52 protein-coding genes (1 of these 52 only partly in view) are annotated in these 55,977 nt (G+C 70.8%); 27 read left to right on the top strand and 25 right to left on the bottom strand.

The features are described 5' to 3' along the window. Positions 1 to 734 carry the 5' portion of a helix-turn-helix domain-containing protein gene (locus tag ACWIF2_RS13835; RefSeq protein WP_454360448.1) on the bottom strand. 91 nt of this gene lie to the left of the window's left edge, so 734 of the gene's 825 nt are visible here — the first part of the coding sequence; it begins with the start codon at positions 732 to 734; its stop codon lies off the left edge, out of view. A 260-nt stretch (positions 735 to 994) separates the two neighbouring features. Here ACWIF2_RS13835 and ACWIF2_RS13830 point away from each other — a divergent pair, with 260 nt between their 5' ends. Together ACWIF2_RS13830 and ACWIF2_RS13825 are read left to right on the top strand one after the other, a co-directional pair. After that, positions 995 to 1,288: a hypothetical protein gene (locus ACWIF2_RS13830; protein ID WP_454360447.1), complete on the top strand. Its 294-nt coding sequence runs from the start codon at positions 995 to 997 to the stop codon at positions 1,286 to 1,288. Positions 1,289 to 1,337: 49 nt separating this feature from the next. Further along, positions 1,338 to 1,706 carry a DUF4345 domain-containing protein gene (locus ACWIF2_RS13825; RefSeq protein WP_454360446.1) on the top strand — a complete coding sequence of 123 codons (369 nt, stop codon included), beginning with the start codon at positions 1,338 to 1,340 and terminating at the stop codon, positions 1,704 to 1,706. Between the two features lie 16 nt (positions 1,707 to 1,722). Here ACWIF2_RS13825 and ACWIF2_RS13820 read toward each other — a convergent pair whose 3' ends face one another. Then, a complete protein-coding gene (locus ACWIF2_RS13820) occupies positions 1,723 to 2,595 on the bottom strand; it encodes an alpha/beta fold hydrolase (protein WP_454360445.1) in 873 nt (290 codons plus the stop codon). 94 nt (positions 2,596 to 2,689) lie between these two features. Between ACWIF2_RS13820 and ACWIF2_RS13815 the strand changes: the two genes are divergently transcribed. Next, a complete protein-coding gene (locus tag ACWIF2_RS13815; protein WP_454360463.1) occupies positions 2,690 to 3,121 on the top strand; it encodes a MarR family winged helix-turn-helix transcriptional regulator in 432 nt (143 codons plus the stop codon). A gap of 100 nt (positions 3,122 to 3,221) precedes the next feature. On the opposite strand, the gene ACWIF2_RS13810 is transcribed toward ACWIF2_RS13815, so the two are convergent. Both ACWIF2_RS13810 and ACWIF2_RS13805 read right to left on the bottom strand, forming a co-directional pair. Beyond that, complete coding sequence (locus tag ACWIF2_RS13810) at positions 3,222 to 3,869, bottom strand: dihydrofolate reductase family protein (protein ID WP_454360444.1); 648 nt, start codon at positions 3,867 to 3,869, stop codon at positions 3,222 to 3,224. 81 nt (positions 3,870 to 3,950) lie between these two features. Continuing rightward, positions 3,951 to 4,316, bottom strand: coding sequence for a hypothetical protein (locus ACWIF2_RS13805; RefSeq protein ID WP_454360443.1), 366 nt, complete (start codon positions 4,314 to 4,316; stop codon positions 3,951 to 3,953). A 219-nt stretch (positions 4,317 to 4,535) separates the two neighbouring features. Here ACWIF2_RS13805 and ACWIF2_RS13800 point away from each other — a divergent pair, with 219 nt between their 5' ends. The 5 genes from ACWIF2_RS13800 to rbsD all read left to right on the top strand — a co-directional run bounded on the left by ACWIF2_RS13800 (position 4,536) and on the right by rbsD (position 10,421). Next, positions 4,536 to 5,573: a LacI family DNA-binding transcriptional regulator gene (locus ACWIF2_RS13800; RefSeq protein ID WP_454360442.1), complete on the top strand. Its 1,038-nt coding sequence runs from the start codon at positions 4,536 to 4,538 to the stop codon at positions 5,571 to 5,573. After that, complete coding sequence (locus ACWIF2_RS13795; RefSeq protein WP_454360441.1) at positions 5,570 to 7,090, top strand: sugar ABC transporter ATP-binding protein; 1,521 nt, start codon at positions 5,570 to 5,572, stop codon at positions 7,088 to 7,090. The genes ACWIF2_RS13800 and ACWIF2_RS13795 overlap by 4 nt, the downstream gene beginning before the upstream one ends. Beyond that, on the top strand, positions 7,080 to 9,032 hold the full coding sequence (locus ACWIF2_RS13790; RefSeq protein ID WP_454360440.1) for an ABC transporter permease/substrate-binding protein: 1,953 nt from the start codon (positions 7,080 to 7,082) through the stop codon (positions 9,030 to 9,032). Before ACWIF2_RS13795 ends, ACWIF2_RS13790 begins: the two co-directional genes overlap by 11 nt. 100 nt (positions 9,033 to 9,132) lie before the next feature. Next, the gene (locus ACWIF2_RS13785) at positions 9,133 to 10,035 is read left to right on the top strand and encodes a ribokinase (protein ID WP_454360439.1); all 903 of its coding nucleotides are present in this window, start codon (positions 9,133 to 9,135) and stop codon (positions 10,033 to 10,035) included. Then, a complete protein-coding gene (gene rbsD / locus ACWIF2_RS13780) occupies positions 10,032 to 10,421 on the top strand; it encodes a D-ribose pyranase (protein ID WP_454360438.1) in 390 nt (129 codons plus the stop codon). The genes ACWIF2_RS13785 and rbsD overlap by 4 nt, the downstream gene beginning before the upstream one ends. Before the next feature lie 208 nt (positions 10,422 to 10,629). Here the strand turns inward: rbsD and ACWIF2_RS13775 are convergent, their stop codons facing one another. From ACWIF2_RS13775 to ACWIF2_RS13760, 4 genes are all read right to left on the bottom strand, one after another. Beyond that, positions 10,630 to 11,133, bottom strand: a complete 504-nt coding sequence (locus tag ACWIF2_RS13775; RefSeq protein ID WP_454360437.1) for a GNAT family N-acetyltransferase — start codon at positions 11,131 to 11,133, stop codon at positions 10,630 to 10,632. 1,212 nt (positions 11,134 to 12,345) lie between these two features. Continuing rightward, on the bottom strand, positions 12,346 to 13,149 hold the full coding sequence (locus ACWIF2_RS13770; protein WP_454360436.1) for a sugar phosphate isomerase/epimerase family protein: 804 nt from the start codon (positions 13,147 to 13,149) through the stop codon (positions 12,346 to 12,348). A gap of 44 nt (positions 13,150 to 13,193) precedes the next feature. Further along, the gene (locus ACWIF2_RS13765) at positions 13,194 to 14,126 is read right to left on the bottom strand and encodes a bifunctional helix-turn-helix transcriptional regulator/GNAT family N-acetyltransferase (protein ID WP_454360435.1); all 933 of its coding nucleotides are present in this window, start codon (positions 14,124 to 14,126) and stop codon (positions 13,194 to 13,196) included. A gap of 145 nt (positions 14,127 to 14,271) precedes the next feature. Continuing rightward, complete coding sequence (locus ACWIF2_RS13760) at positions 14,272 to 14,850, bottom strand: TetR/AcrR family transcriptional regulator (protein WP_454360434.1); 579 nt, start codon at positions 14,848 to 14,850, stop codon at positions 14,272 to 14,274. Positions 14,851 to 14,919: 69 nt separating this feature from the next. Between ACWIF2_RS13760 and ACWIF2_RS13755 the strand changes: the two genes are divergently transcribed. After that, positions 14,920 to 15,513, top strand: a complete 594-nt coding sequence (locus ACWIF2_RS13755) for a dihydrofolate reductase family protein (RefSeq protein ID WP_454360433.1) — start codon at positions 14,920 to 14,922, stop codon at positions 15,511 to 15,513. Between the two features lie 98 nt (positions 15,514 to 15,611). On the opposite strand, the gene ACWIF2_RS13750 is transcribed toward ACWIF2_RS13755, so the two are convergent. Together ACWIF2_RS13750 and ACWIF2_RS13745 are read right to left on the bottom strand one after the other, a co-directional pair. Next, entirely contained in the window at positions 15,612 to 16,214 is a 603-nt protein-coding gene (locus ACWIF2_RS13750) for a dihydrofolate reductase family protein (RefSeq protein ID WP_454360432.1), read from the bottom strand. 771 nt (positions 16,215 to 16,985) lie between these two features. Next, a complete protein-coding gene (locus ACWIF2_RS13745) occupies positions 16,986 to 18,035 on the bottom strand; it encodes a LacI family DNA-binding transcriptional regulator (protein WP_454360431.1) in 1,050 nt (349 codons plus the stop codon). A 291-nt stretch (positions 18,036 to 18,326) separates the two neighbouring features. On the opposite strand from ACWIF2_RS13745, the gene ACWIF2_RS13740 reads away from it, so the two are divergent. From ACWIF2_RS13740 to ACWIF2_RS13720, 5 genes are all read left to right on the top strand, one after another. Next, positions 18,327 to 19,478 carry a Gfo/Idh/MocA family protein gene (locus tag ACWIF2_RS13740; protein ID WP_454360430.1) on the top strand — a complete coding sequence of 384 codons (1,152 nt, stop codon included), beginning with the start codon at positions 18,327 to 18,329 and terminating at the stop codon, positions 19,476 to 19,478. Continuing rightward, positions 19,475 to 20,629: a dihydrodipicolinate synthase family protein gene (locus ACWIF2_RS13735; RefSeq protein WP_454360429.1), complete on the top strand. Its 1,155-nt coding sequence runs from the start codon at positions 19,475 to 19,477 to the stop codon at positions 20,627 to 20,629. Before ACWIF2_RS13740 ends, ACWIF2_RS13735 begins: the two co-directional genes overlap by 4 nt. After that, a complete protein-coding gene (locus ACWIF2_RS13730) occupies positions 20,626 to 21,456 on the top strand; it encodes a sugar phosphate isomerase/epimerase family protein (protein WP_454360428.1) in 831 nt (276 codons plus the stop codon). Before ACWIF2_RS13735 ends, ACWIF2_RS13730 begins: the two co-directional genes overlap by 4 nt. A gap of 432 nt (positions 21,457 to 21,888) precedes the next feature. After that, on the top strand, positions 21,889 to 23,724 hold the full coding sequence (locus ACWIF2_RS13725) for a glycoside hydrolase family 3 protein (protein ID WP_454360426.1): 1,836 nt from the start codon (positions 21,889 to 21,891) through the stop codon (positions 23,722 to 23,724). Positions 23,725 to 23,879: 155 nt separating this feature from the next. Next, positions 23,880 to 24,506, top strand: a complete 627-nt coding sequence (locus ACWIF2_RS13720; protein ID WP_454360424.1) for a hypothetical protein — start codon at positions 23,880 to 23,882, stop codon at positions 24,504 to 24,506. 26 nt (positions 24,507 to 24,532) lie between these two features. On the opposite strand, the gene ACWIF2_RS13715 is transcribed toward ACWIF2_RS13720, so the two are convergent. From ACWIF2_RS13715 to ACWIF2_RS13685, 7 genes are all read right to left on the bottom strand, one after another. Then, complete coding sequence (locus ACWIF2_RS13715; RefSeq protein WP_454360422.1) at positions 24,533 to 25,960, bottom strand: S28 family serine protease; 1,428 nt, start codon at positions 25,958 to 25,960, stop codon at positions 24,533 to 24,535. 98 nt (positions 25,961 to 26,058) lie between these two features. Continuing rightward, positions 26,059 to 26,451, bottom strand: a complete 393-nt coding sequence (locus ACWIF2_RS13710; RefSeq protein WP_454360421.1) for a hypothetical protein — start codon at positions 26,449 to 26,451, stop codon at positions 26,059 to 26,061. Positions 26,452 to 26,561: 110 nt separating this feature from the next. Beyond that, positions 26,562 to 30,281 carry an ABC transporter ATP-binding protein gene (locus ACWIF2_RS13705; protein ID WP_454360419.1) on the bottom strand — a complete coding sequence of 1,240 codons (3,720 nt, stop codon included), beginning with the start codon at positions 30,279 to 30,281 and terminating at the stop codon, positions 26,562 to 26,564. A gap of 134 nt (positions 30,282 to 30,415) precedes the next feature. Further along, positions 30,416 to 31,405, bottom strand: a complete 990-nt coding sequence (locus ACWIF2_RS13700; RefSeq protein WP_454360417.1) for an esterase-like activity of phytase family protein — start codon at positions 31,403 to 31,405, stop codon at positions 30,416 to 30,418. A 71-nt stretch (positions 31,406 to 31,476) separates the two neighbouring features. Next, positions 31,477 to 32,328, bottom strand: a complete 852-nt coding sequence (locus ACWIF2_RS13695; RefSeq protein WP_454360415.1) for a serine hydrolase — start codon at positions 32,326 to 32,328, stop codon at positions 31,477 to 31,479. A 63-nt stretch (positions 32,329 to 32,391) separates the two neighbouring features. Then, the gene (locus tag ACWIF2_RS13690; protein ID WP_454360414.1) at positions 32,392 to 32,661 is read right to left on the bottom strand and encodes a hypothetical protein; all 270 of its coding nucleotides are present in this window, start codon (positions 32,659 to 32,661) and stop codon (positions 32,392 to 32,394) included. A gap of 23 nt (positions 32,662 to 32,684) precedes the next feature. After that, positions 32,685 to 32,993 (bottom strand): hypothetical protein, encoded by a 309-nt coding sequence (locus ACWIF2_RS13685; RefSeq protein ID WP_454360412.1) that lies wholly within the window; start codon positions 32,991 to 32,993, stop codon positions 32,685 to 32,687. A 161-nt stretch (positions 32,994 to 33,154) separates the two neighbouring features. On the opposite strand from ACWIF2_RS13685, the gene ACWIF2_RS13680 reads away from it, so the two are divergent. The 7 genes from ACWIF2_RS13680 to ACWIF2_RS13650 all read left to right on the top strand — a co-directional run bounded on the left by ACWIF2_RS13680 (position 33,155) and on the right by ACWIF2_RS13650 (position 39,116). Continuing rightward, complete coding sequence (locus tag ACWIF2_RS13680) at positions 33,155 to 33,949, top strand: helix-turn-helix domain-containing protein (RefSeq protein ID WP_454360410.1); 795 nt, start codon at positions 33,155 to 33,157, stop codon at positions 33,947 to 33,949. Then, entirely contained in the window at positions 33,942 to 34,157 is a 216-nt protein-coding gene (locus tag ACWIF2_RS13675; RefSeq protein WP_454360408.1) for a DUF397 domain-containing protein, read from the top strand. The genes ACWIF2_RS13680 and ACWIF2_RS13675 overlap by 8 nt, the downstream gene beginning before the upstream one ends. A gap of 102 nt (positions 34,158 to 34,259) precedes the next feature. Next, positions 34,260 to 34,868, top strand: a complete 609-nt coding sequence (locus ACWIF2_RS13670) for a hypothetical protein (RefSeq protein ID WP_454360406.1) — start codon at positions 34,260 to 34,262, stop codon at positions 34,866 to 34,868. An 81-nt stretch (positions 34,869 to 34,949) separates the two neighbouring features. After that, positions 34,950 to 37,079, top strand: a complete 2,130-nt coding sequence (locus ACWIF2_RS13665) for an ArnT family glycosyltransferase (protein ID WP_454360404.1) — start codon at positions 34,950 to 34,952, stop codon at positions 37,077 to 37,079. Between the two features lie 76 nt (positions 37,080 to 37,155). After that, positions 37,156 to 37,809, top strand: coding sequence for a DUF7691 family protein (locus ACWIF2_RS13660; protein ID WP_454360402.1), 654 nt, complete (start codon positions 37,156 to 37,158; stop codon positions 37,807 to 37,809). A 178-nt stretch (positions 37,810 to 37,987) separates the two neighbouring features. After that, positions 37,988 to 38,596 carry a hypothetical protein gene (locus ACWIF2_RS13655; RefSeq protein WP_454360401.1) on the top strand — a complete coding sequence of 203 codons (609 nt, stop codon included), beginning with the start codon at positions 37,988 to 37,990 and terminating at the stop codon, positions 38,594 to 38,596. Between the two features lie 97 nt (positions 38,597 to 38,693). Continuing rightward, positions 38,694 to 39,116: an ATP-binding protein gene (locus ACWIF2_RS13650; protein ID WP_454360400.1), complete on the top strand. Its 423-nt coding sequence runs from the start codon at positions 38,694 to 38,696 to the stop codon at positions 39,114 to 39,116. Positions 39,117 to 39,119: 3 nt separating this feature from the next. Here the strand turns inward: ACWIF2_RS13650 and ppk2 are convergent, their stop codons facing one another. From ppk2 to ACWIF2_RS13625, 5 genes are all read right to left on the bottom strand, one after another. Next, on the bottom strand, positions 39,120 to 40,094 hold the full coding sequence (gene ppk2 / locus ACWIF2_RS13645) for a polyphosphate kinase 2 (RefSeq protein ID WP_454360399.1): 975 nt from the start codon (positions 40,092 to 40,094) through the stop codon (positions 39,120 to 39,122). Between the two features lie 32 nt (positions 40,095 to 40,126). Then, on the bottom strand, positions 40,127 to 40,369 hold the full coding sequence (locus ACWIF2_RS13640; protein ID WP_454360398.1) for a DUF6411 family protein: 243 nt from the start codon (positions 40,367 to 40,369) through the stop codon (positions 40,127 to 40,129). A 99-nt stretch (positions 40,370 to 40,468) separates the two neighbouring features. Beyond that, on the bottom strand, positions 40,469 to 42,154 hold the full coding sequence (locus tag ACWIF2_RS13635) for a thiamine pyrophosphate-binding protein (RefSeq protein ID WP_454360397.1): 1,686 nt from the start codon (positions 42,152 to 42,154) through the stop codon (positions 40,469 to 40,471). Beyond that, on the bottom strand, positions 42,151 to 43,134 hold the full coding sequence (gene speB, locus ACWIF2_RS13630; RefSeq protein WP_376388231.1) for an agmatinase: 984 nt from the start codon (positions 43,132 to 43,134) through the stop codon (positions 42,151 to 42,153). The genes ACWIF2_RS13635 and speB overlap by 4 nt, the downstream gene beginning before the upstream one ends. A gap of 56 nt (positions 43,135 to 43,190) precedes the next feature. Next, positions 43,191 to 44,681, bottom strand: coding sequence for a sodium:solute symporter (locus ACWIF2_RS13625; protein ID WP_454360395.1), 1,491 nt, complete (start codon positions 44,679 to 44,681; stop codon positions 43,191 to 43,193). Between the two features lie 144 nt (positions 44,682 to 44,825). Here ACWIF2_RS13625 and ACWIF2_RS13620 point away from each other — a divergent pair, with 144 nt between their 5' ends. Both ACWIF2_RS13620 and ACWIF2_RS13615 read left to right on the top strand, forming a co-directional pair. After that, a complete protein-coding gene (locus ACWIF2_RS13620; protein ID WP_454360394.1) occupies positions 44,826 to 46,481 on the top strand; it encodes a PucR family transcriptional regulator ligand-binding domain-containing protein in 1,656 nt (551 codons plus the stop codon). Positions 46,482 to 46,587: 106 nt separating this feature from the next. After that, positions 46,588 to 47,376: a phosphatase gene (locus ACWIF2_RS13615; RefSeq protein WP_454360392.1), complete on the top strand. Its 789-nt coding sequence runs from the start codon at positions 46,588 to 46,590 to the stop codon at positions 47,374 to 47,376. On the opposite strand, the gene ACWIF2_RS13610 is transcribed toward ACWIF2_RS13615, so the two are convergent. The 3 genes from ACWIF2_RS13610 to ACWIF2_RS13600 form a co-directional block, all read right to left on the bottom strand. Next, the gene (locus ACWIF2_RS13610) at positions 47,369 to 48,265 is read right to left on the bottom strand and encodes an acyl-CoA thioesterase (protein ID WP_454360390.1); all 897 of its coding nucleotides are present in this window, start codon (positions 48,263 to 48,265) and stop codon (positions 47,369 to 47,371) included. The two genes, ACWIF2_RS13615 and ACWIF2_RS13610, sit on opposite strands and share 8 nt — an antisense overlap. A 35-nt stretch (positions 48,266 to 48,300) precedes the next feature. Further along, positions 48,301 to 49,458, bottom strand: a complete 1,158-nt coding sequence (locus ACWIF2_RS13605; protein ID WP_454360389.1) for an acyl-CoA dehydrogenase family protein — start codon at positions 49,456 to 49,458, stop codon at positions 48,301 to 48,303. A 139-nt stretch (positions 49,459 to 49,597) separates the two neighbouring features. Beyond that, positions 49,598 to 50,200: an SACE_7040 family transcriptional regulator gene (locus ACWIF2_RS13600; RefSeq protein ID WP_193478224.1), complete on the bottom strand. Its 603-nt coding sequence runs from the start codon at positions 50,198 to 50,200 to the stop codon at positions 49,598 to 49,600. A gap of 87 nt (positions 50,201 to 50,287) precedes the next feature. On the opposite strand from ACWIF2_RS13600, the gene ACWIF2_RS13595 reads away from it, so the two are divergent. The 4 genes from ACWIF2_RS13595 to ACWIF2_RS13580 are packed head-to-tail and all read left to right on the top strand — an operon-like array spanning position 50,288 to position 55,957. Continuing rightward, a complete protein-coding gene (locus ACWIF2_RS13595; RefSeq protein ID WP_382494263.1) occupies positions 50,288 to 51,904 on the top strand; it encodes a carboxyl transferase domain-containing protein in 1,617 nt (538 codons plus the stop codon). Between the two features lie 14 nt (positions 51,905 to 51,918). Then, a complete protein-coding gene (locus ACWIF2_RS13590; RefSeq protein WP_454360387.1) occupies positions 51,919 to 53,832 on the top strand; it encodes an acetyl/propionyl/methylcrotonyl-CoA carboxylase subunit alpha in 1,914 nt (637 codons plus the stop codon). Next, a complete protein-coding gene (locus ACWIF2_RS13585) occupies positions 53,832 to 54,791 on the top strand; it encodes a hydroxymethylglutaryl-CoA lyase (protein ID WP_454360385.1) in 960 nt (319 codons plus the stop codon). The genes ACWIF2_RS13590 and ACWIF2_RS13585 overlap by 1 nt, the downstream gene beginning before the upstream one ends. A 5-nt stretch (positions 54,792 to 54,796) precedes the next feature. Beyond that, complete coding sequence (locus ACWIF2_RS13580; RefSeq protein WP_454360384.1) at positions 54,797 to 55,957, top strand: acyl-CoA dehydrogenase family protein; 1,161 nt, start codon at positions 54,797 to 54,799, stop codon at positions 55,955 to 55,957. The last annotated feature ends 20 nt before the right edge of the window (positions 55,958 to 55,977 follow it).

The following is a 55,977-nucleotide window of genomic DNA, read 5'->3' as shown; positions in this document are numbered from 1 at the left end:
TAGGCGGTCTGGCAAGCACTCACCAGCGCCGGATCGTCCATCAGGCGCCCGGTCTCGAACGCGTCGACGTATGCCACAGGGGCGGAGTCCTCGAAGCTCATCAGGATGAGCAGGCTCTCCATGAGCGGATGCGCACCCACGCCGTACGGAACAACGTGCAGCCGAATTCGTCGCGCCTCGGCCAGGTCCGCGAGCCTGTGCAGCTGCTCCGCCATTACCCGTGGGCCACCGACGCGGCGTCGCAGCACGGACTCGTCGAGAAGCGTCCAGACGACCGGAGGCGACGGCCCGTCGAGAATCCGGACACGCTCTGTTCGAATGACAACTTGCCTGTCAAGTTCCTCGTCTGTGGAGTTGGGACGGTAGGCGGCGAAGACGGCCCGCGCGTAATCAGGCGTCTGAAGCAGGCCGGGAACCAGTGTGAGTGCGAAATGCTGGATCAGCCTCGCCTGTCGCTCCAGTTCGGCGGCGGCAGCGAAGCGAGGGTCGTACTTGCTCTCCAGATCCTCCAGCCACCGCGCGAAGAACCCGTCCGTCCCCAGCGCCCGGTCGATCCGCAGCGCGTCATCCGGCTTCGGCAGGCGCCTCCCCGCCTCGAAGTGGCTGATCAGCGTGGGTGAGCACACGACCTGGTCGCCCAGTTCCTCCTGGGTGAGGCCGACCGCTGTCCGCCTCAGCCGCAGCTCCTCTCCGTACTTCTGACGCGGCGTTCGAAGTGCGCGGCGATCGTCCATCGGCCAACTCCTCTTCTTGACAAGCGCGATGTCAAGCTCCGACCCCTGGCAGCGTAGCCAGAGCCGACCCCACTCTGTGAGTGATTCAGCACAGAACGCAGTCACCGCAGGTGAGAAGGTAGGCCGACAGACATGACAGACCGAATCGCCCGGCTCCTCGAGCCGATCCTCCGCATCCTGTTCCCGCCTCGCGGGCGGCGACGGCGATCGTCGGCACCGATCCCCTGCCGGTGTGCGTGCCTGATGACGGAGTCGGGCGCATGACCGGTGGAGCACACGAACGCCTGTTGCCATGGACCGGTATCGACGGAAAGCCGTGCTACCTCGTGGGCGACGGCACGGGCTACGTCTCCCGTCTCGCCGACGACATCGAGGACGTACAGCTCGGCATGGCGGACGACCTGCTCGGGCACGCCGACGCACTCCTCGCGGAACGCCGGGTGACGAGCGCGGAAGTGCGCTACCTGGCTCTGAGGCTCACCGAGTGCCTGCGGGACGTCAGGCGGGTCGCGGAAAGCAGAGGGGCACGCCTCTGTCCGCGCGAAAGACCATGACCTTGGAGGTAATTGAGGACCGGCGCGCTCCTGCGACACCCTCGCGGTCATGTCCTCCGTCCTCGTCGGCGCCGTCGCGCTGTTCTTCCTGGGAATGGGCCTCTTCGGGCTTGTCGCTCCGAGGACGCTCATTCGGCCCTTCGGGATCGAGCTGTCCGTTCCCGAGGCGCGTGCTGAAGTCCGGGCTGTCTACGGCGGTTTTGGTGTAGCTGTCGGTGCCCTCCTCGCCTGGACAGCCCTCGGCGCCTCCGGCGATCTACGGTCCGGCGTGGTGATCACGGTGGCGGTGTCGCTGGCGGGGATGGCGTTCGGGCGGTTGGCGGCGCGGGTGGTGGAGCGACCGTCGGCGTTCTACCCGTCCTGGTTCTACTTCTGGGTCGAGACCGTGGGAGCCGTTGTGCTGGTCAGCTGTGCGTAGTCGGCGTGGGCCGGGCTCAGCCGGCCGGCCCGGTCAGGAAGTCGGTGATGCGGCGACTCGCTTCGGCCGGGGCGGCGTGCGGCAGGGCGTGGTGGGAGACGTTCGGCAGTGTGGCCGTCGTGGCGCGTGGCAGCAGTTTCCCGGCGCGTGCGGCCACCTTGGACGGGTTGTGGGTCCGGGTGTTCTCGGCGAGGAGCACGAGGACCGGCAGGTCCAAGGCTCGCAGCGCGCCCGGGTTCGGGCGTGGCCCCACCACCGGGCGCACGCCGGGGAAGCCCGCGGCCGCCTCCTGGAGAGCGAGCCAGTCGGGGTCGAGCGCGGCGCCCCCGGTCTCCCATTCCAGGAACGTCCGGACCCGGCGGGGCGTGGGCCGCAGCAGCATCCGCACCGCGTGCGCTCCGTAGGCCCACTTCATCTTGGCGAAGCAGTAGGTCGGGTCCAGGAGGACCAGCCGGCGTACCCGGTGGGGCGCGCGCAGGGCGTACCGCAACGCGATCCAGGCGCCGTACGAGTGCCCGCCCAGGTCGGTCTCCGCGAGGCCGAGGCCCTTGAGGAGCGCGTCCAGCCAGGACACCAGGTCGGCGGTCGTACGGGGGTGGCGGCCGGGGGCCGGTGTGCTGCGGCCCGGGGCGCCGATCAGGTCGACGGCGTACAGCCGGTGGACGCGGGAGAGTTCGGCGGCCTGCCGGTACCAGGAGGCGGAGGTCGCGCTTCCGCCTCCCGGGAGCAGGAGGAGGGGAGGGGCGTCGGCCGGGCCACAGATGTTCACGTGCGTCTCACCGAAGGGCGTGGGCACGGTCGCGGCCTCACGCGATGCCGGCCACTTGGCCATGACCCTGTCGTAGGCGGCGAGGAAGCCGTCCATGTCGTACGTATCGCGAGCGCTCATGAGCCAGAGCTCCCTTATTATCTCGCTCAGTGAGATACTTGTTGACCGAGATGATAGTCGGAGGCCACGGGTGCCCGACCAGAGGTACGAGGAGATGGAGATCGTCCATCTCCTGCGCGCTGTGACCGTCGACTTGGGGCGGCACAGCGCCCGGTTCGCCCAGCGCAACGGCATGCATCCCACCGATGTGCGGGCGCTGATCGTCCTGATGGACGCCCACCGCGCGGGTGAGGAGACCACGGCGGGGCGACTCGGTGCCGCGCTCGGGCTGAACTCGGCCGGGACCACGGCACTGGTCGACCGGCTGGAGCGGGCCGGGCATGTGCGGCGGGTGCGCGGCGAGCGGGACCGTCGCAAGGTCGGTATCGAGGTGACCGAGGGCGCGATCGCCCTCGGCCGGCAGCACTTCGGGCCCTTGATCGACCGGGCGGTGGGCCTGTTGAGCGGGTACGACGAGCGGGAACTGGCCGCGATCAGGGGCTTTCTGGCCGGGGTGCGGGAGGCCGCGGCCGGGGAGGGCGACTAGCGGCGCGCGGGGAGAATGGTTGAGTGGAGCGATCGGGCCGCACCCGGCCGTGAAAGCTCAGGTAGCCAGACTCCCCGTTGTCCCGAACGCTCCACTTGCCTCACCGTCTCCAGAAGAGGTGGTGCGTCACCCCGCTCGGGCTCGGTACGACGTCGCGGTGGAAGCGGTCGAGGAGCTCGTCGGGTGACTCCCAGAGCCGTGAGCCCGACCCGAGCTTCACGCCCGGCGAGACCGCCACGTGCAGTGTGTCGACCAGGTCCGCGTCGAGGAACTCCCGGATGGTGGCGGCCCCTCCCCCGAGGCGGACGTCCTTGCCCTGCGCCGCTTCCCGCGCCTGGGCGAGGACCTCGGCCGGGTCGCCGCCGACGAAGTGGAACGTGGTGTCGGAGAGGGTGAAGGAGGGGCGCTCGTGGTGGGTCATCACGAACACCGGCGTGTGGAAGGGGGGTTCCTCGCCCCACCAGCCCTTCCAGTCGTGGTCCTGCCAGGGGCCGCGGTGAGGACTGAACTTGTTGCGGCCCATGATCTCGGCGCCGATATTGTTGGCGAAGTCGCGCGTGAGGTAGTCGTCGAGGCCACGGCTGCCGCCGGGTTCCGTGCGGTTGGGCCAGCTCGCCGTGGCCCCGGCCCAGGCGAACATCGTCCCGGGGTCGGCGTGGCCGAACGGACGCTCCAGGCTCTGGTTCTCACCGGCGCCGAATCCGTCGCTCGAGACGTTGAAGTTCTGCACGCGCAGTAGCTGAGGCACGGGGCTCCTCCTGTGGTCGATGAGGGGTGGACCCCTCCGGCCGGCGAAACTCATCGGCCCCTGGGGAACCCCCTGCCCGTCTCACCCGGACTGCGCCACCACGTGCTCGATGACCTGCTTGAATTCGTCGGTCGGGGAGAACTCCACCAGATCGCTGTCCTCCAGGGCGAGCGGCACATGGCCCGGAGCCCAGTAGTACGCCTGCCCCGCCTCGTACTCCTCCTCGCCGGATGCCGTGCTCATCCTGATCCGCCCCTTCATCAGGTAGCCCCAGTGGGGGCACTGGCACGCGTCGTCGGGCAGGCCCTTGAGGGCCGGGCCCATGTCGGTGCCCTGCGGCAGGCGGATGTAGCTCACCGACATGTCACCCCCGATCGGCATGTTGCGTACCTCCACGCCGTCGCCTTCGAGGGCGACGGGTACGTCGTTCCGGGTCGCCGCCGTCATGACTCCTCCGCTCGCCGTGGAAACGGACCTCCTCCTTCCACCCTGAACCGCCGGGGAGCCTCCCGCGACATCACGATCCGGTTTCGAGGTGCCGTCGGGGTCTTGATTTACCGGCGTGTAATCGATTCCATCCACCCGTCGATGTAATCGATTCCACGAGTTCCCCGAGTGTTCGCACGGGGCGCTCCCACGACTGATCCACAAGGAGGTGGAGCGGCGGTGGCCAGCATCAAGGACGTCGCTGCCGAGGCAGGCGTCTCCGTCGCCACGGTCTCGCGCGTCCTGAACGACCATCCGTCGGTCAGCGCCGACGCACGCGCACGCGTGCTGGCCGCCGTCGGGGCCCTGGGCTACCGCCCGAACGCCGTCGCCCGCTCCCTGCGCACCGACCAGACCCACACCCTCGGGCTGGTCATCAGCGACGTGATGAACCCCTACTTCACCGAACTGGCCCGCTCCGTCGAGGAGGAGGCCCGCGCGCTCGGCTACAGCGTCATCATCGGCAACGCCGACGAGCGGCCCGACCTCCAGGACCACCACGTACGGAACCTGCTGGACCGGCGCATCGACGGACTCCTCGTCTCCCCCACCGACGGCGGCTCGCCGCTGATGCTCGACGCCGCCCGGGCCGGGACACCCATGGTCTTCGTGGACCGGTGGATCCCGGGCGTGGACGTGCCGGTGGTGCGGGCGGACGGCCGGACCGCCGTGCGGGATCTCGTGGCGCATCTGCACGGGCTCGGGCACCGGCGGCTCGCGATCATCGCGGGACCGGCGGCGACCACGACCGGCCGGGAGCGTGTGGAGGCCTTCCGGGAGGCGCTCGCCGCGTACGGCCTCGAACTCCCCGACGCCTACATAGGGCAGGGCGACTTCCAGGCCGAGAGCGGGCGCCGGGTCACCGAGGGGTTCCTCGATCTGGCCGAGCCGCCCGAGGTCGTGTTCGCGGCCGACAACCTGATGGCGCTCGGCGCGCTGGACGCCGTACGCGCGCGTGGCGTGCGCGTGCCGGAGGACATCGCGCTGGCCGCCTTCGACGACATCCCCTGGTTCGTGCATACCGATCCGCCCATCACCGCGATCGCCCAGCCGACCGGTGAGCTGGGGCGTGCCGCGGTGCGCGCGCTGGTCGCCCGGATCGAGGGCCGGCCCGGGGAGTCCGTCACCCTCCCCGCCCGGCTCGTCGTCCGCCGCTCGTGCGGCGAGCAACCGGATTCTTTGGAGCCGTCCCCCGTAACGAACAGGAGCCAGACGTGAGCAACGCGGACGAGTTGCTGCGCATCGAGGGCATACGGAAGACCTTCCCGGGTGTGGTCGCGCTGGACGGCGTGGACTTCGACCTGCGCCGGGGCGAGGTGCATGTGCTGCTCGGTGAGAACGGCGCGGGCAAGAGCACCCTCATCAAGATGCTCTCCGGCGCCTACACCCCCGATGGCGGGCGGATCATGGTCGGCGGTGAGGAGACGCGCATCCAGGGTGCGCAGGACTCCGAGCGGCTCGGGATCGCCACCATCTACCAGGAGTTCAACCTCGTTCCCGATCTGACGGTCGCCGAGAACATCTTCCTGGGGCGCCAGCCGCGCCGGTTCGGGATGATCGACCGCAAGCGGATGGAGGCGGACGCCGAGGTGCTGCTGAAGCGCGTCGGGGTCAGCGTCTCGCCACGCGCGCGGGTGCGCGAACTCGGTATCGCACGCCTGCAGATGGTCGAGATCGCCAAGGCGCTCAGCCTGGACGCGCGCGTGCTGATCATGGACGAGCCGACCGCCGTGCTCACCTCCGAGGAGGTCGAGAAGCTCTTCGCGATCGTGCGCAAGCTGCGCGAGGACGGCGTCGGGATCGTCTTCATCACGCACCACCTGGAGGAGATCGCCGCCCTGGGCGACCGGGTCACGGTCATCCGGGACGGCAAGAGCGTCGGCCAGGTGCCCGCCGCCACGCCCGAGGACGAGCTGGTGCGGCTCATGGTGGGGCGGTCGATCGAGCAGCAGTACCCGCGTGAGCGGGCCGAGGCGGGAGCCGCGTTGCTCTCCGTCGAGGGGCTCACCCGCGACGGGGTCTTCCACGACGTCAGCTTCGAGGTGCGCGCCGGTGAGGTCGTCGGCATCGCCGGGCTCGTGGGCGCCGGTCGTACCGAGGTCGTGCGGGCGCTCTTCGGGGCCGATCCGTACGACAAGGGAGCCGTGAAGGTCTCCGGGGCCGCCCTGAAGGGTCACGACGTCAACGCTGCCATGACCGCCGGCATCGGGCTCATCCCCGAGGACCGCAAGGGCCAGGGCCTGGTGCTGGACGCGTCGGTCGAGGAGAACCTCGGCCTGGTGACGCTGCGGTCGGCCACGCGCGCGGGGCTCGTCGATCTGAAGGGCCAGCGGGAGGCCGCCGCGCGGATCGCCGAGCAGCTCGGCGTGCGGATGGCGGGCCTCGGCCAGCACGTGCGCACGCTGTCCGGCGGCAACCAGCAGAAGGTCGTCATCGGCAAGTGGCTGCTCGCCGAGACCAGGGTGCTGATCCTCGACGAGCCGACGCGCGGTATCGATGTCGGCGCCAAGGTAGAGATCTACCAGCTGATCAACGAACTGACGGCGGCCGGTGCCGCCGTACTCATGATCTCCAGCGATCTGCCCGAGGTGCTCGGCATGAGCGACCGGGTGCTGGTGATGGCCCAGGGCCGGATCGCGGGTGAGCTCTCCGCCGACGAGGCCACTCAGGACGCCGTGATGGCGCTCGCAGTAAGCAACCCCAGCACTGACAAGGAGGCCTCCCGTGGCCACTGACACGCTCAAGAGCACGACGGGCGCGGGAGCCGCCTCGGGGGGCCTGCGCCGCCTGCTGCTCGACAACGGCGCGCTCACCGCGCTCATCGTCCTGGTCGTCGCGATGTCGGCGCTGTCCGGCGACTTCCTGACGACGGACAATCTCCTCAACGTCGGCGTCCAGGCGGCCGTGACCGCCATCCTCGCCTTCGGCGTGACCTTCGTGATCGTCTCGGCGGGCATCGACCTGTCGGTCGGCTCGGTCGCCGCGCTGTCGGCCACGGTCCTCGCGTGGAGCGCCACCTCGGCGGGCGTCCCGGTGTTCGCCGCCGTCCTGCTGGCCATAGCGACCGGTGTCGTGTGCGGTCTGGTCAACGGCATCCTGATCTCCTACGGCAAGCTGCCGCCGTTCATCGCGACGCTGGCCATGCTGTCGGTGGCCCGCGGTCTGTCCCTCGTCATCTCCGAGGGCTCCCCGATCGCCCTGCCCGACTCGGTCTCCCACCTCGGGGACACGCTCGGCGGCTGGCTGCCCGTGCCGGTCCTGGTCATGATCGTGATGGGTCTGATCGCGGCATTCGTGCTCGGCCGTACCTACATCGGCCGCTCGATGTACGCCATCGGCGGCAACGAGGAAGCCGCGCGGCTGTCCGGCCTGCGCGTGAAGAAGCAGAAGCTCGCCATCTACGCCTTCTCCGGCGTCTTCGCCGCCGTCGCCGGTGTCGTCCTGGCCGCCCGGCTGTCCTCCGCGCAGCCGCAGGCCGCCGACGGCTACGAGCTGGACGCGATCGCGGCGGTCGTCATCGGCGGCGCGTCCCTGGCCGGCGGTACGGGCAAGGCGTCCGGCACGCTGATCGGCGCGCTGATCCTGGCCGTGCTGCGCAACGGGCTGAACCTGCTGAACGTGTCGGCGTTCTGGCAGCAGGTCGTCATCGGTGTCGTCATCGCGCTGGCGGTGCTGTTCGACACGCTGCGGCGCAAGGCGGGGGCCACTCCGGGGACCGCCGGTACCTCTCAGGGAGGCAGGGGCAAGCAGGCGGCGACGTACGGGCTCGCGGCCGTGGTCACCGTCGCGATCGTGGGCGCCACGTCGTTCCTGCACAACGGCTCCTCCGCCGCGAGCACCCCGAAGATGGGCCTGTCGCTGTCCACCCTCAACAACCCCTTCTTCGTGCAGATCCGGGCGGGCGCCCAGGCCGAGGCGAAGAAGCTGGGCGTGGACCTGACCGTCACGGACGCCCAGAACGACGCCTCGCAGCAGGCCAACCAGCTGCAGAACTTCACCAGCTCCGGGCTCGGCGCGATCATCGTCAACCCGGTGGACTCGGACGCGGCCAGCAACTCGGTGAAGGCCGCCGACAAGGCTGACATCCCGGTCATCGCCGTGGACCGCGTCGTCAACAACGCCAAGCTGGACACACTGGTCGCCTCCGACAACGTCGCCGGCGGTGAACTCGCCGCCAAGTCGATCGGCGAGAAGCTCGGCGGCAAGGGCAAGATCGTGATCCTCCAGGGCCAGGCGGGCACCTCCGCGGCCCGCGAGCGCGCGCAGGGCTTCGCCAACGGCCTCAAGGCCTACCCGGGCATCCAGGTCGTCGCCCAGCAGCCCGCGGACTTCGACCGCACCAAGGGCCTCGACGTGATGTCGAACCTGCTCCAGGCCCACCCGGACGTCCAGGGCGTCATCGCCGCGAACGACGAGATGGCGCTCGGCGCGATCAAGGCGCTGGGTTCCAAGGCCGGCAAGTCGGTCTCCGTGGTCGGCTTCGACGGCACGCCTGACGGACTGAAGGCGGTCGAGGGCGGCAGCCTGTACGCGTCGGTGGCGCAGCAGCCGTCGCAGCTCGGGAAGATCGCCGTGGACAACGCCCTCAAGGCGCTCCAGGGCAAGAAGGTCGAGGAGACGGTGAAGGTGCCGGTGAAGGTGGTCACGAAGGAGAACGTGGCCGGCTTCAGCGGCTGATATCGCCGATATCGCTGATACCGCTGGCATCGGGGAACGGCCGGGCGGCGCCCAGCGCACGGGCCCGCCCGGCCATGTCACTCACGTGGGGAGACAACTCATGTACGACTACGACCTCCTGGTCGTGGGGTCGGCCAACGCCGACCTGGTGATCGGTGTCGAGCGCCGGCCCGGTGCCGGCGAGACCGTGCTCGGCTCCGATCTGGCCGTCCACCCGGGCGGCAAGGGCGCGAACCAGGCGGTCGCGGCCGCCCGGCTCGGGGCCCGTACGGCTCTGCTGGCCCGGGTCGGCGACGACGCGCACGGCCGGCTGCTGCTGGAGTCGCAGCGGGAGGCCGGTGTCGACACGGTGGGTGTCCTGGTGGGCGGCGCGCCGACCGGTGTCGCCCTGATCACCGTCGACCCGTCCGGGGACAACAGCATCGTGGTCTCGCCGGGCGCCAACGGCCGGCTGGCCCCGGAGGACGTGAGCGCCGCCGCGTGCCTCTTCCAGGGCTCCCGGGTGGTGTCGGCGCAGCTGGAGATCCCGCTGGAGACGGTGGTGGCGGTCGTACGGAACCTGGCTCCGGAGAGCCGTTTCGTACTGAACCCGTCGCCGCCGCGTCCCCTCCCGCCGGAGGTGCTGGCGGCCTGCGACCCGCTGATCGTCAACGAGCACGAGGCGAAGGTGATCCTGGGTTCGTCCGCCGTGGGGGACAGACCGGAGGACTGGGCCCGGATACTGCTCGCGAAGGGGCCGCGGTCGGTGGTGGTGACGCTCGGCGGGGAAGGTGCGCTGGTGGCGTCGTCGGAGGGTGTCTCCCGGGTCCCGTCCGTGAAGGTGAGCGCCGTGGACACGACCGGCGCGGGAGACGCGTTCACCGCGGCGCTGGCCTTCCGGCTGGGGGCGGGCGAGTCCCTCGCGGAGGCGGCGTCGTACGCGGCCCGGGTCGGGGCGGCGACCGTGACGAAGGAGGGCGCACAGGCGTCCTTCCCGACGGCGGCGGAGGTCGCTGAGCTGTGAAGAAGGCCGGAATACTGAACCGCCACCTCGCCGGTGCGCTGGCCGAACTGGGCCACGGGGACGGGGTGCTGGTGTGCGACGCGGGCATGCCCATTCCCGACGGCCCCCGGGTGGTGGACCTGGCCTTCCGGGCCGGGGTGCCGGCGTTCGCCGAGGTGCTGGAAGGGCTGCTGGCCGAGCTGGTGGTCGAGGGTGCGACGGCGGCGACGGAGGTGCGGGAGGCGAACCCGGAGGCTTCGGCGCTCCTGGATGGTTGCTTGCCGTCGCTGGACCTCGTCTCGCACGAGCGGCTCAAGGAGCTGTCGGCGGGTGCGCGGCTGATCGTCCGCACGGGCGAGGCACGGCCGTACGCGAATGTGCTGCTGAGGTGCGGCGTCTTCTTCTGAGGCGCCTTTGAACCGGTTCGGAGGCGCCTTGAACGGTTTCGAGGGGGCCCGGTCCGTCGACCGGGCCCCCTCGGCTTTTCCCCTCCCGTCAGGAACCCCGCGATCCCCCCAGATCTCCCCCCAGAAGTCCTGACACCATGTACGACTGCCAAGGGCCGCGAAGGGTTGCACGCGCGGGTAAGAATTTCTTGCCGGATTCTTGAGAAGATCACCGCGCCGGTCGGGTCAGCACGTGGGTGAGACTCCCGTCGTCCTCTTCGATGTCCCTGACGTGCGCGAATCCGATCCTGCCGAGGAGGTGCAGCGAGGCCGTGTTCCGTGCGTCCACGGTGGCGTGCACCTCGCTGAGCCCGAGCGTCCGGAACCCGTACCCCACGAGCGCCTCGGCCAGTTCCGTCCCGAGGCCGCCGCCCCAGGCCTCGGGAGCCAGCGCGTAGACGATCTCGTGGCCGTCCACCGCGTCGGTCCGCTTGATCTCCGCGTGCCCGATCAAAAGCCCGTCGTGCCGGACCGCCCACACGTCGAACAGGTCCTGGGCGTAGACCTTACTGAAGATCCGCCCGAACAGGGCCCGGTCGTCCGCCTCGGGCGAAGGACCGTCCCCCATCCACCGCGACACCCTCGGGTCCTGGAACAGCGCGACGAAGCGCTCTTCGTCCTCCGGGGTGTAGGGGTCCAGGAGGAGGCGGGGGGTGCGCAGTGTCGGGGGCATGGTGGTGGACGCTAGTCAGGCGAACGTGGGGCGGCAATCCGATTTGTGTGCGCGCTCGGGCTCGCGCCGCCGGCTCTCCCGACCTCGCCGGTCCGTCGCGCGTCCGGCCGACGGACTCCTACAGACCGTTACGTGCACGGAGTTGGCCATCGGATGTGCGCCGTGGGGCAGTTGAGCGACCGGAGCGGCCCGAAAAGGCACCGACCGTGGCGCCGAGTACGGATTTCTGCGCACACTCCGTCACCCCGGGCAGTGTGATTTGCGCGACGCCGACCATGGAGCCTGACACCCCGTCCCCTTTCGAACGCGACGAAAAGCAATGGCAGTTGCCTTGATCGCCACAAGTGTGGCAAGACGGCCACGCCATCACGTCACGCCGTGCCAGGGCGACTTGGCCCCGGTACCCCATAGGGGTGACTTGCGAGCACCGTGGTTGCCTGTGGTGCCCGGTACTGTATTGCGCTACCACCGCTCCCCGGAGGTCCGCGACACGTCGTGGGCGTTCCCGCGGGGTTCACGAACGTGGACCGGAAAGGGGGCGGCCCAATGGCTCCACAGCCTGAGGGGCACCAGAACACCAAGGCGGACCGTGTCTACAACAAGGCCCGCTGGCTCGGTCCGATCTTCGCGATCTACAAGATCGTCAGGGAGGCCCTGGGCCACTGAAGGAAGAACCCCGGCCTCGCGGCCGGGGTCCTGCCCGTTCTGGTGATGCCGGAGGGCCTCATCTCTGCAGCTTGGCAGCGACCGGAGATGGGGCTCTCTTCAGTTGCCCGCGCGTCGAGCGCGCGTTCACCAAGATCCGCCCCGTATGTATTGCTATGACGCGGCGACGCCCATCTTGCCTTGTGCGCAAGGTTGATGCGAGACCCGGAAACATGTTGAGACGGAAGCGGCCTCTCCCATTCCGGGGCGGAACTGAGCGTTCGGCCAGCTCAGAAAAATCGTGCGCATGTGAAAGTGTCGCAACTCACATACCTGCCGGTGATGCAACGCACACCGGTTCGCGCGCGTAGATGTCCTGATCGTCCCCATCTACCGACGCGTAACCGGTAGGTCCCATACGGGGCCGGGAATCGTACAGGATGACACTGACAATTGAGCCCGGCTGTTGACTCCGCGTATGCACGTGCATTGCGACATGACCGTAGGTTGACTCGTGTGAGCTGGCGGGGGCGGACGGCCCGCCGCCCGCCGAAGCGGGCTCGGTCGTCACGCGGAGTCGTTCAGCAGCCTGTTCAGATGCTCACGCCCGGCGCCCAGCAGGTCCGGCAGCGGCTGGGCCGTCTCGTACCAGCGCTTCTCGTACTCCCAGCACAGCCAGCCGTCCCAGTTGTGGCGGGAGAGGACCTCGACGCACTCCGCCAGGGGCAGGACGCCCGCGCCGAGGGGTAGCGGCGTGGTGTCCTCGGCGGAGGCGATGTCCTTGACCTGGACGTAGCCGAGGTGGGGGGAGAGCGCCGCGTAGGTCTCCGAGGGCTGTTCGCCGCCCAGCCAGGTGTGCATGACGTCCCAGAGGGCGCCGACCTGACGGTGGCCGACGAGGCCGAGGACGCGCATCGCGTCGGCGGCGGTGCGGTGCGAGTCGTGGGTTTCCAGGAGGATGCGTACGCCCAGGTCGTTCGCGTACTCGGCGGCCGTGCCCAGGCGCCGGGCGGCCGTCGCGTCGGCCTCCTCGGAGGTCTGGACGTCCAGGTCGCCGCCGGGGAAGACGCGGACGTAGGGGGCGCCGAGGTCGCGGGCCAGGTCGAGGAGGGAGCGGATCTCGGCCAGGACGGGTTCGTCGTCGCCCGGCGCGGCGACGCGCGCGTAGCCCGCCAGGCCCAGGATCTCTACGCCCGACCCCTTGAACGCGGCCGCCACCTCGGCCCGCTGAGACGGGTCGAGGCCGGTGTGGACCGGTTCCTCCGGGTGGGTGCGCAGCTCCACGCCGTGGTAGCCGTGCGCGGTCGCGAGCCGCAGGACGTCGGGCAGGGGCATGCCGGGGACACCGAGGGTGGAGAACGCCAGCTTCATGTGGACGGACCCTACCCGGCACCACCGCCCGCGACTCCCCTTCATCACTCGGGCGTTGCGGAAAGATCCAATCGCCAGTCCTGGCCGTTCAGGTCCTGGCCGAAGGAGTGGTGCGGCTTCTCCGCGACCAGCTCGAAGCCGTGGCGCTGGTAGATGCGGCGGGCCGCGCCGAGGATGTCGTTGGTCCACAGGACCACCTCGCGGTAGCCGGCCTCGCGGGCGAAGTCGACGAGGGCACCCACCAGCCGGTCGCCGATGCCCAGGCCGCGCGCGTCGGGCTCGACGAGCAACAGCCGGAGCCGGGCGGCGCCGGGCGCGTCGTCCCGTACGCACATCACGCACCCCACCCGACGGCCGTCCAGCTCGGCGATCCAGGTGCGGTCCAGACGCGGGTCGTGGTCCTCGCCGTAATCGGCGACGATACGGGCGACGAGACCCTCGTACTCGAGGTTGAAGCCGTACTCGGCGGCGTACAGCGCGGCATTGCGCTCCACGATCCAGCCGAGGTCGCCGGGGGCGGGCTCGCGCAGGACGACGTCCTCGGGGCGTGGCGCCCGGCCGTCGCCGAGAAGCTCCCGGACAGTCCGCAGGGCCTCCGCCAGCCGGGGCCGGTCCTCGGCCCGCACCGTGTCCAGCATCGCCCCGACCGTCTCCCGGGCCCGCTCGTCGAGCAGCGCGGCGGCCTCCCGGCCGGGCGCGGTGAGGGTGATGCGGCGGCGGCGCGGATCCGTCTCGGACGGGCCGCGCTCGACCAGTCCGTCCTGCTCGAACTTGTTCAGGATGCGGGTCAGGTACCCGGCGTCCAGATGCAGCTGGGTCCGCAGGTCGGCGGCGTCCGTGCGCGGTGCGTGGGCGAGCTCGTAGAGCACGCGGGACTCGGTGAGGGTGTAGGGGGCGTACATGTGGCGGCCGTAGTCGAGCGCGCCGATCACGTTCGTGTAGAAGCGGTTGAAGGAGCGGATGTCCTGGACGGTCATGGGTCCGGCCCTCGTATCGATAGTTGACTCAGTCAGAGATCCGATGGGTCGAGCTTAGATCGTCCAGGACATCCGGGCCAGGCCGTTTCTTTCGGATCGGCGGACAGCATTCGGAACGGCGGACGGCATTCTGGGGCCGGGCCAGCTATTCCGTCACCACGATGCGCTCCACGGCGGCCGTCACCAGTCGCTCCCGCTCCGCCTCCGTGAAGACGTCCGGCAGGGTGAGCTGCTCAACGATCAGCCAGTTCAGCGTCAGCATGAGCAGCTTGACCGCCGTGGCGTCGCCGGGGAGGCCGGAGGCCTCGTGATAGGCGACGTTGGCGTCGACGTCGGCCCGGACGCGTTCGGTGAGGACCCTGCGCAGTTCGGGGCGGCGGGTGGCTTCGAGGCGGAGTTCCAGCAGCGCGAGGTAGCCGGTGCGGAAGGAGGCGACGCGGCCGACGAGTTCGCGCATCAGCTCCGCATAGGTTTCCCGGTCGCGGCCGGCCGCCCGCTGGCGGGCGATCGTGGCCTCGTCGGGCTGGAGTCGCTCGTAGACCCGGGCGCCGGCCTGAGTGAACAGGTCGTCGCGGCTGGCGAAGTAGTTGGACGCCGTACCGGTAGGAACGGCCGCCTCGGCATCCACCGCGCGGAACGTCATGCCGCGTGCGCCTTCCCGGGCCAGCACCTCGATCGCCGCGTCGACGAGGGCCGCACGCCGCTGGTCGTTCCGCCTCACCATTGACACCACTCCATGTGTAGTACTACGTTCAAACCACTTCAAGTAGAGTACTACGTGTGGGGGATCGCTATGCGAAAGCTCGTGTACTACATCGGCGTCTCGCTCGACGGCCGCATCGCCGGCCCCGGCGGCGAGTTCGACTTCTTTCCGCAGGGCGACGAGCAGCAGGCCGCCGCCTACTCGACCTGGATGAACTCGCTGTACCCGGAGACCGTCCCGACCGCTTACCGCGCGGCCGTCGGTGTCGCCGACGCGCCCAACCGGCGTTTCGACACCGTCGTCATGGGCCTCGGCGCCTACCGTCCCGCCCTCGACAACGGGATCACCAGCCCGTACGCGCACCTGCGCCAGTACGTGGTGTCCAGCACCCTCAAGCCGGACACCGACCCGGCCGTCACCGTCGTGCCGGGCGACCCGCTCGCCCTCGTCCGCGAGCTCAAGGGCGAGACGGGCACCGGCCTGGACATCTGGCTCTGCGGGGGCGGCCGGCTCGCGGGCACCCTGCTGCCCGAGCTGGACGAGTTGCTGATCAAGACGTATCCGGTCGTCGCCGGTACCGGAATCTCGGTATTCGACGGTGCCTTCGACCCCACGGTCTTCGACGTCGCCGAGCGCACCGCCTTCCCCAACGGGGCCACCTTCACCCGCCTCACCCGCCGCTAGGCGGTTTCGAATCGGCGGCACCTTGCCGGCGTCTGCGGCGGGGTTTGAACGGCAGGCCTTAGGGATCGCGGGGGCAGGCGGGACTTTGCGGGCACGACCTAGCCTTCCGTCGGGGCCGCCGGCCGGTACACGCACACCTGGGCGCCGGTCTTGGCGGTGGTCGTGGAGACCAGCTCCATGGGGTGCTTCGACCCGTCGGCGGGGAAGATCGTCTTGCCGCCGCCGAGGATCACCGGCATGACGATGAGCTGGAGCTCGTCGACCAGGCCTTCGGACAGCAGCGTCCGCACGAGCGTCGGGCTGCCCATCATCGCGAGGTCGCCGCCCTCGGACTCGCGCAGCTCCCGGATCCTGGCCACGGCCTGGTCGCCGGGGATGAGGGAGGTGTTGTTCCAGGTGAGGTCGGCCTCGGCGAGCGTGCTGGAGACGACGTACTTCTTCAGGGAGTTCATTCGGTCGGCGAAGGGGTCCCCGGCCCGCTCGGGCCAGGCCCCCGCCATCGTCTGCCACGTCCGCCGCCCGAACAGCAGCGCCTCGGCTCTGCCCAGCCCCGCGTCGAAGGCGCCGCCCAGCACCTCCTCGTCGAAGTACGGGTGCGACCAGCCGCCGTGCGCGAAGCCCCCGTCGGTGTCCTCCTGCGGCCCGCCCGGCGCCTGTACGACGCCGTCCAGGCTGATGAACTCGGTGATCACGATGCGCATGGGACTCACTCCGCTTTCTCTCGGGAGAGGAGGGCTTTTGATGACGGCACTGCAGACCGGCGTACGACGCGAAACTCATCGCCGCCGGGCATCCGTGTACGTCACGCTCGCGGCGAACTCCTCCGCCGGACACGCGCGGGGGCATTTGCGTCCGGGTCATGGTGACCTCGAAGACGACGGCCGTGTACGACGAACACGCCGATTGGTACAACGAGTTCATGTCCCGGGTGGACGGCGGGACTACATCCGCCGCGTCCATGCCACCCTCGGTGACCTGCTGGGCCGCGGCGACGGAAGCACCTGCCTCGACGTGTGCTGCGGCACGGGCGCCCACGCGCCGACCGTGGCCGCCCTCGGCTGGAGCCCCGTCGGTGTCGGCCTCTCCCAGCTGGGCCACGCCGCCCAGCGCCTGCCCTTGGCCAACGGCTCGGTGCCCGCCGCGGTATGCGTCCTGGCCGGCACGGACGTGCCCGACTACGCCGCCGTGCTCCGTGAGATCGCCCGCGTACTGGGTCCCCGGCGGCCGCTTCGTCCATCTGGGAGTGCACCCGTGCTTCGTCGGCGCCTTCACCCGACCGCAGGGACGCGTCCAGGACCGTCATCGACGCCGGTTACGCCGACCGGTCCCATCTCAGCCCGTCCGGCGCGCACACGATCGACGCCGATCAGCCACACCCCAGCCCGTCCGGCGATTGAGGACGAGGCCGTTCAGGCCGAAGCGGGGGCCTGGGGCGGCAGCCCCCAGCAGGCCCGGGCGGCTACGACCCAGGGCTAGGAAACCCGGGGCACCCCGGAGGACCCCCGCACCATCAACTCCCCCCGCACCGAGGCGATCCCCCCGGGCGGCGCCTCCTCCCGCTGCATCGCGATCCGCCCGGCCCGCGCCCCGGCCTCGCCCAGCGGCAACCGCACCGTCGTCAGCGAAGGCACCGCGTCGATGCTGAACGGCAGATCGTCGAACCCGGCCACCGACACGTCCTCCGGGATCCGCAGCCCGGAGTCGCGCAGCGCCGCGCACGCCCCCAGCGCGACGGAGTCGTTCGCGGCGACGACCGCCGTCAGCGACGGGTCACGCCGCAGCAGCTCCAGCGTCGCCTCGTAGCCGGACCTGCGGTCGTAGCGCCCGTGCACCGTCCACCGGGGGTCCTCCTCGATGCCGTGCGCGGCCAGCGCGGCCCGGTGGCCCTCCAGCCGGTGCCGGGTCGTGGTCCGCTCCTCCGGGCCCGCGATGTAGCCGAGCCGCCGGTGCCCGAGTCCGATCAGGTGCTCGGTCAGTTTCTGCCCGCCCCCGCGGTTGTCGAAGGTCAGCGCGATCGCCCCGGTCTCCGGTGCCGGCGGCCGCCCGCACAGTACGACCCGTGTCCCGGCCTCCGTGAGCTTGCGCACCTTCGCGTCCATCGCCGCCTTGTGCGCCGCGTCCTCGATCGCCCCGCCGGTCAGCACCACGGCCGCCGCACGCTGCCGCTGCAACAGCGTGAGGTACGTCAGCTCCCGCTCCGGGGAGCCGCCCGTGTTGCAGACCACCGCGAGTCTCTCTCCGCCCGCACGGCCGCCCGGGCCGCCGATCTCGGCCTGGATCGCGCTCGCCATGATCCCGAAGAAGGGGTCGGCGATGTCGTTCACCAGGATCCCGACCAGGTCGGAGGTGGCGGCGGCCAGGGAGCTGGCGGGCCCGTTGAGCACATAGTCCAGCTCGTCCACGGCCTTCAGCACCCGCTCGCGGGTGGAGGCGGCAACGGGGTAGTTCCCGTTCAGCACGCGCGACACCGTCGCGGGCGAGACCTGCGCGCGGGCCGCCACGTCCGCCAGGGTCACCGTCATCTCGTCGTCCTCCGGTCGCGCATCTCGTCGTCGCCCTCGTACACACCCGGAGCCATGACAACGGTTCCGAGCAGGTCGGCAGCCCTGGCCTCACGAAATCCGTGGCCAAGGTTTCCGAGCAGACTTTAAGCCCCCCACCCCCTGTTGTTCGCCCCCTCGAACAACTCGTCCTGGTCACGGTCTTGTCCGGACCACCGTTCAGAGGCTAGCTTCTTCGTATGTAGAAAGCGCTTGCTGCAACGCTCACCAGTGGGCGTACGCGGCGCGACGACCGCGTACGAAGGGAACGACGTGACACGCAAGACGGTGCGTATCGCCATGAACGGCGTGACCGGGCGCATGGGCTACCGCCAGCACCTGGTCCGCTCCATCCTCGCCCTGCGCGAGCAGGGCGGCCTCGACCTCGGCGACGGCACCGTGCTGTGGCCCGAGCCGATCCTGGTCGGCCGCCGTGAGCACGCGCTCAGGGCACTGGCCGAGCGGCACGGGCTGGAGCACGTCTCGACCGACCTGGACGCGGTCCTCGCCGACGAGACCGTGGACATCTACTTCGACTCCCAGGTCACCTCCGCCCGCGAGGAAGCCCTGAAGAAGGCCATCGCGGCCGGCAAGCACATCTACACCGAGAAGCCCACCGCCACCGGTCTCGCGGGCGCCCTGAACCTGGCCCGGCTGGCGGACGAGGCCGGCATCAAGCACGGCGTCGTCCAGGACAAGCTGTTCCTCCCCGGCCTGCTGAAGCTGAAGCGCCTCATCGACGGCGGCTTCTTCGGCCGGATCCTGTCCGTGCGCGGCGAGTTCGGCTACTGGGTCTTCGAGGGCGACTGGCAGGACGCCCAGCGCCCGTCCTGGAACTACCGTGCCGAGGACGGCGGCGGCATCGTCGTCGACATGTTCCCGCACTGGGAGTACGTGCTCCACGAGCTGTTCGGCCGTGTGAAGTCCGTCCAGGCCCTCACCGCCACCCACATCCCGCAGCGCTGGGACGAGAACGGCAAGCCGTACGACGCCACCGCCGACGACGCCGCCTACGGCGTCTTCGAGCTGGAGGGCGGCGCGATCGCCCAGATCAACTCCTCCTGGGCCGTCCGCGTCAACCGCGACGAGCTGGTGGAGTTCCAGGTGGACGGCACGGAGGGCTCGGCGGTGGCGGGCTTGCGCAACTGCCGCGTCCAGCACCGCTCGGCCACCCCCAAGCCGGTCTGGAACCCGGACATCCCCGCCACCGAGGTCTTCCGCGACCAGTGGCAGGAGGTCCCGGACAACGCCGAGTTCGACAACGGCTTCAAGGCCCAGTGGGAGCTGTTCCTCAAGCACGTCTACGCCGACGCGCCCTACCACTGGGACCTGCTGGCCGGTGCCCGCGGTGTCCAGCTCGCCGAGCTGGGTCTCGCCTCCTCGGCCGAGGGCCGTCGTATCGACGTACCGGAGATCTCCCTGTGACCATCCAGCTCCCGGACGCGAGCGGGTCCCTGAGGGCGTACGAGCCCCGCCAGGAGCCGCTCGCCCTCACCACCGGTTCCCCGCTCACCTCCCGCACGGTCTTCTCGGCGGCGCATGTCGTCGCCGACCCGTTCGCGGACGTGTCCCCCGACTCGCCCGCCGCCGTCGACTGGGACGCCACCCTCGCCTTCCGCCGCCATCTGTGGTCGCACGGGCTGGGTGTCGCCGAGGCCATGGACACCGCGCAGCGCGGCATGGGCCTGGACTGGGCGGGCGCGGCGGAGCTGATCCGCCGGTCGGCCGCCGAGGCCAAGTCGGTCGGCGGTCGTATCGCCTGCGGCGTGGGCACCGACCAGCTCACCGGCCCGGCGTCCCTCGCCGAGGTCCGCGCGGCCTACGAGGAGCAGCTCGCGGTCGTCGAGGAATCCGGCGCCCAGGCCATCCTGATGGCGTCCCGGGCGCTCGCCGCGGCCGCCTCCGGCCCCGAGGACTACCTGGAGGTCTACGGCCGGCTGCTCCGCCAGTCCGCCGAACCGGTCGTCCTGCACTGGCTCGGCCCGATGTTCGACCCGGCGCTGGAGGGCTACTGGGGGTCGTCCGACCTGGACGCGGCGACGGACACCTTCCTGGAGGTGATCTCGGCCCATCCCGACAAGGTCGACGGCATCAAGGTCTCGCTGCTGGACGCCCGGCGCGAGGTGGACCTGCGCCGCCGGCTCCCCGACGGGGTCCGCTGCTACACCGGCGACGACTTCAACTACCCCGAGCTGATCGCGGGCGACGAGCGGGGCTTCAGCCACGCCCTGCTCGGCATCTTCGACCCGCTGGGCCCGCTGGCCGCCGAGGCGGTCAGGGTGCTGGACACCGGGGACGTCGCGGGCTTCCGCGCGCTCCTCGACCCGACGGTCGAGCTCTCCCGCCACCTCTTCCAGACGCCGACCCGCTTCTACAAGACGGGCGTGGTGTTCCTGGCCTGGCTGGCCGGCCACCAGTCCCACTTCACGATGGTCGGCGGCCTGCAGTCGGCCCGCTCGCTCCCGCATTTCGCGAAGGCGTACGAACTCGCCGACGGCCTCGGTCTGTTCCCCGACCCGAAGCTGGCGCAGGAGCGGATGAAGAACCTGCTGTCCCTGTACGGGGTGAACCAGTGACCGAGCTCGCGCGTTTCTCCATCAACCAGATGACGGTGAAGCAGCTGTCGATGCCGGAACTGGTCGAGGCCTGCCGTGAGCTGGGCGTCGTCAACGTCGGCCTGTGGCGTGAGCCGGTCCAGTCGTACGGCCTGGAGGCCACGGCCAAGCTGGTCCGTGACGCGGGCCTGACGGTGACGACGCTGTGCCGGGGCGGCTTCTTCACGGCGATCGACCCGCGGGAGCGGGCCGAGGCCCTGGCCGACAACCGCCGCGCGATCGACGAGGCGGCGGCGCTGAGCACGGACACGCTGGTCCTGGTCTCGGGCGGGCTCCCAGCCGGCTCGAAGGATCTGCACGGGGCGCGGGAGCGGATCGCGGACGCGCTGGCGGAACTGGGGCCGTACGCCGAGGAGCACGGTGTCCGCCTCGCCATCGAGCCGCTCCACCCGATGTACGCCTCCGACCGCTGCGTGGTGTCGACGCTGGCCCAGGCCCTGGACCTGGCCGAACGGTTCCCGGCCCGGCAGGTCGGGGTCACTGTCGACACGTACCACATCTGGTGGGACGACACGGCTCCGGCGCAGATCGCACGCGCGGGCGCGTCCGGCCGTATCCACACCTTCCAGCTCGCCGACTGGACGACCCCTCTTCCGGAGGGCGTGCTGACCGGCCGGGGCCAGATCGGCGACGGCGCGATCGACACGCGGGAGTGGCAGGGGTACGTGGAGGCGGCCGGGTACACCGGCGCCATCGAAGTGGAGCTGTTCAACGACGGCTTGTGGGCCCGGGACGGCCGCGAGGTGCTGGCCGAGACGGCGGCGAGGTTCGTCGAGCACACCCGGTGATCCGCTGCTGAACCGGGCTCGCTGCCCCGCCCCGCGGAACCGGGCGGGGCAGCTGCCGTAGCGGCGAGTGGCCGAAAGTGCCGGCTCACACGTCCCGTTGGACCACCGGTTCACCGCGAGTACCGACTTCCGGGAATACGGCCCGCGCCGGGAACCCGGCCCGGACTCCCGTCGTCCAATCGCAGGCCGCCGGAGAGTCACCACGGTGCGGTGTCGGCCCTCGCTGCTGGCTGCGATCGCTGACCTCCCTCTCCGCCGTACCGCGGCCGGCGGCCCCGCCGCCATCGGCGCGTCCCCCTCCAACCGCGCCGGTGGCGGCCCCTGTGCCGTTACCGCGCGTTCCCTTGACTGGCAGAAACTTCCCGGTTATTGGTGACCTCTTGGAAGTTTCCTTCAGCGGATCCGAGAGGATCACCTCCGGAAGGAGCGCACGTGCACGACACCGGCACGGGAAGCACGGGAAGCACCGCACAGCCCTCCAGACGCACCGTTCTCGCCGCCACGGCCGGCGTCACCGCCGCCCTCGCGGCCGCCGGGCCCTCGTACGCCGCCGGCGCGCCGGACGACACACGACTGCGCGCACTCGTCTCGCGGATGACGCTGGAGGAGAAGGTCGGCCAGCTCTTCGTGATGCGGGTCTACGGCCACTCCGCCACCGCCCCCGACCAGGCCGACATCGACGCCAACCTCAAGGAGATCGGGGTCCGTACGGCCGCCGAGCTCGTCGCGAAGTACCGGGTCGGCGGCATCATCTACTTCGCCTGGGCGCACAACACCCGCGAGCCGCACCAGATCGCCGACCTCTCCGACGGCATCCAGCGGGCCTCCCTGGGACTGCCCCGGGGACTGCCCGTGCTCATCTCCACCGACCAGGAGCACGGGATCGTGGCCCGGGTGGGGAAGCCCGCGACACTCTTCCCCGGGGCCATGGCCGTAGGGGCGGGCGGATCCCGGTCCGACGCCCGGGCGCTCGGCCGGATCGCGGGCGCCGAGCTGCGGGCGATGGGCATCCGGCAGGACTACTCCCCCGTGGCCGACGTGAACGTCAACCCGGCCAACCCGGTCATCGGCGTACGGTCCTTCGGTGCCGACCCGCGGGCCGTGGCCGGGCTGGTGGCCGCCGAGGTCGCCGGGTACCAGGGCTCCGGGGTCGCCGCGACCGCCAAGCACTTCCCGGGGCACGGGGACACCAACGTCGACAGCCACACCGGCTTCCCGACGATCACGCACAGCCGGGAGCTGTGGGAGAAGCTGGACGCACCGCCGTTCCGGGCGGCGATCGCCGCGGGCATCGACTCGATCATGACGGCCCATCTGATGGTCCCGGCCCTCGACGACTCCGGCGACCCGGCCACCCTCTCCCGCCCCATCCTCACCGGCATCCTGCGCGAACAGCTCGGCTACGACGGGGTCGTGGTCACCGACTCCCTCGGCATGGAGGGCGTACGGACCAAGTACGGCGACGCCCGGGTGCCGGTGCTCGCGCTGAAGGCGGGCGTGGACCAGCTGCTCAACCCGCCAAATCTGGACCTCGCCTGGAACGCGGTCCTGACGGCTGTGCGTGAGGGCGAGTTGACGGAGGCCCGGCTCGATGAATCGATCCTGCGAGTGCTGCGGCTGAAGTCCAAGCTGGGGCTTTTCCGGTCGCCCTACGTCGGGCAGGGCGGCGTCGACCGGACCGTCGGCATCCGCACTCACCTCAAAGCCGCCGACCGGATCGCCGAGCGGACGACCACCCTGCTCGTCAACGAGGGCCGGCTGCTGCCGCTGTCCCGGCGCCGCCATCCCAAGGTGCTCGTGGTGGGAGCCGATCCGGCCTCGCCGTCCGGGACGACCGGGCCGCCCACGGGTGTGCTCGCGGGCGCGCTGTCGGAACTGGGCTTCACCGCCACCGCGCTGTCAACCGGTACCGCCCCCTCCGCGGCCACCATCGCGAAGGCGGTCGCGGCGGCGCGGGACGCGGACGCGGTGGTGGCCGCCACGTACAACGTCACGGCGGGCAGCAGCCAGAAGACCCTGGTCGAGCAGCTCCTGGCGACCGGGAGGCCGGTCGTGGCGGTCGCCGTCCGCAATCCCTACGACGTGGCCCAGCTGCCGTCCGTCCCGGCCTGCCTGGCCGCCTACTCCTGGACGGACGTCGAACTGCGGGCCGCCGCACGGGTGATCGCGGGCCGGGTGAAGCCACGCGGGAAGCTGCCGGTCGCCGTACAGCGGGCGGATGATCCAGAACAGGTGCTGTACCCGATCGGCCACGGTCTGTCGTACTAGCCGTACGCCACGGACCGGGCGCACCACCCCCAACGTGCGCAAACCGCCCCATGTGCCTGGCGTGCGCCCGCGATCGCGGGTCACGCTGGGTCAGGGCCCCCAGGGCCCGAGCACTCAGGGGGACGGCAATGCGCAAGGCGGGTTCGGTGGGGGGGATGTGCGGGCTGCTTCTGCTGGTCGCGCTGCTGGTCGGGTGTCAGAGTCCGTCGGCGGGGGTGGCGGAGGACGGCCGGCTGGGCGAGCCGGCCACGGGGACGAGCGTCGCGGTCTCGCCGTCGGCGACCCGGCCGTCGGGGTACGGGGCGGTGTTCCTCGCGGTCGACGAGTGCAGTTCGTTCGGTACGACGAGCTTCACCGAGGTGCCGTGCGCCGGTGAGCGGGCGGCGGCGCGGGTCGTGGCGCGGCACGACGGCGCGGTGCGTGACGGGCCGCGCTGCCCGCGGACCACGGACTTCGTGCTGCACATCAGCGAGCAGCGGCCCGCGTCCGACGAGGACGGCGACGGGGCGGTGCCACGGGGCTACGCCTGTATGCGCAACCTCCAGCCGCCGCACCCCGGCGACCCGGGCGGCGGGGGCGGGCCGCGCACCATCGTCGGCGACTGCGTCTACAGCTCCGGCGACGGGCAGGTCCGCGAGACCGCGTGCGACGGGACGGGCGAGCGGCAGCCGGAGTACCGGGTGACCCGGGCGGTCGCCGGGCGGGAAGACTGCCCCGGCTCGACCGCCCTGTACGTGCGGCTCGGCGGCGACCGGCCGGTGGGGTGCGCCCGGCCGCTGTGAGCAGCCGGGCGCGACAGCGCCATGCGCTACGGGCGCAGCGTCATCTCACGCTGCGTGTCCCGCTTGTCGAGCTTGGCATCGAACTTCGCCAGCGGCTTCGCCGCCTGCGGGTCGGCCTGCACCGCGCCGGAGGCGACACCTGCCCACTCGAGAATGCGGGCCGTGGCCAGGGCCTTCTGCTCGGGCACGAGGCCCGCGACGTTGGCCCCGTGGTTCATGCCGGGGGCGGTGAAGACGTAGGAGTCCTTGGCGCCCTTGCCGAGGCGGAACGGCTCCGCGCTCCACGGGTCGTTCTGTCCGTTCACGAACAGCATCTGCCGGGCGTTGTGCCGGACCCAGGTGTCGACGTCCCGCATCGCCCCCGGCTGGAACTTCATGGGGATGTCCCGCGGGACGAAGTTGCGCGGCGGCTGGTAGCCGTAGCGGATGTACTGCTTCTCGATGTGCGGGAAGCCGATCGTCGGCGCGCCCAGCTGCGTGCCGGCCTGGTAGTAGTACGGCGTGTAGGCCGACAGGCCCTGGTCGGCGTAGGCGGAGAAGCCGGCGATGGTGTCGACGGAGGTCCAGATGTCGTCGTCGCTGGCGTTCCTGGCGTCGGCCGGGATCTGGTCGCAGTCCTTCAGCAGGCTGTACTGCCAGAAGCCCCACACGTAGTCGAGGACGGTGGCCTCGTAGGCCTTGTCGAGGCTGCCGATGGTCTCGAAGGTGAGGCCGTTCTCCTTCGCGTAGGCCGCGTACTTCTTCTCCAGCGGCTCGCGGCGGACCAGCGCCTCGCGCTGCACGGCGTTCAGCCGGTCGCGGCACTCCTTGGTGCCGACGCGGGCGAAGAAGCGGTCGTAGGCCGAGTCCTCCTTGTTCACCACGTCGTTGGGGGCGACGTAGGCGACGACGCCGTCCATGTCGCGCGGGTAGAAGCGCTCGTAGTAGGTGGCGGTCATGCCGCCCTTCGAACCGCCCGTGGAGAGCCAGTTCTTGCCGTAGACGCTCTTCAGGGCCTTGAAGACGCGGTGCTGGTCGCTGGCCGCCTGCCAGATGTCCAGCTTGGACCAGTCGGCCGGGTCGGGGCGGGACGGGGTGAAGAAGCGGTACTCCAGGGAGACCTGGTTGCCGTCCACGATCTGGGTCGGCTCGCTGCGGCGGGGCGTGGTGGAGACGTTGTAGCCGCTGGTGAAGAACACCGTCGGGCGCGAGACGTCCTTGTGCAGCACGGTGATGCGCTGCTGGAACGTGCCCTTGGACGGCTTCCGGTGGTCGACCGGCTGGGTGTAGTTCAGTACGAAGAAGCGGTAGCCGGTGTACGGCTTCTCCTCCACCAGGCTCATGCCCGGTACGGAGAGCAGCCTCTCCTTGATGTCGGTGGTGCCGGCGGCGTCGGCGGCGGTGGCCGCTCCCGCCGTGCCCAGTGTGCCTATGAGCACCGTGAGCGCCAGCAGCCATCTGAGCGCCTTGCGCATGCGCACTCCCCTGTGAGACAGATGTGCGCCGGAAGCTAGCGGACCAACTCACCGGAGCACCAGGGGACATAGGGAAAACCCTGTGCGCGGGCGGGGATTCAGCAGAGGATCCAGCCGGTGCTGACGGACTTGGGGCCGACCCTGCCCTTGAGCCAGACGCAGCGGCGCCCGGCGTGCACGGTGACCGGGCCGGCGAGGTAGGCGTACTTGCCCTCGTCGACGACCGGCCGGTTGCCGCGCGCCTGCACGCTCACCTTCATCGCGCGCCTCACGCCGGGCTTCTTGGTCACGGTCACGGCGCAGACGTAGCCGCCGCGTTTGTAGACGTAGACGGTGCCGGTGGCGAACGGCAGGGTGCGGACCTTGCGGCCGGGGCAGGACGCGCTGGTGGCGGCCTGTGCCTCGCCCGGTGCCGCCACGGCGAGCAAGCCGGAGGCGGTCAGCACGGCCAGGCCGAGCGCGAACCGCCGGCGTATCGCTCCACTGTCCACTGTTGTCCTCCCGTACCGCGTCGTGCGCGACCATCGGCGTACGGCTGTACGGACGCATGACGTATGTCGGACGGTTGCACGACCGTCACGGACACACCGCGCCGACCCCGTCAGCGGGACACCCCGACCGGCTCCTCCGGCTCGGCGCTGCCGATGAACGTCCGCCACAGCTCGGCGTAGCGGCCGCCGCGCGCGAGAAGCTCGTCGTGGGTGCCGTCCTCGGCGACCCCGCCGTCGTCCATGACGACGACCCGGTCGGCGCGGGCGGCGGTGGTGAGGCGGTGGGCGACGACGAGGGTGGTGCGGCGGCCTGCCAGACGGTCGGTGGCCTGGTTGACCTGGGCCTCCGTGGCCAGGTCCAGCGCGGCCGTCGCCTCGTCGAGCAGCAGGACGTCCGGGTCGACCAGCTCGGCCCGGGCCAGGGCGATCAGCTGGCGCTGTCCGGCGGACAGGTTGCGGCCGCGCTCGGCGACCTCGTGGAGGTAGCCGCCGTCCAGCGTGGCGATCATGTCGTGCGCGCCGACCGCGCGGGCCGCCGCCTCGACCTCGGCGTCGGTCGCGTCCGGGCGGCCGTAGGCGATGGCGTCGCGGACGGTCCCCTGGAAGAGGTACGCCTCCTGCGGGACGACTCCCAGACGGTGCCGGTACGAGGTGAGGTCCAGGGAGCGCAGATCGGTGCCGTCGACGGTGACCCGGCCGCCGGTGGGGTCGTAGAAGCGGGCCACGAGCTTGACGAGGGTGGACTTCCCGGCGCCGGTCTCGCCGACGAAGGCGACGGTCTGCCCGGCGGGGATACGCAGGTCGACCCCGCCGAGCGCCTCCTCGTCGTCGCCGTAGGCGAAGTGCACGCCCTCGAAGGCGATCTCGCCGCGCAGGGAGAGGACCTCCAGGGGTTCGTCGGCGGACTTCGTCGACGTCGGCTCCCGGAGCAGCTCCTGGATGCGGCCCAGCGAGACGGTCGCCTGCTGGTAGCCGTCGAAGACCTGGGAGAGCTGCTGCACGGGCGCGAAGAACAGGTCGATGTAGAGCAGGTACGCCACCAGCGAGCCGATCGCCAGCGTGCCGTCGTCGACCCGGGCGCCGCCCACGATCAGCACGGCCGCCGCCGCCACCGACGACAGGAACTGCACGAAGGGGAAGTACACCGAGATCAGCCACTGGCCCCGGATGCGCGCCTTGCGGTAGCTGTCGCTGCGCCCGGCGAACCGCAGCCCGCCGTCCCGCTCGCGCCGGAACGCCTGCACGATCCGCAGCCCGGACACCGACTCCTGCAGGTCGGCGTTGACCACCGACACCCGCTCACGGGCCAGTTCGTACGCCTTCACGCTCGCCCGGCGGAAGAAGAACGTGGCGATGATCAGCGGCAACAGCGTCGCGAAGACGACCAGCGCGAGCTGTACGTCGATCACCAGCAGGGCGACCATGATGCCGAAGAAGGTGACGACCGAGACAAAGGCCGTGACCAGGCCCGTCTGGAGGAACGTCGACAGCGCGTCGACGTCGGTCGTCATCCGGGTCATGATCCGGCCGGTCAGCTCCCGCTCGTAGTAGTCGAGCCCGAGGCGCTGGAGCTGGGCGAAGATCTTCAGCCGGAGGGAGTACAGGACCCGCTCCCCCGTCCGGCCGGTCATCCGGGTCTCGCCGATCTGGGCCGCCCACTGCACGACCACCGTGAGCAGCCCGAGCAGGGAGGCCGCCCAGACGGCGCCGAGGGCGGCCTGTGTGACGCCGGAGTCGATGCCGTGCCGGATCAGCACGGGCAGCAGCAGGCCCATGCCGGCGTCGGTGGCGACCAGGGCGAGGCTGACCAGCAGCGGCAGCCCGAAGCCGCGCAGCAGCCGGCGCAGGCCGTAGGACTCCTCGGGCTGGACGGCCCGCGACTCGTCGATGTCGGGGACGTCGGTGGCCGGGGGCAGCGCCTCGACCTGGGCGAGGAGCTCGGGGGTGGCGGGGCTCTCGGCGAGGGCCAGGTCCTTGCGCTCGCGGTCGCCGGTCCACAGCCGTGGGGTGACGCCGCGCTCGGCGTCGAACTCCGCGTCCAGCTCGTCCCGGACGGAGGTGTCCTCCTCGGGACAGACGGGCTGGGTGTGGCCCGGGGAGACCGCGCCCAGCTCGTCGGGGTCGGTGAGCAGCCGCCGGTAGAGGGCGGAGCGCCGCTGGAGCTCCTCGTGGGTGCCGATGTCGGCGAGTCGGCCGCCGTCCAGGACGGCGATGCGGTCGGCGAGGTTCAGGGTGGAGCGGCGGTGCGCGATCAGCAGGGTCGTACGGCCCCGCATGACGCCCTTCAGGGCCTCGTGGATCTCGTGCTCGACCCGGGCGTCCACGGCGGAGGTGGCGTCGTCCAGGACCAGCAGACGCGGGTCGCTGAGGATGGCGCGGGCGAGGGCGACGCGCTGGCGCTGGCCGCCGGAGAGAGTGAGGCCGTGCTCGCCGACGGTGGTGTCGTAGCCGTCCGGGAGTTCGCTGATGAAACGGTCCGCCTGGGCGGCTCGGGCGGCCTTCTCGATCTCCTCCTGGGTGGCGTCCGGGCGTCCGTAGGCGATGTTGTTGCGGACGGTGTCGGAGAAGAGGAACGAGTCCTCCGGGACCAGCCCGATCGCGGACCTGAGCGACTCCAGGGTCAGCTCGCGGACATCGTGGCCGCCGACGAGGACGGCACCGCGGGTGACGTCGTAGAAGCGCGGCAGAAGGAGGGAGACAGTGGACTTGCCGGAGCCTGAGGAGCCTACGACGGCGAGGGTCTCGCCGGGGCGGATCTCGAAGGACAGCCCGTCGAGGACGGGGCGGTCGGCTTCGTAGCCGAAGGAGACGTCGTCGAACTCGACCGTCGCGGGCGCGTCGGCGGGGAGGTCCTTGGAGCCGTCCTGGAGCGAGGGCTCGGTGTCGATCAGCTCCAGGACCCGTTCGGTACCGGCGCGGGCCTGCTGGCCGACGGTGAGGACCATGGCGAGCATCCGGACCGGGCCGACCAGCTGGGCGAGGTACGTCGAGAAGGCGACGAACGTGCCGAGCGTGATGTGCCCGCGTACCGCCAGCCAGCCGCCGAGGGCCAGCATCGCGACCTGGCCGAGGGCGGGGACGGCCTGGAGGGCCGGGGTGTAGACCGAGTTCAGGCGGACCGTGCGCAGCCGCCCGGCGAAGAGCCTGCGGCCGACCTCCCTCAGCTTCCCGGTCTCCTGCTCCTCCTGCCCGAAGCCCTTCACCACGCGTACGCCGCTGACGGCGCCGTCGACCACGCCCGCCACGGCGGCGGCCTGGGCCTGCGCGTACCAGGTGGAGGGGTGCAGCCGGGTGCGGCTGCGCTTGGCGATGTACGCGAGCGCGGGGGCGACGGCCAGGGCGACGAGGGTGAGCGGCCAGGACAGCCAGGCCATGATCACCAGGGAGATCAGGAAGAGCAGGACGTTCCCGATGGTCATCGGGAGCATGAAGAGCAGGCCCTGGATCAGCTGGAGGTCGCTGGTGGCCCGGCCGACGACCTGGCCGGTGGACAGCTCGTCCTGGCGGCGGCCGTCGAGCCGGGTGATCGTGCCGTACATCCCCGTGCGCAGGTCGTGCTGGACGTCCAGGGCGAGGCGGCCGCCGTAGTAGCGGCGGATGTAGGTGAGGACGTAGACGACCAGGGCGGCGGCGATGAGGAGGCCGGCCCAGGTGGTCATGTCCCTGGTGTGGTCGGTGATGACGTCGTCGATGATCACCTTGGTGATCAGGGGGACGAGAGCCATGACGGCCATGCCCGCCAGGGAGGAGCCGAGGGCGAGTACGACGTCCTTCGGGTGGCGCCATGCGTAGGCCCACAGTCGTCGTGCCCATCCCCGTTTCGGTGTCACACCGGTGCCTTCCAGTCGTCCTGAGCTGCCGGAAGACACCAACGCGGTTGGGGGCGGATTTCATCCCGCCGTGGGGGATCGGTTGTTCTTCGGGTGCGGGTGGATGGGGGCTGGTCGCGCAGTTCCCCGCGCCCCTAAGCGGATGCCCGTACGCGCAAGTAGTAGAAACGGGTCGTTTGAGCTGGGTTTTCGTTGTCGTCGCTGGCCAGGAGGACCTTCAGGGTGTTCTTCGTCCGGCCCGTGATCGTCATTGCCTCGATGTTGTCGAGGAGGGGGTTCGGCTGGGGTTGCTTGGCCGTGGCGCCCAGGGGCGGGCAGGTGGCCAGGTCGGTGAGCAGGGTCTTCTTCATGGCGTGGCGGGGGTCGGCCAGGTTGAGGCGGACCGTGTTGCCGACGCCGGAGGTGAAGCCGCGTTCCAGGACCAGGAGGCGGCCGTCGGGGGTCGCCTGGATCTCGGAGACGCCGAGGCCGGGGTCCGTGCGGTAGGCGTACTGGCGCCCGAGCCGGAAGTGACCCCGGTGACGGTCCCAGGTCTGGAAGCGGACGGTGTCGGCGCTGTCGCCGGAGAGGGGGTACTCCATGGACGCGACCAGGGTCCGACCGCCGGGCAGCAGGGTCAGGCCCTCGAAGGTGCCGTTGGGCTGCGCACGGCCCGCGGGCGTCACTCGCAGGTCGTCCGGGACCGGGAGGCGGTCGAGGATCGTGCCGGTGCGGGAGTAGCGGCGGACGGAGGGCTCGGTCTCCGAGGTGACCAGGCGGGTGCCGTCCCGGTCGACGACCAGGCCCTCGGAGTCGAGCGCGGTTCCGGTCTCGTCGGTGAGCGGGAGGACGGAGCGGGGCTTCAGTGTCCTCGCGTCCAGGCGGAACAGCGACGAGCGGTCGGACAGGGCGGCCAGTGAACCGTCGCTGTCGACGGCGAGCGCGGAGAAGTTGCCGACGAAGGTGTCCTCGTACGTCGTCTTGTCGAGCGCGTCGGAGAAGCGGTCGATGGAGACGGACGGCGAGCAGGCGTGCGACGTATGTGAGGTGCGTGAGGCGTGTGCCTGGGCGGGGCCGGCGGCGGCCAGGCAGGTGGCCGCCGTCAGGCATGCGGTGAGAAGGGCGAGGCGGGTTCTCAGAGGCATGGGCGTCACCGTAGGACGGGCCGGTGACGCCGGGTAGGCCGCGGGGTGAAGGGTCGGATCGTGGTGAAAGGTCAGCTCGCCGCCAGGTCCTTGTGGATGACCTTGGCCACGGCCTGGATGGTGGCGATGCCGTAGTTCATGGTGCTGTTGCCGTGGGTGAGCACGGTCATCACATAGTCGTGGCCGCCGCCCTTGAACGCGCCGACGCTGTGCACCCGCCAGCCGTTCGTGGAGCGTTGCAGCCAGCCGTTCTTGACGGCCACGGTGACGCCCGAGGGCACCCCGTACGGCGTACCCCAGCGCTGGGACGAGACGACCTGGCCCATCAACTTCAGGATGTAGGAACGGGAGTTGTCGCTCAGTACCGCGTTCTTGGCGGTGAGAAGCTTCAGCAGCTTCTGCTCGTCGGTGACGGTGATCTGGGTCAGGCCCCAGTAGCCGTTCGCGCCGGGCTTGGTCTGGGTCATGCCGGCGGCGCTGAGGAAGCCCTTGATCTTCGTCATGCCGAGCTGCTTCCACAGAGTGGAGGTCGCGGCGTTGTCCGACTTGGTGATCATGGCCTTGGCGAGGGTGTTCTCGCGGTCGGTGAGATACCGGTTCGTCTTCTTCGCGTCCCAGAGCAGGGTGGCGAGAACTGTCACCTTGACGACGCTGGCCGAGTCGTAGGCGGAACTCGCGCGCAGCGTGCAGGTCGTGTTGGTGCTGCGGTCGTAGAGGCCGACGGCGACGGTGCCCTTGCGGCCGACGAGCGCGGCGGTGATGTCCTTTTTCAGCTTGGCGGCGAGACCGGCCTTGGCCGAGGTGCAGGTCACGGTCGGTGTGGCAGCGGCGGCGGGCGTGGCGGTGGCGACGAGCGGCACGAGCACACCCGTACCCACGGCCGCCGCCAGCACTCGCGCGCGGCGGGATATCCCAGAAGTCATGCACCCTTGACTCGCGGACCGGGGGAAAGGGTTGTAGGCCTTGGTGAAGGCTTGTACGAGTCGTTATCGGGAGGCGGGAAGTCTGGCGCCCCTGCTCTCCGCGATGCGGTGCACGTCGCGCAGCGCCTCGGTCATCCGGGCCACCAGGAAACGGAGCTGCGCGGTGGTGACCTTGTGGTCGGCGAGCATGTCGGTGGCGTGGTCCAGGAGCCGGGCGGCCATATCCAGTTGCACGGACTCGATGTCGTCGGCCACGCGGGAGAGGTATCCGGTTCCGTCGCCGACGAGGTAGCAGGACTTGCCTCCCTGACCTGACCAGGGGAGCAGCCTCATGGGTTCGGCCTGACCGCCGCCGGTCACGCGGCCGCCTCGACGCCGTGGATGACCCGCGGGGCGATGTCGATGCCGTGCACGGCGATCCGCAGGGCGCGTCGTCGGGCCTGCCGCCGCCGGGCTTCCTCGCGGCGCTCATGGGCGACCAGATAGGGGCGGACCAAGGCGTTGTCCTCACCACGCAGCGGGCGGGAGCCGGCGTGACGGTCTGTGCGCCCTGTCGGGGGTGAGGGGGTAGGAAGTTGGTTTCCCACCTCAAGGCGATGGCGGCCCAGGCCGGGCAGCAGGAACCGCAGCAGCGGCTCGACGAGACGGGCGATACGGTGACTCATGTCTTCAACTCCGTAGGGTCGTTGATGGCCACGCCCCCGGATCGGTCGCACGGTCGCGGGGGTATCGCTTTGTGTAGCGATCCACTCACAGAGTGAGAGGTGCCGGGCTAGGCTCGCCAGAGGGTGCGGTGTGACCAGGCATTTGTCGCAAGGGAGTGGCCATGACCAGCACGTACGGTGACTGGCTCAAGCAGCAGCGCGAGGCGGCAGGGCTGACGCAGCAGCAACTAGCCGACATGGCGGTCATGACCCGGTCGCACATCTCGCACATCGAGGCGGGGCGTCGCATTCCGTCGAAGGAGGACGCGCGGCGCCTGGACAGGGCGTTGAACACGGGGAATGTGCTGAGCAGTTTCCTACCGGCCGAGGACGCCGCGGTCGCCGACTACTTCGAGGCGGCGAGACTGCTCGAACAACAGGCGGTGATGATCAGGGAGTTCGCCCTGTCGTACGTTCCGGGCATCCTCCAGACGGCAGGGTACGCGCGTGCGGTTCTGGGTACGGCGTTCCCTCGGGTGAGTGAAGATGAGTGTGACAGGCGCCTTGTCACACGCCTTGGACGCGCGAGGATCCTCGACGATCCGGTGACGCCTGTGGTGTGGGCGCTGCTGGACGAGGCAGTACTACGTCGCCAGATCGGCGGGCCGAACGTCATGGCGGAGCAGATCATGCATCTCGTACGCCTCGGTGAAAGCGGCAGAATCCAAGTGCACGTGATGCCGTTCGAGTTGGGCGTCCACCCCCTCTTGAGCAACATGTTGACCCTGATGTGGTTCGAGGACCAACCGCCCATGGCTTACGGCGAGGGTCTTCACATGGGGAAGATCCATGACGCCCCATCCGTGGTCCAAGATCTCCAGCATCGCTACGATTTCGCGCTGGGCAACGCACTGCCACTCAAGGAATCACTGACTCTACTCAGGGCGACAGCAAGGGACTACGAACGCCATGACTGACCGGACCATCTCGAACGCGGCGACATTGAATGGCTGGCGGAAGTCCACCTACAGCAACGACCAGGGAGGCAGCTGCCTGGAGATATTGGACGACTACGGGTGTGGGATCCCGGTTCGGGACTCCAAGAACCCGAAGGGTCCGGCGTTGGTCTTTGGTTCTGATGGCTGGTCGTCGTTCGTCACCGCCATCAAACAGCACCTCTCCTAAAACCCCTGAGCACTCTCCCCTCCCCCGTTCACCCGTCGCTCATTCGAGCGCATCAATGGCAACTGCCTCCCACCTGCTCACGCTTTACGAAGGATGGGTGGCATGAGCCCGGGATTCTCGTACCTGCACGACCCTCACAGCACGGGACACGTGATCGCCACAGTGCGCACACTCATGCGCACCGACGGCCTGAATGTTTCTCTGGCGGCCATCGCCCGTAGCTGCGGCACGTCACGCAACTTCCTTTACTCCAACTGGAAGTCGGCTACCGCGCTGCACCTGCTCGCGCTCAGGACGGAACTGGCGCACGCCTTCGACAAGGCTCGGCGCGCCTGTCCCAGCGACGGCACCGTCACAGGAATCACCCACCACCTGACCGAAGTGGCGCGCACCATCCGTCGCCATCCGACCACGGCCGCCATCGCCCGCTCTTCCCCAGATGCGTTCACGACCGCGCACAGCGTGATCGAGGGCCCACTGGTGCAGATCGCGACGGAACGGATCAGCGATCTGCTCCACCCGCTCTCTCCGCACGGCGGGGTCTGGGGCGACGCCGCGCTGAACACCAGGCCCTGGAAAATCCTCTGGGTCGGCCGCCCCGCCGCACTCTGCCCCGAAGCCGCCGGCAACCAGGCCTGGGAGGACACACTGGACAGCGTCTTCGCCCAGCTGCTGCAAGACCTGCTCGCCCCTTGGAGCACGTCCCCGTAACGCCCCGGCCGGCGGACTATCCACAGCCTGCTCCCAGACAGGACACAGTCCGCCCCCATCGGCGGTGTGCATCGTGCAAGGGTGACATCTGCCACCGAACCCCAGATCCGCACCGCCGCCCCGCGCTGGTCGCTGCCCGCGCTGCTCGCGATCCTCGCCCTGGCCGCGGTTCTCTACTCCTGGAACCTGTCCGGCGCCGGCCTCAACAGCTTCTACAGCGCGGCCGTGCTGAGCGGCACGCAGAGCTGGAAGGCGTGGTTCTTCGGCTCGCTCGACGCGGGCAACTTCCTCACCGTCGACAAACCGCCGTTCGCCCTGATGGTCATGGGCCTGTCGTGCCGCCTGTTCGGTTACGGCACCTGGCAGATGATGCTGCCGATGGTCCTGGTCGCGCTGGCGACGATCTGGATCGTGCACGCCTCGGTGAAGCGGGTGTGGGGCCACGGCGCGGCGACGGTGGCCGCCCTGGTCCTGGCTCTGACCCCGATCACGGTCGCCATCAACCGTGACAACAACCCCGACACGCTGCTGGTGTTCCTGATGGCCGGCGGCGCGGCGCTCGCCCTGCGGGCCGTCCACAACGGCAAGCTGCTGCCGCTGGTCGGCTCCGCGGTGTGCTTCGGCCTCGCCTTCAACACGAAGATGCTCCAGGGGTACATCGCGCTGCCCGCTGTCTTCGCGGTCTACCTGTACGCGGCGAAGCCGAAGCTCGTGCAGCGCGTCGTCAACCTCCTCGTCGCGGGCGTCGCCCTCGCCGTCTCCAGCTTCTGGTGGGCGGCGGCGGTCTCGCTCGTCCCGGCCGACGACCGCCCCTACATCGGCGGTTCGACGGACGGCACGGCGTGGGACCTGATCATGGGCTACAACGGCCTGGGCCGGATCCTCGGCGGCGAGGGCAACGGCGGGGGCGGCGGGGGCGGCGGCTTCTCCGGTACCGCGGGGCTCGGCCGGCTCTTCAACGACATCCTCGGCGGCCAGATCTCCTGGCTGATCCCCTTCGCGGCCATCGCCTGTGTCGGCGGACTGGTGCTGTGCGGCCGCGCCCCGCGCACCGACCTCACCCGCGCCGCGCTGTTGCTGTGGGGCGGCTGGACCGCCCTGCACTACCTGACCTTCGCCCTGGCCGAGGGCACGATGCACCCGTACTACACGACCGCGCTCGCCCCCGGCATCGCGGCGCTGTGCGGAGGCGGCGGTGTGATGCTGCTGCGCGCGTTCCGCGCCGACAAGCGGTGGGCGTGGGTGCTTCCGGCGGGGCTGGGCATCACGGCCGTCTGGGCTGTCGTACTCCTGCGGCGGGCCTCCGGCTGGAACACCTGGCTGTGGCCGGGGATCGCCATCGTCATGGCGCTGGCGATCGTGGGACTGCTCGTCTTCCGCTCCGCGTCCGGTGTACGGGTGCGGCTGCTGGCGGTGTCCGTGGTGGCGTCGGTCGTCGCCGCCGTGGCGGGTCCGGCCGCGTACGCCTGGTCTGTGCCGTCCGGGTCGGGCGGCGGCGGGGGCATGGGCGGTACGAACCCGACCGCCGGGCCGTCGACGGGCAGTGGCTTCGGCGGTCCCGGGGGCGGTGGCGGTGGCGGTGGCGGCCGGGGGTTCCCGGGCGGTTCCGGTGACGGGATGCCGGGTGGCGGTGGCCGGCAGGGCGGGAACGCACAGGCGGGCGGCAACACCCAGGCCGGTGGCGGGGTGCCGTCCGGCGGCCAGGACAGCCAGAACGGCCAGAGCGGGCAGGCCCCGGGCGGCAGCGGCGGTGCGGGAGGCACACCCCCGAACGGCATGGGTGGCGGCCCCGGCGGCGGCATGGGCGGCGCGAGCAGTGAGCTCATCTCGTACCTGAAGAAGCACCAGGACGGCGCCGAGTGGCTGCTGGCCGTGTCCAGTTCGCAGGGCGCCGCCCAGCTGATCGTGAGCAGCGGGGAGCCCGTCATCTCCATGTGGGGCTGGTCCGGCTCCGACAAGGCGATGACCCTGGCCAGGCTCAAGGAGCTGGTGAAGAACGGCGAACTGCACTACATCCAGCTCGGCGGCGGCATGGGCGGCGGCCCCGGCGGCGGCAGCGGCGTCAGCTCCGAGGTGACGGCATGGGTGCAGAAGCACGGCACGGCGGTGAAGGAGAGCGAGTACAACGAGACCGCGAACTCCACCTCCGAGTCCTCGTCGCAGTCGAACCAGGCTGCGATCTACCGCCTGGACCCGTCCGACGTCAGCTGATCGCACACAACTCCGAATGAACGGCTCCCGACCTCTCGGTCAGGGGCCGTTCGCCCGTCCCCGATCATGGACACCGGTGTCCGGCGAACGGGTGAAGGGAAACGCAGGCGTGGGCTACTGCCTGGAGATGAGCACCGGCGACATGCGGACGGTGGTGCGGCTGCTCACCGCGGTGGAGCGGACCGAGCGGCAGGAGCGCACACTCGCCCGGGTGCGTACGGAGTGCGAGCGGACCGACGCCCGCTTCCGGGAGCAGGGCATCGGCCTCGACGTCTCCATCGCCCAGGCCTTGGAGGAGCTGATCGAGGGCACCCCGAGCGCCGACCTCTGCCCCTCGTACAGCTACGCCTTCTACCAGGCCGTCGCCGCGCACTTCTCCGATCCGACCGACCTCGGGGCGTGGCGGCGGCCTTCGTGGTTCCACGTCATGGACGATGAACTGGCCCGGCACGGCGTGCCGTCCGACCTGCTCCCGGGCACGTTCCTGTTCAGCGGCCCGCCGCTGCGGCTGCCACACCCCGGGGACGCGGTGCCCGCGATCGGCACGCTGCCGGCCCGGCGCGCCGCCGACCTCGCCGACGCCTACACGCGCGTACTCGACCGCCTCGACCCCGAATTCCGTGGCGCGGCCCGCCGGTTCGTCGACGCCATGCGGTTCGAGGCGGAGGAGTGGGAGAGCGCGCGGAAGCTCGGGACGAACCCTGACACGCTGCTCTTCTGGTTCCACTGATCCCTGCCGGAACTCTTGACGCCTCCTTTCCCGCCGGGATACTTGCGGTCGACAGCGCGCCAACTGCCGTGTCGTTCAAGGGCTTTGTGCGGACGATGGCGCCGTTTGTCCGAGATCCCGAACGTCGTGCGAAGTTTCGCAAGTTTCGTGACGACCACCCCCACAGGAGGATCCGCACATGAGTCCACGCAAGGCACTCATAGCCGCCCTGACCGCCGCCCTGCTGGCCGGCCCCGGCGTCGCCCAGGCCGCCACCCCGCAGACCGCCGCGGCCCCCGCCCCGGCACGCGACCGCGCCGCGGCGGCCACCATCACCTGGTCCCTCGTCCGCGCGAGCAACCCCACCGAGGACCAGCGCTCGGCCTACGACCTCATCACCAAGGCCATGAACGCCGCCGTGGCCCGCTACAACAACCTCAGCGACCTGGGCAAGACCCTCACCGTCCGCTACGAGCCGGGCGTCCCCACCGCCGACGGCAACATCAACGGGACGATCCGCTTCGGCAGCAACCGCAGCTACATGAACGAGCGGACGGCCCTGCACGAGATCTCCCACACCATCGGCGTGGGCACCAGCTCGGGCTGGTCCCGTCTCGGCGGCAGCGGCACCTGGACCGGCGGGCAGGCCACCGCGCTCGTCAGGCAGTACGACGGCTCCGGCGCCAAGATCTCCACCGGCGGCGGGCACTTCTGGCCCTACGGCCTGAACTACGACAACGAGTGGTCGGGCACGGCGGCCGACCGGCATGTCCACATCGTCGCCGCGATGGTCCGCGACGGGCTCTAGACCTGTTCCAGCCCGGCATCCAGGCCTGTCGCCGCGGGTGCCGGGTACCCGGTTCAGGCAGGAGCTGCTGTGTGGACGAAGGACGGGAGGCCGGGCAGTGGGGGTGAAGGCGATGGGGTGGGCGCACTCGTTCCCCATGTCCGAGGGAGTGCGCGCCGGGCGGCAGTGGACACGTGAACGTCTCGAGTCCCTGCCCTGGGCCGCTGCCGACTCGGACACGGTGGACGCCATCGTGCTGGCCGTGTCCGAGCTGATCACCAATGCGCACATTCACGCGCGCAGCGACGCGCACCTGGTCCTCACGTGGGACGGTGACTGCCTTCATGTGAGCGTCCACGACGAGGATCCGACGCTGCCGCGCCGGAGCGAAGCAGCGCCGGGGGATGTCGGCGGCCGCGGAGTGGCCATCGTGCGGAAGCTCGCAGACGAGTGGGGGATGAGGTGCCAGCGGCACGGCAAGACGGTGACGGCGTGCTTCCGCCCCGCCGAAACCGGGCCCGACGCCGACCCCGGTGAGTGAGTGTCAGTCGGTCCCGGGGTGCTTGCCGGGCCCGTCGGCGCCGGGGGACAGCGGCGTGGGTGACAGCGTGGTGTCCTCCTCGCCGGGCTCCAGGAGGGTGTCGGCGGCACCGACGATGAGGGGGTCGGGTGTGCCGACCGCCTCGCGGTCCTTGCTGGCGTAGTCGATGCGCGACAGCAGACTGCGCATGGTCTCCAGCCGGGCGCGCCGCTTGTCGTTGCTCTTGACCACGGTCCAGGGGGCGTGTGCGGTGTCCGTGGCGCGGAACATGTCGACTTTCGCCTCGGTGTAGTCGTCCCAGAGGTCCAGCGAGGCCAGGTCGGTGGGCGAGAGCTTCCACTGGCGCACCGGGTCGACCTGCCGGATCGCGAAGCGCGTGCGCTGCTCCGAGCGGGACACGGAGAACCAGAACTTCATCAGCAGGATGCCGTCGTCGACCAGCATCCGCTCGAAGGCCGGGCACTGGTCGAGGAACAGCTCGTACTCGTCCTTGGAGCAGAATCCCATCACGCGCTCCACGCCGGCCCGGTTGTACCAGGAGCGATCGAACAGGACGATCTCCCCGGCCGTCGGCAGCTGCGCGATGTACCGCTGGAAGTACCACTGGCCCGTCTCGCGTTCGGTGGGCTTGTCCAAGGCGACCACGCGTGCGCCGCGCGGGTTGAGCCGCTCGGTCAGCCGCTGGATCGTGCCGCCCTTGCCCGCCGCGTCACGCCCCTCGCACACGACGACCACACGTGCGCCGGTGTCCTTGACCCAGCGCTGCAGCTTGAGCAGTTCTATCTGCAGTATGCGCTTGGTCCGCTCGTACTCCTTGCGGCCCACCTTGCGGTCGTACGGATGGTTCTCCTGCCACGTCCGGATGGGCCGCCCGTCAGCGTCCAGCACGATCGGCCGCTCCCGCCGGCTGGCGTCCACGGTCAGTCCGTCCAGCAGCTTGTCCGCGTTCTCGGCGTTCTCGGCGTTATCGGTGTTCATCACCGCGCTCCCCGCTCGGCCCGCACCGTCGTTCAGAAGGGCATGTGACCGCGGGTGCGGCGACCTGCGGAACCGCTCCGGCTCACCGCCCGCGAGCTGCTGTGGAAGGGCTTGCTGAAGAGCCGTCCCAGAACGCCGGGCGCCTTGCCGCCGGCCCGCGCCCCGGCCCCGAGCGTACGCTGCGTGCCGCGTTCGGGGTGGCGGGAGAGACGGGGGACGAGGAACGCCAGGACGGCCAGAACCACACACACGCCGATGACGACGGCGACTACCATGATCGAATCCTCTCACTGGTGGACTGCTCCACGAGTGCCCCGCCTTCTTCCACACATGTGAGGAGGGAGAGAACGCGTCCCGGCCGGTCCGGTCGCCGGTCAGTCCAGATGCGTCGGCGCGAACATCCGCAGCACCGCCGGGAGCAGAACCACCGAGGGACCGGGCGCCCCGAGTGCCTTCGCGAGGTCCTGTTCCAGGGTCTCCGGGGTCGTACGGACCCCGGGGACGCCGAAGGACTCCGCCAGGGCCACATAGTCCGGCCGGGTCAGTTCCGTCGCGGTCGCCTCGCCGAACGCGTCGCTCATGTACTCGCGCAGGATGCCGTAGCCGCCGTCGTCGACGATCAGCCAGGTGACGTTCAGGTCGTACTGGCGGGCCGTCGCCAGCTCGGCGATCGAGTACAGGGCGCCGCCGTCGCCGGAGACCGCGAGGACCGGCCGGGTCGGGTCGGCCGCCGCGGCGCCGAGTGCCGCCGGGAAGCCGTAGCCGAGGCCGCCCGCGCCCTGGGCGGAGTGCATGTGGTTGGGGCCCTTGGCGTCGAAGGCCGACCAGGCCCAGTACGCGAGGATCGTCATGTCCCAGAAGGACGGGGAGTCGGCCGGGAGCGCCCTGCGGACGGACGCCAGCACGTCCTGTTCCAGGGTGAGTTCCTGGGAGGCGATGCGCTCGGCGACCTTGGCGAGCACCTCGCGTACGCGCTCCGGAGCGTCCGGGTCCGTTCGCTCCGACACCGTCTCCAGCAGCGCCTGCAGCGCGAGGCGGGCGTCCGCGTGGATGCCCAGGGCCGGGTGGTTGGACTCCAGCTTGCCGAGGTCGGCCTCGATCTGAATGACCCGGCCGCGCGGCTTGAACGTGTGGTAGTTCGAGGAGAGTTCCCCGAGTCCCGAGCCGACCACCAGGAGGACGTCCGCGTCCTCGAGGAAGTCCGTGGTGTGCCGGTCCTCGATCCAGGACTGGAGCGACAGCGGGTGCTTCCAGGGGAAGGCCCCCTTGCCGCCGGGGGTCGTCACGACCGGGGCCTGGATCAGCTCCGCGAGCTGCTTCAGCTTGCCCGAGGCGTCCGCCCGTACGACTCCCCCGCCCGCGATGATCGCCGGGCGCTCGGCATGGGACAGCAGGTGGGCGGCCACCGCGGTCAGTTCCGGGCGCGGCGGCAGCTCCTCGGGGAAGGCGTCGCCGCCCGTCACCACCGGGATCGCCGTCGGCGCGAGCAGCACGTCCTGCGGGATCTCCACCCACACCGGGCCGTGCGGGGCGGTCAGTGCCGAGGTCCAGGCCGCCTCGATGGCGGACGGGATCTGCGACTGGGTGCGCACGGTGTGGACCGACTTCACGACGCCCTGGAACGAGGCGGCCTGGTCGGGCAGTTCGTGCAGATAGCCGTGCCGGCCGCCGCCCAGGCCGGCGCTGGGGATCTGGCTGCCGATCGCCAGCACGGGCGCGGAGGCGGCCGCCGCCTCCTGGAGCGCGGCGAGGGAGGTCAGGGCGCCCGGGCCCGTCGACAGCAGCAGGGGCGCGGCCTCGCCGGTGATGCGGCCGTAGGCGTCCGCTGCGAACCCGGCGTTGTTCTCCACCCGCAGGCCGATGTACCTGAGGTCCGAGCGGCGCAGGGCGTCGAACATGCCGAGCGCGTGCTGGCCGGGCAGACCGAAGACGGTCGTCGCGCCGAGACCGGCCAGCGTCTCCACGACCAGGTCTCCGCCGTTGCGGCCTGGTGGAGGGTTGAGGGCGGCCTCCGTCTGGGCGGGCGTCGGGCGGAGCACCAGGTCGTGGTCGTGAGTCACTTCGCTTCCGAGTCCTTCCGGGCCGCGGCGATCTGGCGGGACATGATCGTGGTCAGTTCGTACGCCGTGTGGGACGCGGCGACCGACGTGATCTCGGCGTGATCGTACGCGGGGGCCACCTCGACGACGTCGGCGGAGACCAGGTTGCAGGAGGCCAGCCCGCGCAGGATCTCCAGCAGTTCGCGCGAGGTCATGCCGCCGGCCTCGGGCGTGCCCGTGCCGGGCGCGTGCGCCGGGTCGAGGCAGTCGATGTCGATGGAGATGTACAGCGGCCGGTCGCCGATGCGCTGGCGGAGCTGGTCGGCGACCTCGTCGGCGCCGCGCCGGTAGACGTCCGCCGAGGTGACGATGCCGAAGCCCATCTTCTCGTCGTCGGTGAGGTCCTGCTTGCCGTAGAGCGGGCCGCGGGTGCCGACGTGGGACAGGGCGGAGGTGTCGAGGATGCCCTCCTCCACCGCGCGCCGGAAGGGGGTGCCGTGGGTGTACTCGGCGCCGAAGTAGGTGTCCCAGGTGTCGAGGTGGGCGTCGAAGTGCAGCAGGGCCACCGGGCCGTGCTTCTTCGCGACCGAGCGCAGCAGAGGCAGCGCGATGGTGTGGTCGCCGCCGAGGGTCATCATGCGGGCGCCGGTGCCGAGCAGGTCGTCGGCGGCCGCCTCGACGGTCTCGACGGCCTCGTTGATGTTGAACGGGTTCACGGCGATGTCGCCGCCGTCCGCGACCTGCGCGAGGGCGAAGGGCGAGGCGTCCTGTGCCGGGTTGTACGGGCGCAGCAGCCGGGACGCCTCGCGGATCGCGTTGCCGCCGAAGCGGGCGCCCGGCCGGTACGAGACACCCGAGTCGAACGGCACGCCCACCACGGCGACATCGGCCCGACCGCCGACCTCGTCCAGCCGGGGCAGCCGGGCGAAGGTCGCGGGGCCCGCGTACCGCGGCACACGGGAGGAGTCGACGGGCCCGCGGGGAGTCTCGTTGCTGCTCATGAAGAGATGCTCTCTTTCCTACGCTTCATCGCGTATGTACTGCTTGCCTTATGACCTTACCGGGGCGTCGCGGCCGGTTCGGACGCGAGTTCGGACTCGGGTTCGGGTGCCCGCCCCGCGAGCCGCTCGCGCCAGGCGGCGAGGACGGCGGCGTCGGTGGCCGGGGTGGCGAAGGAGACGACCAGATAGGCGGCGAGCGAGGCGAGCAGCCCGTAGTAGACGGGCTCGTTGGCGAGGATGCCGTACGTCGCCATCAGGGTGACGACCGCGAGTCCGCCGACCACGACGGAGGCGAGAGCGCCGTAGACCGTGCCCCGCTTCCACAGCAGCCCGCCGAGGATCGGCACGAGCAGTCCGCCGACGAGGAGGTTGTAGGCGACGGTCAGCGCTTCCACGACGTTGTCGATGGCGATGGCCGTGCAGATGACCGCGAGCCCCATGATCAGGATGAAGGCGCGGTTGCCCTTCACCTCGTCGTGGTCCTCCGCGTTCTCGGCGCTTCCGGCCGGTGCCTTGACGATGCCCCGCAGCCGGGACCAGATGTCGTTGTTGGCGACGGTGGCGCAGGCGATCAGCGCGCCGGAGGACGTCGACATCACGGCGGCCAGGGCGGCGGCGAGCACCAGCCCGCGCACTCCGACGGGCAGTTCCTCCTTCACGATGGTCGCGAAGGCGTCGTCCGGGCTGCCGAGCTTCGGGTACAGCACCTTGGCGGCGGTGCCGATGACGGCGCCGGCGAGGGCGTACGCGAGGCAGTAGGTGCCGGCGACGGTCCCGCCCCACTTGGCGGTGGTGTCGCTGCGGGCGGTGAAGACGCGCTGCCAGATGTCCTGCCCGATGAGCATGCCGAAGGTGTAGATCAGCACATAGGTGAAGATCGTCTCGCCGCCGATGCCGAGGGGGTCGAAGTACTCGGTGGGCAGCTGGGCCTTCATCTCGCTGAACCCGCCGGCCTTCACCACGGCGATCGGCAGCAGCAGGAGCAGCACGCCGATGGTCTTCACGACGAACTGCACCATGTCCGTCAGGGTGATCGACCACATCCCGCCGAGGGTGGAGTACGCGACGACGATCGAGCCGCCGAGGACGATCGCGAGCGTGCGGTTCATGTCGAACAGGACGTCGAAGATCGTGGCGTACGCGATGGTCGAGGTCACCGCGAGCATCAGGGTGTACGCCCACATGACGAGGCCGGAGATCACTCCGGCCCGGCCGCCGTAGCGCAGGTCGAGCATCTCGGAGACGGTGTAGACCTTCAGCCGGGCGATGCGGGCGGAGAAGAAGACGGACAGGGCGAGCAGGCCGAGGCCGATGGTGAAGACCATCCAGGCGCCGGAGAGGCCGTACTGGTAGCCGAGCCCCACACCGCCGATGGTGGAGGCGCCGCCGAGGACGATGGCCGCCATGGTGCCGGAGTACATGGCCGGGCCGAGCCGGCGGCCCGCCACCAGGAACTCGCTCTTGGAGCGGGCGCGGCGCATGCCCCACCAGCCCATGGCCAGCATTCCGGCCAGGTAGACGACGATCACGAGGTAGTCGACGGCCATGGGGCCTCCTTCGCGCACGCACAGGGCGCAGGGCTCGGTCGCGGGGGACGAGGTTGACGAGGACTGACACTAGGTGGCCGGAAAGCGACTGCGAAGTGTACGTTTCATCCAATCGAGCTGCCTTGGCTGGAGGGAACGCACACCATGCCGGACCCGGCGGTCCCCCCGACACCCCCCGTCCTCCTCACGTCGCTCCTGGCCAGGGAAGACCTCTCCCTGCGCCGGATCGCCGGTCCGGAGGAGCCCGGGACGGTCGTCCACTGGGTGCACACCTCGGAGATGGCGGACCCGTACCCCTATCTGCTGGGCGGGGAGCTGCTGCTCACGGCGGGCGTGCACATCCCGGAGGCGGCGGGGTCGGATGGGGGTCCCCCCGGTCGAGCGAAGTCGAGACTGGGGGAGTACTTCGACGACTACGTCTCGCGGATCGTGGCGGCGGGCGGCGCGGCCCTCGGCTTCGGGGTGGCGCCGGTGCACGACACGGTCCCGAGGGCGCTGGTCGCGGCATGCGAGGCACACGGCCTGCCGCTGCTGGAGGTGCCGCCGCAGACCACCTTCTCGGGCGTGGCCCGCGCGGTCTGGCAGCTCATGGCCCAGTCCCGCCTGGCCGAACTCCGCCGCGTCACAGAGGCCCAGCAGAGCCTCACCTCCGCCGCCTCCCGCCCCGACCCGGTCCCCTCGGTCCTCCGCCAGCTCGCCCAGCGCCTGGGCGGATGGGCGGTGCTGTACGGCCCGGAGGGCGCGGAGATCGCGGGGGCGGGGCGGAGGCCCGGGGACGAGGTGCGCGAGGCGTTGGCGGGGCTGGCGGGGGTGGTGCGGCCGGACCGCCCCACCCCTGCGGCGGGTGCGGCTTCGCAGACCGGCTCCGTATCTCGTGCGCGCTCGACCGGGACCCAGTCGAGTGAGCCCGAGGCGGCCCCCTCCCGCTCGGCCCACGGCCCCGCCTTGCCGGCCGGCCGTCAGCCACCCACCGACCCCGGCCGCCCCTCCCCCACCTCCGCCACCGACACCGTCGCCGGTACGCACCTCGCCGCCTACGCCCTCGGGGCCGGGCACGGGTTCGTGCTCGGGGTCGCGACGCCGCAGCGGGCGCCGGGGGATCACACCGTCGTCTCCGTCGCCGCCGTGCTTCTGTCCCTGCTCACCGGCGAGCAGCAGAGCGGCACCGGTGCCGCTCGATCGTCCGCGCTGGTGCGGCTGTTGCTGGGCGCGCCGCCCGAGGAGGTCGCGCCGCTGCTCGGGGGTGAGCGGTGGGTCGTCGTACAGGCACGGCCGGACGGGGAGGGTGCTCCGGACGCCGTCGCGGCCTCCGCGCTGGGCGCCGCGCTCGGTTCCGCCCTGGTCGACCCGGCGGGCGACGTCGTGAGGGTCCTGGTCCCGGCCGACCGGGCACCGGCCCCGCTGCCCGGCTGGACCCTGGGCGTCAGCGCCGCAGTCGCCCCGCACGACTGGCCCGCCGCCGACACCCAGGCGTCCCGCGCCCTGGCCCGGGCCCGCGCCACCCGGACCCCGCTGCTGCGGCACGCCCCGCGCCCCGCCCTCGCCGACCTGGTCCCGCCCGACGAGGCGGCGGCCCACGCCCGCGCCCTCCTCGCCCCCGTCACGGCACACCCCGCGCTCACCGAGACCCTGCGCACCTGGCTGTCCCTGCACGGCAGTTGGGACCGCACGGCCGTCGCCCTGTCCGTGCACCGCAACACCGTGCGGCAGCGCGTCACCCGGTGCGCGACGCTGCTGGAGACGGACCTCGAGGACCCGGACGTACGGATGGAACTCTGGTTCGCGCTACGGCACATCTGAACGGCACATCTGAGTAGGTGAGCGGAGCCCGTCTGAGTACGTGACGCACGTCCCAGCGTTCGATACGCCAGGGACGCCCACAGGCGGCTGCTCCACAATGGTTGTCATGCCGATACCCGGGACACCCAGCCGCGCCGAACTCGTCGACCACCTCGTCAGGACGCGCATCGCGGGCGACGTCGCCACCCCCCGCGAGAACAACCTCTCCCACTACCGCAAGCTGGCGAACAACGACCGCCACTACTGGCTCGGCCTGGAACTCGGCACCCGCTGGACCGACGAGCAGGACGTCCTCGCGGTGATGGCGGAACGGGTGGGCGTGAACGACGATCCCGAGCACCGGTACGGCCAGGACACCATCGACCCGGAGCTGACCGTCGCCGGGCTCGAGCGCATGGCCGGGCGGCTGCGCAAGGCGGCGGACGGGCAGCAGCGGGTGCTGTTCGCCACAGGCCACCCGGGCGGCCTGCTGGACGTGCACAGCGCGACCGCGTCGGCGCTGCGCGCGGCGGGCTGCGAGATCGTCGTCATCCCGGACGGCCTGACGACCGAGGAGGGCTACGTCATGCAGTTCGCGAACGTGGCGGTGCTGGAGCACGGCGCCACCCTCTGGCACACCCACTCGGGCGAACCCATGAAGGCGATCCTGACCGCCATGGAGCGCGAGGGCCGCCCCCTGCCCGACCTGGTCGTCGCCGACCACGGCTGGGCGGGCTACGCGGGCCAGCACGGCGTCGACTCCGTCGGCTACGCCGACTGCAACGACCCGGCCCTGTTCATCGCCGAGGCCGAGGGCACCGTCCAGGTGACGGTGCCCCTCGACGACCACGTGGTCAGCCCGCGCCACTACGACCCGATGACGGCATACCTGCTGGCGGAGGCCGGCCTCAGCTAGACGACGGGCCCTGCTCGCGCGGGACGCGGACCACGCCCTCCTGGATCACGGAGATGGCCAGCCGCCCGTCCTGCGTGTAGATACGGGCCTGTCCCAGTCCCCGGCCGCCGTACGCGGACGGGGACTCCTGGTCGTAGAGCAGCCACTCGTCGGCCCGGAACGGCCGGTGGAACCACATCGCGTGGTCCAGCGAGGCCCCGACCACGTCGCCGACGGCCCAGCCGCCGCGCCCGTGGGCGAGCAGCACGGAGTCGAGCAGCGTCATGTCGGAGACGTAGGTGGCGAGGACGACGTGCAGCAGCGGCTCGTCGACCGCGCCGCCCAGTTTGCCGTTGGTCCGGAACCACACCTGCGAGTGCGGCTCACGCGGCTCGCCGAACTTCCCGTACGGCGGCTCCTCGACGTACCGCAGGTCGACGGCCGCCCGCGCCTCCGCGAACTTCTCCACCACGGCCGGGTCGATATGGCCGTACCCGCGCAGCCGTTCCTCACCGGTGGGCAGCGTGGCGGGATCGGGCGCGGCCGGCATCGGCTCCTGATGGTCCAGGCCGTCCTCGTACACCTGGAACGACGCCGAGAGATGGAAGATCGGCTTGCCGTGCTGGACGGCGACCACCCGGCGGGTGGTGAAGGAGCGGCCGTCGCGGATCCGGTCGACGGTGTAGACGATGGGCGCGCCGGGATCCCCGGGGCGCAGGAAGTACGCGTGCAGGGAGTGCGCGGGCCGGTCCTCGGGGACCGTACGCCCGGCTGCGACGAGTGCCTGCGCCGCGACCTGCCCGCCGAAGACCCGTGGCACGACGGCGGACCGGGACCGGCCGCGAAAGATGTCCTCCTCGATCTGCTCGAGGTCGAGCAGATCGAGGAGGTCCTGGAGTGCATTGCTCATGGCAACTGTTGTACCGGCCACTGACTGCGGTCGGATTACAGGCCCATGTCCTTCGCGATGATCGACTTCATGATCTCGCTGGTGCCGCCGTAGATGCGGTTGACGCGGTTGTCCGCGTACAGGCGGGCGATCGGGTACTCGTTCATGTAGCCGTAGCCGCCGTGCAGCTGGAGGCAGCGGTCGATGACGCGGTGGGCGACCTCGGTGCAGAACAGCTTCGCGGAGGCGGCCTCGGCGGGGGTCAGCTCACCGGCGTCCAGCGCCTCGGTCGCCCGGTCGGCGACGGCCTCGGCCGCGTCCACCTCGGCCTGGCAGGCGGCCAGCTCGAACTTGGTGTTCTGGAAGTGGGCGACCGGCTTGCCGAAGACCGTGCGGTCCTGCACGTACTGCTTGGCGAACCGCACGGCGGCCTTGGCCTGGGCGTAGGCGCCGAAGGCGATACCCCAGCGCTCGGAGGCCAGGTTGTGGCCGAGGTAGTAGAAGCCCTTGTTCTCCTCGCCGAGGAGGTCCTCGACGGGCACCTTGACGTCGACGAACGCCAGCTCGGCGGTGTCGGAGGTCTTGAGGCCCAGCTTGTCGAGCTTGCGGCCGACGGAGTAGCCCTCGGACTTGGTGTCGACGGCGAAGAGGGAGATGCCGTGGCGGCGGTCGTCGGCGGTCGGGGCGGCGGTGCGGGCGCACACGATCACGCGGTCGGCGTGGACGCCGCCGGTGATGAAGGTCTTGGCGCCGTTGAGGACGTAGTGCGTGCCGTCCTCGCTCAGCTTGGCGGTGGACTTCATGCCCGCGAGGTCCGAGCCGGTGCCCGGCTCGGTCATCGCGATGGCCCACATCTCCTCGCCGGAGACGAAGTTCGGCAGGTAGCGCTTCTTCTGCTCGTCGGTGGCGAGCATCTTGATGTAGGGCAGGGCGAGCAGCACGTGCACGCCGGAGCCACCGAACTGGACGCCCGCGCGAGCGGTCTCCTCGTACAGCACGGCCTCGAACTTGTGGCTCTCCAGGCCCGCACCGCCGAACTCCTCCGGCACGTTGATGCCGAAGATGCCCAGCTCGCCGAGCTTGTAGTAGAAGTCGCGCGGCGCCTGGCCGGCGGCGAACCACTCGTCGTACACCGGCACGACCTCGGCCTCGATGAAGGCGCGGATGGTCTCCCGGAACGCCTCGTGATCCTCGTTGAACACCGTACGGCGCACGCCGCCACCTCCACGGACCTCGGTATGTCTAAGCGCTTGCTCACCCCAAGATACCGGCGAGTATCAACAAGCGTCCAGGGTGGGAGTGGGGTAACGCTCGTCACGCCGACGGGCGGCAGTGCCTCGGGGGCGCGGGCCGCTACTCCCCCGCCGCCGCGAACGCCCCGCGCGCCATCCGGTGCAGCAGCTCCGCCACGGCACCCCGCCCGGCCAGCGCCCCGGCCCTCCCCAGATGCGGCGTCGAGTTCAGCAACCCGAACACCGAATGCACGGCCGACCGCGCGGCGGGCTCCCCAAGGCCGGGATACACCTCCCGCACCACCCCGACCCACAGCTCCACGTACTGCCGCTGGAGCTGGCGCACCATCTTCCGGTCGCTGTCCCGGAGGCGGTCCAGCTCCCGGTCGTGCAGGGTGATCAGTGGACGGTCGTCGAGCGCGAAGTCGATATGCCCCTCGATCAGCGAGTCGAGGACCACCCCCGCCCCCACGCCCCCGTCCGCCTCCGCCTCCGACAACCGCCGCTTCGCGCCGGTCAGCAACTGCCCGCTGATCCCCACCAGCAGCTCCGCGAGCATCGCGTCCTTGCCCGCGAAGTGCCGGTAGAGACCGGGCCCGCTGATCCCCACCGCGGCACCTATCTCGTCGACTCCGACCCCGTGGAAGCCCCGCTCGGCGAAGAGCCGGGCGGCCTCCTTGAGGATCTGCTCGCGGCGGGTGGGTGCGTCGGTCCTGGTTGCCATGAAAACAATTCTAGACAGGGAGGTTAGCGGTCGTTAACCTGAAGGAAATGCGTTAACGCTCATTAACAAGGTGAGGGGACCCGCAGGATGTACGAGGCACCGGAGCTCACGACCGCGGCGGACCCCGCGTCGGAGCCCTTTCGGGCCAACGAGGAGGCACACCGCACCCTCGTCGACGAGCTGCGCGCCAAGCTGGCCACAGCCGGCCAGGGCGGCGGCGAGAGGGCCCGCGCCCGCCACACCGCGCGCGGCAAGCTGCTCCCCCGCGACCGCGTCGACACCCTCCTCGACCCGGGCTCACCGTTCCTGGAGCTGGCCCCGCTCGCGGCCGACGGGATGTACGAGGACCAGGCCCCGGCCGCCGGTGTCATCGCCGGCATCGGCCGGGTCAGCGGCCGGGAGACCGTGATCATCGCCAACGACGCCACGGTCAAGGGCGGCACGTACTACCCGATGACGGTCAAGAAGCACCTCCGCGCCCAGGAGGTCGCCCTCGACAACCGCCTCCCCTGTGTCTACCTGGTGGACTCCGGCGGCGCGTTCCTCCCCATGCAGGACGAGGTCTTCCCGGACCGCGACCACTTCGGCCGGATCTTCTACAACCAGGCCCGTATGTCCGGCGCCGGCATCCCCCAGATCGCCGCCGTCCTCGGCTCCTGCACGGCCGGCGGGGCGTACGTCCCGGCGATGAGCGACGAGGCGGTGATCGTCCGCGACCAGGGCACGATCTTCCTGGGCGGCCCGCCCCTGGTGAAGGCGGCCACCGGCGAGGTCGTCACGGCGGAGGAGCTGGGCGGCGGCGAGGTCCACTCCCGTGTCTCCGGCGTCACCGACCACCTCGCGGAGAACGACGCGCACGCCCTGCGCATCGTCCGCACCATCGTCTCCACCCTCCCCGCGCGCGGGACACTCCCCTGGGAGGTCACGGAGGCGACCGAGCCCAAGGTCGACCCGCAGAGTCTCTACGGCGCCGTCCCGGTGGACTCCCGCACTCCCTACGACGTCCGCGAGATCATCGCCCGCGTCGTCGACGGCTCCCGGTTCGCCGAGTTCAAGTCCGAGTTCGGCCAGACCCTGGTCACCGGCTTCGCCCGGATCCACGGCCACCCGGTGGGCATCGTCGCCAACAACGGCATCCTGTTCTCCGAGTCCGCCCAGAAGGGCGCCCACTTCATCGAGCTGTGCGATCAGCGCGGCATCCCCCTCGTCTTCCTCCAGAACATCTCCGGCTTCATGGTCGGCAAGGACTACGAGGCGGGCGGCATCGCCAAGCACGGCGCCAAGATGGTCACGGCGGTGGCCTGCACCCGGGTCCCGAAGCTGACCGTCGTCGTGGGCGGCTCCTACGGCGCGGGGAACTACTCCATGTGCGGCAGGGCGTACTCCCCCCGCTTCCTGTGGATGTGGCCGAACGCCAAGATCTCCGTCATGGGCGGCGAGCAGGCCGCCTCGGTCCTCGCGACCGTCAAGCGCGACCAGCTGGAGGGCCGCGGCGAGTCCTGGCCCGCGGAGGACGAGGACGCCTTCAAGGCCCCGATCCGCGCCCAGTACGAGCGCCAGGGCAACGCCTACTACGCGACGGCCCGCCTCTGGGACGACGGCGTGATCGACCCGCTGGACACCCGTCAGGTCCTGGGCCTGGCCCTGACCGCGTGCGCCAACGCGCCCCTGGGTGACCCCCAGTTCGGCGTCTTCCGGATGTGAGGGGACGGACGACGATGTTCGAGACAGTGCTTGTGGCCAACCGGGGCGAGATCGCCGTACGCGTCATCCGGACGCTGCGGTCGATGGGCGTGCGCTCGGTGGCCGTCTTCTCCGACGCGGACGCCGACGCCCGGCACGTCCGCGAGGCGGACACGGCGGTCCGGATCGGACCGGCCCCGGCGTCCGAGAGCTACCTTTCGGCGGAGCGCCTGCTGGAGGCCGCCGCCCGCACGGGCGCCCAGGCCGTCCACCCCGGCTACGGCTTCCTCGCCGAGAACGCCGCCTTCGCGCGCGCCTGCGCCGAGGCCGGCCTGGTCTTCATCGGCCCTCCCGCCGAAGCGATCTCACTCATGGGCGACAAGATCCGCGCCAAGGAGACGGTCCAGGCGGCCGGAGTCCCCGTGGTGCCCGGCGGACGGGACCCGGACCTGGCCGAGGCGGCCCGTGAACTGGGCGCGCCCGTGCTGCTGAAGCCGAGCGCGGGCGGCGGCGGCAAGGGCATGCGGCTGGTGCGGGACCTGACCCGGCTGGAGGAGGAGATCGCGTCGGCCCGCCGCGAGGCCCGCGCCTCCTTCGGCGACGACACGCTCCTCGTGGAGCGCTGGATCGACCGCCCCCGGCACATCGAGATCCAGGTCCTGGCCGACGGCCACGGCCGGGTCGTGCACCTCGGGGAGCGCGAGTGCTCCCTCCAGCGCCGCCACCAGAAGATCATCGAGGAGGCGCCGAGCGTCCTCCTCGACGAGGAGACCCGCTCCGCGATGGGCGAGGCGGCGGTCCAAGCGGCCCGCTCCTGCGGCTACCGGGGCGCGGGCACGGTGGAGTTCATCGTCAACGGCTCCGACCCGTCCTCGTACTACTTCATGGAGATGAACACCCGCCTCCAGGTGGAACACCCGGTCACGGAGCTGATCACCGGCCTGGACCTGGTCGAGTGGCAGCTGCGGGTCGCGGCCGGCGAGCCTCTCGGCTTCGCCCAGGAGGACGTACGCCTCACCGGCCACGCGGTGGAGGCCCGGATCTGCGCCGAGGACCCGGCCCGCGGCTTCCTCCCCTCCGGCGGCACGATCCTGCGGCTCCACGAACCACAGGGCGACGGCATCCGCACCGACTCGGGCCTCACCGAGGGCACGGAGGTCGGCAGCCTCTACGACCCGATGCTCTCCAAGGTCATCGCGTACGGCCCCGACCGCGCGAGTGCCCTGCGCAAACTCCGCTCGGCCCTGGCGGAGACGGTCACGCTCGGGGTGCAGACGAACGCCGGGTTCCTGCGCCGTCTGCTGGCCCACCCGGCGGTCGTCGCGGGCGACATGGACACCGGCCTGGTCGAGCGCGAGGTCGAGGGGCTGATCCCCTCGGACGTACCGGAGGAGGTCTACGAGGCGGCGGCGGCCGTACGCCTGGACGCGCTGGCGCCCGAGCCCGGCGGCTGGACGGACCCCTTCTCGGTCCCGTCCGGCTGGCGGCTGGGCGGAAAGCCGAGGCCACCGGCCTTCCACCTGAGGGTGCATGAGGAGCTGGAGTACACCCCACGCGGTACCTCCGCGGTCACCGACCACCGTGTCTCGGTCACCCTGGACGGCGTCCGCCACTCCTTCCACCGAGCCGCCGACTGGCTGGGCCGCGACGGCGACGCGTGGCACGTACGCGACCACGACCCGGTGGCGGCGTCGCTCAGCCGCGCGGCCCACGCGGGCGCCGACTCCCTCACCGCGCCCATGCCCGGCACGGTGACGGTGGTGAAGGTCGCCACCGGCGACGAGGTGACGGCGGGCCAGAGCCTGCTGGTCGTCGAGGCGATGAAGATGGAGCACGTCATCTCCGCCCCGCACGCCGGCAAGGTCACGGAGCTGGACGTGGCGCCGGGCTCCACGGTCGCCATGGACCAGGTCCTGGCGGTCATCGCGCCCCACGAGGAGGTGGAGTGATGACGTCCGACGCTCTCCCGATGACGGTCCCGGCCGAGGACCTCCCCTCCCGCGTCCGCATCCACGAGGTAGGCGCCCGCGACGGCCTGCAGAACGAGAAGGCGACGGTCCCGACGGAGATCAAGGCGAAGTTCATCCGCCGCCTGGCGGCCGCGGGCCTGACGACCATCGAGGCGACGAGCTTCGTCCACCCCAAGTGGGTCCCCCAACTGGCGGACGCGGAGCGGCTGTTCCCGATGGTGAGCGATCTCGACGCCGCCCTCCCGGTCCTGGTCCCGAACGAACGCGGCCTGGACCGCGCCCTGGCCCTGGGTGCCCGGCGGGTCGCGGTCTTCGCCAGCGCCACGGAGTCCTTCGCCAAGGCCAACCTCAACCGCACGGTCGACGAGGCACTGGCGATGTTCGACCCGGTCGTCACCCGCGCGAAGGCGGAGGGAGCCCATGTCCGCGGCTACCTCTCCATGTGCTTCGGCGACCCCTGGGAGGGCGCGGTCCCGGTCCCCCAGGTGGTGAAGGTCTGCAAGGCCCTGATGGAGATGGGCTGCGACGAGCTGAGCCTGGGCGACACGATCGGAGTGGCAACCCCGGGCCATGTGGTCGCACTCCTCGCGGCGCTGGACGAGGCGGGCATCCCGCCCACCACCCTCGGCGTCCACTTCCACGACACCTACGGCCAGGCCCTCGCCAACACGCTTGCGGCGCTCCAGCAGGGCGTGACGACGGTCGACGCCTCGGCGGGCGGCCTGGGCGGCTGCCCGTACGCGAAGTCGGCGACCGGCAACCTCGCCACCGAAGATCTCGTGTGGATGCTGCGGGGCCTCGGCATCGACACCGGAATCGACCTCGGCCGCCTCGTCGCCACGAGCGTCTGGATGGCCGCCCACCTGGGCCGACCCAGCCCGTCCCGCACCGTCCGAGCCCTGTCCCACGAGGACATCGGGGACACCGAGGAGCACTGATCACGATGGATTACCGACTCTCCCCCGAACTGGAGGAACTCCGCCGCACGGTCGAGGAGTTCGCCCACGAGGTGGTGGCGCCGAAGATCGGCGACTTCTACGAGCGGCACGAGTTCCCGTACGAGATCGTCCGCGAGATGGGCCGCATGGGCCTGTTCGGCCTGCCGTTCCCCGAGGAGTACGGCGGCATGGGCGGCGACTACCTGGCACTGGGCGTGGCCCTGGAGGAACTCGCGAGGGTCGACTCCTCGGTCGCGATCACGCTGGAGGCCGGGGTCTCACTCGGCGCGATGCCGGTCTACCGCTACGGCACGGAGGCCCAGAAGCGCGAGTGGCTCCCCCGTCTCTGCTCGGGCGAACTCCTGGGTGCGTTCGGCCTGACGGAACCGGACGGCGGCAGCGACGCGGGCGCGACCCGTACGACGGCCCGCCTGGACTCCGCCACGAACGAGTGGGTGATCAACGGCACCAAGTGCTTCATCACCAACTCGGGCACGGACATCACGGGCCTGGTGACGGTCACGGCGGTCACCGGCCGCTCCCCGGACGGCAAACCGCACATCTCCTCGATCATCGTCCCGTCCGGCACCCCCGGCTTCACGGTCGCGGCCCCGTACTCGAAGGTCGGCTGGAACGCCTCGGACACCCGCGAGCTGTCCTTCACGGACGTCCGGGTCCCGGCCGCGAACCTCCTGGGCGAGGAGGGCCGCGGCTACGCCCAGTTCCTCCGCATCCTCGACGAGGGCCGCATCGCGATCGCCGCCCTGGCGACGGGCCTGGCGCAGGGCTGCGTGGACGAGTCGGTCAAGTACGCCAAGGAGCGTCAGGCCTTCGGCAAGCCCATCGCCGCCAACCAGGCCATCCAGTTCAAGATCGCCGACATGGAGATGAAGGCCCACACGGCCCGCCTCGCCTGGCGCGACGCGGCGGCCCGCCTGGTGTCCGGCGCCCCCTTCAAGAAGGAAGCGGCCCTCGCCAAGCTCCACTCCTCCACGATCGCGGTCGACAACGCCCGCGAGGCCACCCAGATCCACGGCGGCTACGGCTTCATGAACGAGTACCCGGTCGCCCGCATGTGGCGCGACTCCAAGATCCTCGAAATCGGCGAGGGCACGAGCGAGGTCCAACGCATGCTGATCGCCCGGGAGTTGGGGCTGGCGGGCTGAGAAAACCGAAGGGCCTGCGC

This window comes from Streptomyces sp. NPDC055506 (genome assembly GCF_053643595.1).
Note: the sequence above shows the minus strand (reverse complement) of the source record. Positions and strands in the feature narration are given on the sequence as shown.

Excerpts from the sequence above, each read along its gene's own strand:
- ACWIF2_RS13720 (WP_454360424.1), top strand. The coding sequence starts at position 23,880 with ATGTGCGGGCTGCTTCTGCTGGTCGCGCTGCTGGTCGGGTGTCAGAGT.
- ACWIF2_RS13820 (WP_454360445.1), bottom strand. The coding sequence starts at position 2,595 with ATGAGCGCTCGCGATACGTACGACATGGACGGCTTCCTCGCCGCCTAC.
- ACWIF2_RS13765 (WP_454360435.1), bottom strand. The coding sequence starts at position 14,126 with ATGACCGTCCAGGACATCCGCTCCTTCAACCGCTTCTACACGAACGTG.
- ACWIF2_RS13750 (WP_454360432.1), bottom strand. The coding sequence starts at position 16,214 with ATGCGCATCGTGATCACCGAGTTCATCAGCCTGGACGGCGTCGTACAG.
- ACWIF2_RS13690 (WP_454360414.1), bottom strand. The coding sequence starts at position 32,661 with ATGAGGCTGCTCCCCTGGTCAGGTCAGGGAGGCAAGTCCTGCTACCTC.
- ACWIF2_RS13640 (WP_454360398.1), bottom strand. The coding sequence starts at position 40,369 with ATGGTAGTCGCCGTCGTCATCGGCGTGTGTGTGGTTCTGGCCGTCCTG.
- ACWIF2_RS13745 (WP_454360431.1), bottom strand. The coding sequence starts at position 18,035 with ATGACGGTGACCCTGGCGGACGTGGCGGCCCGCGCGCAGGTCTCGCCC.
- ACWIF2_RS13815 (WP_454360463.1), top strand. The coding sequence starts at position 2,690 with ATGGAGATCGTCCATCTCCTGCGCGCTGTGACCGTCGACTTGGGGCGG.
- ACWIF2_RS13620 (WP_454360394.1), top strand. The coding sequence starts at position 44,826 with ATGCCGGACCCGGCGGTCCCCCCGACACCCCCCGTCCTCCTCACGTCG.
- ACWIF2_RS13625 (WP_454360395.1), bottom strand. The coding sequence starts at position 44,681 with ATGGCCGTCGACTACCTCGTGATCGTCGTCTACCTGGCCGGAATGCTG.
- ACWIF2_RS13770 (WP_454360436.1), bottom strand. The coding sequence starts at position 13,149 with ATGAAGCTGGCGTTCTCCACCCTCGGTGTCCCCGGCATGCCCCTGCCC.
- ACWIF2_RS13655 (WP_454360401.1), top strand. The coding sequence starts at position 37,988 with ATGAGTCCACGCAAGGCACTCATAGCCGCCCTGACCGCCGCCCTGCTG.
- ACWIF2_RS13825 (WP_454360446.1), top strand. The coding sequence starts at position 1,338 with ATGTCCTCCGTCCTCGTCGGCGCCGTCGCGCTGTTCTTCCTGGGAATG.
- ACWIF2_RS13610 (WP_454360390.1), bottom strand. The coding sequence starts at position 48,265 with ATGAGCAATGCACTCCAGGACCTCCTCGATCTGCTCGACCTCGAGCAG.
- ACWIF2_RS13760 (WP_454360434.1), bottom strand. The coding sequence starts at position 14,850 with ATGGTGAGGCGGAACGACCAGCGGCGTGCGGCCCTCGTCGACGCGGCG.
- ACWIF2_RS13590 (WP_454360387.1), top strand. The coding sequence starts at position 51,919 with ATGTTCGAGACAGTGCTTGTGGCCAACCGGGGCGAGATCGCCGTACGC.
- ACWIF2_RS13615 (WP_454360392.1), top strand. The coding sequence starts at position 46,588 with ATGCCGATACCCGGGACACCCAGCCGCGCCGAACTCGTCGACCACCTC.
- ppk2 (WP_454360399.1), bottom strand. The coding sequence starts at position 40,094 with ATGAACACCGATAACGCCGAGAACGCCGAGAACGCGGACAAGCTGCTG.
- ACWIF2_RS13755 (WP_454360433.1), top strand. The coding sequence starts at position 14,920 with ATGCGAAAGCTCGTGTACTACATCGGCGTCTCGCTCGACGGCCGCATC.
- ACWIF2_RS13830 (WP_454360447.1), top strand. The coding sequence starts at position 995 with ATGACCGGTGGAGCACACGAACGCCTGTTGCCATGGACCGGTATCGAC.
- ACWIF2_RS13670 (WP_454360406.1), top strand. The coding sequence starts at position 34,260 with ATGAGCCCGGGATTCTCGTACCTGCACGACCCTCACAGCACGGGACAC.
- ACWIF2_RS13585 (WP_454360385.1), top strand. The coding sequence starts at position 53,832 with ATGACGTCCGACGCTCTCCCGATGACGGTCCCGGCCGAGGACCTCCCC.
- ACWIF2_RS13675 (WP_454360408.1), top strand. The coding sequence starts at position 33,942 with ATGACTGACCGGACCATCTCGAACGCGGCGACATTGAATGGCTGGCGG.
- ACWIF2_RS13785 (WP_454360439.1), top strand. The coding sequence starts at position 9,133 with ATGTACGACTACGACCTCCTGGTCGTGGGGTCGGCCAACGCCGACCTG.
- ACWIF2_RS13600 (WP_193478224.1), bottom strand. The coding sequence starts at position 50,200 with ATGGCAACCAGGACCGACGCACCCACCCGCCGCGAGCAGATCCTCAAG.
- ACWIF2_RS13805 (WP_454360443.1), bottom strand. The coding sequence starts at position 4,316 with ATGACGGCGGCGACCCGGAACGACGTACCCGTCGCCCTCGAAGGCGAC.
- ACWIF2_RS13695 (WP_454360415.1), bottom strand. The coding sequence starts at position 32,328 with ATGACTTCTGGGATATCCCGCCGCGCGCGAGTGCTGGCGGCGGCCGTG.
- speB (WP_376388231.1), bottom strand. The coding sequence starts at position 43,134 with ATGAGCAGCAACGAGACTCCCCGCGGGCCCGTCGACTCCTCCCGTGTG.
- ACWIF2_RS13685 (WP_454360412.1), bottom strand. The coding sequence starts at position 32,993 with ATGAGTCACCGTATCGCCCGTCTCGTCGAGCCGCTGCTGCGGTTCCTG.
- ACWIF2_RS13580 (WP_454360384.1), top strand. The coding sequence starts at position 54,797 with ATGGATTACCGACTCTCCCCCGAACTGGAGGAACTCCGCCGCACGGTC.
- ACWIF2_RS13715 (WP_454360422.1), bottom strand. The coding sequence starts at position 25,960 with ATGCGCAAGGCGCTCAGATGGCTGCTGGCGCTCACGGTGCTCATAGGC.
- ACWIF2_RS13775 (WP_454360437.1), bottom strand. The coding sequence starts at position 11,133 with ATGCCCCCGACACTGCGCACCCCCCGCCTCCTCCTGGACCCCTACACC.
- ACWIF2_RS13680 (WP_454360410.1), top strand. The coding sequence starts at position 33,155 with ATGACCAGCACGTACGGTGACTGGCTCAAGCAGCAGCGCGAGGCGGCA.
- ACWIF2_RS13700 (WP_454360417.1), bottom strand. The coding sequence starts at position 31,405 with ATGCCTCTGAGAACCCGCCTCGCCCTTCTCACCGCATGCCTGACGGCG.
- ACWIF2_RS13595 (WP_382494263.1), top strand. The coding sequence starts at position 50,288 with ATGTACGAGGCACCGGAGCTCACGACCGCGGCGGACCCCGCGTCGGAG.